Genomic DNA, 57,671 nt, shown 5'->3' with positions numbered 1-57,671 from the left:
CTGATTGGAAATGCGCTTAAGTTTTCGGGAACTGAAAATAAACCCGAAATAGAAATCACTTCAGAAATAATTGCAGACAAATCTATCGATAGTCCGACATCGCCAGAAGGGCAATTCTGCCGAATTACAGTAAAAGATAACGGAATTGGTTTTGACGAAAAATATCTAGACCGAATTTTTATTATCTTTCAGAGCTTAAATGATCGCCAAACCTACGAAGGAACAGGAATCGGACTTGCAATTGCAAAAAAAATAATAGATAAACATAACGGTTTGATTACCGCTAAAAGTGAAGTAGGAAAGGGCGCAAGCTTTATTATCGTGCTTCCGTTAAAATACAAATCAAAATAATTTAGACTTATAATTTATGAATGGTAATTTTAAAAGAAATTTACTAATTAGTTCTCTGGTTTCACTATTTGTACTGACCATTAGTTCTGTTGCTTCCTTTATTAGCATCAAAAGTTTATTAAGCAGTAATTATTGGGTAAATCACACTCAAGATGTTATTTACAATCTTAATGAAGGTTCGGCAATTATTACGGAAGCGCAAACGAGTATGCGAGGTTATCTACTTACTGGAGACGAACAATTTGTAGACCGTTTTAATGATTCTGAAGCAAAATCAAATAATTATTTTGATAAATTGGATGAACTTACATCCGATAATCCTTCTCAGCAAAAAATGCTAGACGAACTAAGATCTAAACGATCTGGTTTCTTTAAATACCTGAATAATCAAATCGTAAAAAAGCGTTTAAGCAAAGAAACGCTGATTTTTGATTTGAATGAAGGGCGAAATATGATGAATGAAATAAAAACAATCATCAAAAAAGTAGAAGGGACCGAACAAAAACTTTTGGAAGAACGTAATGCCAATTCGGAACGTTATGGAACTTACAGTTTGATTCTTATTGTTGTTGCCTTTTTCATTGCTTTTATTATATCGATTGTTTTCATGATCAGAATTCTGAAAGATTATAATGAAAGAGCATTATTGCAAAATGAACTTGAGAAAAAAGATAAAGATATTGCCGAAAGACTTGAGGTAATTAGTGGAATTGCAACTCAGATTTCTAAAGGAAACTACGACGTTCAGATAGACGATAGAAAAGCAGATACTTTAGGAGCATTAGGAGGTTCTATTCACGAAATGAAAGATTCTCTAAAAACTTCTTTCGACTTATTATCTCAAAAAGAATGGCTTCAATCTGGCGTTGCTAGTTTAAATGATAAAATGCTGGGTGAGAAAACAATCCAGAAATTATCAAAAGATGTAATCGAATTTTTATGCCAATACACAAACAGTAGCGCGGGTGTTTTATATGTTGTTGATGGAGAAGAAATGACTGTTTCTGGCGGATACAGCTATATTCCGAGTAAAAGCCGTGAAAGAATCAGAAAAGGCGAAGGCTTAATTGGACAAGCAATTGTATCCGGAAAAATGCTGGAATTAAAAAACCTTTCACAAGACGATATTCAAATCAATTATGCTTTGGGCGAAATAAAACCAACCCATATTGTGGCAGTTCCGTTAATGGATTATAAAATAGAAGGAGCTGTAGAATTAGCGAGTATTTACGGATTTTCTGTTTTGCAGTTGGAGTTTTTAAATATGGTTGCCAATAATATCGGAATCGCTTTAAAAGCAACTCAAAACCGTAAAAAAGTGATGGAGCTTTTAGAAGAAACCAAATCGCAATCTGAGGAACTTCAAGTTCAACACAGCGAGTTGGAAGCTATAAATGCAGAATTGGAAGCTCAGACAGAAAAACTTCAAGCTTCGGAGGAAGAACTTCGCGTTCAACAAGAAGAATTAGAACAAACCAATGAAGAACTTTCTGAAAGAAGCGTTTTATTGGAAGAAAAAAATACTGAAATTCAGAAAAAATCAGAGGCTTTAGAATTAAGCACGCGTTACAAATCGGAATTCTTGGCAAATATGTCACACGAATTAAGAACGCCATTAAATTCAATCTTGTTATTGAGCCGTTTATTGTCTGAAAACAATAATGAAACAATGAACAATGAAGAAATTGAATTTGCAAAAGTGATTCAGAGTTCAGGAAACAGTTTATTAGGATTAATTGATGAAATTTTGGATTTATCTAAAATTGAGGCTGGTAAAATGGAGCTGGAATTTTTAGATGTTTCCACAAAAGAAATTACAGACAGTCTATATAATTTATTCCACATTGTAGCGAAAGAGAAAGGAATAAACTTTGAAATTATTACCAAAGACGCACCAATTGTCATTAAAACAGATAAAATGCGTTTAGAGCAGATCTTGAAAAATCTGATTTCAAATGCTATTAAATTTACAGAAAAAGGAACGGTAAGTCTTGAAATTAAGACAGATCCGAACAATGATAAATTAATTTGCTTTGTTGTAAAAGATACCGGAATCGGAATTCCGTTAGAAAAACAACCTCTAATTTTCGAAGCTTTCCAACAAGCCGACGGTTCTACAAAACGCAAATACGGAGGAACAGGTTTAGGATTATCAATAAGCCGTGAATTAGCTAAATTACTTAGAGGAGAAATTACGCTTTACAGTAAAGTAAATGAAGGAAGTTCGTTTACGTTATGCATTCCGGTTTTAGGATTGGCTATAAATAAAATTCTAGTAAACAAAATACAGCCAAAAGAAGTTGTTGAAGACGAAGAAACGCAAACGGAGGCAAGACCTAAATATATCAGTGAAGTTATTCCAAAAGAAATTGAAGACGACAGAGATTCAATTGAAGAAGGCGATAAAGTAATTCTTATTGTCGAAGACGATATTAATTTTGCTAAGTCGTTGCTAGCTTTTACACAGAAGAAAGGTTATAAAGGTGTTGTCGCTGTAAGAGGAGATTACGCTTTAAACTTTGCCTTGATTTATAAACCAATCGGAATTTTATTAGATATAGAATTACCAATAAAAAGCGGTTGGGAAGTTTTGGAAGAATTGAAAAATAATTCTAATACCAAACATATTTCGGTTCACATTATGTCTTCGCATAAATTGAAACAAGAAAGTTTGTTAAAAGGTGCGGTAGATTTCTTAGACAAACCAGTTGCTTTTGATAAGATTCCAGACGTTTTTATGCGTATTGAGCATATTATAAACAAAGAATCTCAAAAAGTTTTAATTATTGAAGATAATCCGAAACATGCAAAAGCGTTGGCATATTTCTTAGAAACATATAATATCAATTCTGAGATTAAAAGCGAAGTTTCGGAAGGGTTATCTGTTTTAAGCAATAAAGATGTCGACTGTGTAATTTTGGATATGGGAATTCCAGACAAACAAGCTTACGAAATTTTAGATGGTGTAAAGAAAAGCCCAGGATTAGAAAATCTTCCGGTAATTGTTTTTACAGGAAAAAGTTTGTCTATTAAAGAAGAATTGAAGATTAGAAAATATGCCGATTCTATTATCGTAAAAACAGCTCATTCGTACCAAAGAATGTTAGATGAAGTTTCACTTTTCCTTCATTTGGTAGAAGAGAAAAAAGAGGGTAAAATAAAAGAAGTTCATAAAAAACTGAATTCATTAAATAATATTCTATTTGAGAAAAAAGTATTGATTGTTGATGATGACGTTCGTAATATTTATTCGCTTTCTAAAGCTTTAGAAGCATTTAAGATGAATGTAATTACAGCATTTGACGGAAAAGAAGCCATCAAGATTTTGGATGAAAATCCTGATACAGACGTTGTATTATTAGATATGATGATGCCAAATATGGATGGTTATGAAACGGCTGAAAAAATAAGAAGCAATCCTAAATTTCTTAACTTAGCAGTAATCGCCGTAACGGCAAAAGCAATGACAGGAGACCGCGAAAAATGCATAAAAGCGGGAGCTTCAGATTACATCACAAAACCTGTAGATGTAGATCAGCTTTTATCGTTATTACGAGTTTGGTTATATGATAAAATTTAACCTCTAAAAAGCTGTAAATGAGAAAAAAAAGAGTGCTGATTGTAGATGATGATACAAGGAATATTTTTGCTTTAGTGAATACTTTAAAAGCGAAATCTTTTGACTGTTTGTCTTGTTTAAGTGCCGAAGAAGCACTTAGAATATTAAAAGAAGACGACACAATTGATGCAGTTTTGATGGATATGATGATGCCAGAAATGGACGGATATGAAGCAATTCCGCTTATAAAAGCAATTCCATCGCAAGAATCTACCTTTGTAGTGGCTGTAACCGCACAAGCAATGACAGGAGATAAAGAAAAATGTTTAGAGGCTGGGGCAGATTCATACATCTCGAAACCAGTTGATGTTGATAAATTACTTCAGATTTTGGGGGAAATTTAAGTGAATTATGATTGAAGATATTGAGTTAGAAGCCCTAATTAATGATGTTTACGAATATTATGGTTTTGATTTTGGAAGTTATTCCAGAGCTTCACTAAAAAGACGTGTTAGCCGAGTTTATTATTTAGATGGATTTAAGCATTTTCATGAATTTCTTTCAAAGGTTCGCACAGATCCAGATTATTGCAAAAGAATGATTGACGAAATTACGGTAAATGTTACAGAAATGTTTCGCGATCCGTCATTTTATACCGTGCTTCGAAATGATATTCTTCCCTTATTAGGAACTAAACCTTTTATCAGAATTTGGCATGCAGGCTGTTCTACAGGCGAAGAGGTGTATTCGATGGCTATTATGCTTAAAGAATTAGGACTTCTGCATAAATCTATTTTGTATGCCACAGATATTAATGCGGCAGTTTTAGAATCGGCAAAAAGTGGTATTTTTCCACTTCGAATGATAAAAGATTATGCAGATAATTATCGTGATTCTGGCGGAAAACAAGATTTTTCAGATTATTATATTGCCAATTATGGTTTTGCAAAATTTAGCGAAGAACTTTCTGAAAAGATGGTTTTCTCGCAACACAATTTAGTTTCGGACAATTCTTTTAATGAGTTTGACTTGATTTTGTGTCGAAATGTTTTAATCTATTTTGATAATAATCTGCAAAAAAGAGTTGTTAATTTATTTGATGACAGTCTTTCTGTTCTAGGATTTCTAGCACTTGGAACAAAAGAAACTATAAAATATTCTATATCTCAAACTAAATACAAACAGTTTGAAAGAGAAAAAATATGGAGGAAAGTAAGAGAGTAATAAAAGATTGTAAAGTAGTCATAATTGGAGGTTCTGCGGGAAGTTTGCAAGCATTATTGCAAATTTTGCCTTTTATAGAAGATCCGATTTCGTACGCCATTGTGATTGTTGTTCATAGAAAAAATTCTGACGAACAGACTTTGGAGGCTTTATTAGCTTTAAAAGCGAATGTTAAAGTAAATGAAGTAGAAGACAAAGTTGCTGTAAAAGCAGGCTTTATTTATATCGCGCCATCTAATTATCATTTATTGTTTGAAAAAAACGAAACGCTTTCATTGGATACTTCTGAAAAGATAAATTACAGCAGACCAAGTATTGATGTTTCATTTGAATCCGCGGCAGAAATTTATGGGAGCAATCTAATCGGAATTTTACTTTCTGGTTCTAATTCTGATGGAACAGTCGGAATGAAAGCTATTCAGGATGCAGGAGGAATAACGGTCGTTCAGAATCCGCTTTCTGCAGAAATGTCTTTTATGCCTAATAATGCGATTTTGCATACAAAACCAGATTATGTTTTAAGTACAGAAGAAATTTTAGATTTTATAAAGGGAATTAATAAGGAGATAGCTTAACAATATTTAAGGTTTAGAGGTTTGCATAACCTTCAACATGATATATGTCGCCCCTCTGGGGCTTTACTTATAATTATGTAATTATGCTATAAATATTTAGCTTCTCCGAAGCTTTTTATATTTTGAGTGTAAAATAATTTAATATTAATGTTCTCCGAAACTTTTCCATTGGATGATTAATGATTAGTTTAAGTCCCAGAGGGACGAAATATTTATAGCAAATAATTATTAAAACCCATCAAAAGCTCCAGCGGAGCGAAATATTATTCTAAATGTTTTTTAATAATATCACAAAAAAAATAATTTAATTTTTCTCATCTTCAGGTAAAATAACCTTATTCATTTCGGCATCTTTTTCAGCTCTTCTTTGTGCAGCTTTTCCTTTTCCAATAGGAATTCCGGCTGTTAAGTATAAAGATCTGTTATATACATTTGGACCGTCTCCTTTCATTACAGGTACCAATCCGTAGTAATATTGAATAGTGATATTCAATCCGTTGCCCACATTCATATGATAACCAGTTCCTAATGCAATTCCAGCATCAATTACGCGAATCTCATCTCTGATTTTTTTCTTGTAAGTAACATCGTTTTTATTAATCTCATTTGTAAATTCATCAAAAGCCGATGCAAGAAGTCCGAGTTGTGGTCCTGTTTTAACGTAAATCCTGTTTTTAAACTGATATTTTATTAAAATAGGAACATTAAAATAACGAATTTCTCGATTAACAGTTCCGCCTTCAAATGTATTGTCTAAGTTGACATCATCTAAAGAATAAACAGGAATATGTCTGGCTCCCATTGGAGATTTAACTATAACGCCAGTATTAATCATCCAAGCAGGATTTTTTTTAGATCGAACATCAAAATAAAAACCAAGATTGAAACCCGGATTCATTCCAGAGCTTTCAAGGTTTGAAATATCAGAAAGATTGATACCGCCTTCAAGTCCAAATTCTAAAAAAGGCGAATTAAGTTTATCTCCAAAAATTAGCGATATCAAAACCTGCGATTTCGCCTCATTCATACAAAAGAAAACGAGGAGTATCAATAAACTCTTTTTCATAATCAGAAATTAAAGTCCAAAACGATATTGAATTCCTCCTAAAGCTTGTGTACGGCTTCCAAGAAAACCAGCTTCAACTCTAAACATAATATGTTTATTAAGCTGATATTGAGAACCTACAATAAAATTCCACATATCTTTAGGTCTTTTTTGAAGAGAATATTGCACAGACGATGATCCAGCGGTGCTTAGAGCGCCATCTAGAGTTGCTAAAATATTTCCTGCACTTTCTAGTGCTCTGTTTGCTGTATTATGTTTGGCAACATTTACTGGATTTTTTTGTTCTACAGGAGTTAGACTATCCCACCAATTATCTACTTTAGTCTGGTTTTCTGTCACTTTTGCCAAGCCATCATCAACTTTTTGCTGAGCGTTGCTTAGATCTATAAAATCAGATAAAGGTAAATTTCCGTTAGTATCTCCAGAAATATGAACTCTAAAACCACCAACCCAAACGGCAATATTTTGTTCTGGTTTACGAAATTTGAATGTTTTCCCTAATCGTGGACCAAAAACATAAGAAAACGCAGGTTTATCAAGCGAGCTGATATCGGTCCACGCCATATTCATATCCAAAGCCAACCATCCGCCGCCAATTCCAATTGTTGGCGTCATTCCAAGTCCGAATGTTGTAGCGTTAAAATTTGCTTTTGTTGAGAAATGAGCAACTTGCGACCAATTGTTATCTTGATCTGGAACATAAATTCCGGCATTGATTTTAGTTGAAGTATTGGCTTTCCCCAATATTCCATAAATATTTAAAAAGGGTAGAAGCCAAATATCAGGACGAATAGTTAATGCGCCAGCCTCTACATGAGATTTATCAAAACGCACAATTTCGTCTAGATTGTATTGCGGTCCATTATTAAAACCTACATTAAGATCATTAATAACAATTTCAGAATCTTGCCAAAAGTAATTAATAGAAAGTCCTGCTGAATAAGGAAGTTTGTAACCTTTCTGAGCAACTTTTTCTCCCCAGATAGGTAATGCATAAGGATAATCGGCGACTTTGAGGCTATCTTTAACCTCTTGATTTTTTTCTCCAACAACTTTATCTGTATAAACTTGTCCGAAAATTTGAATGCTGCATAATAGTAAAAGGGCTGATATTAGTTTTTTACATTTCATAGAATAAAGTGTTTAATTGATTAAATAAACTGCTTGAAATAATATTGTACTAATGTATTCTGAGGGAATTTCGGCTTGTCTTTTGTTTTACAGGATTATAAAAAAAGGGTATGAACTAATTTTTATGGTGGTTAATTGTGTTAAAGTTAATTAAAAATTTTTAACATTTTGCGTTTTTTTTAATAAACTAATATGGTAAGTTTTTGTGATTCAGTGTTTTTTGTAATGTTTAAGTTTGTCTTAAGATGTAATGAGTTAAAAATAAATTTATAATTCGTAAAAGAATAAATCCTATTTTTGTGATATGAAATGGATAGCAATTATACTGTCAGTTTATTTGATGGCACTTTCGAATATGCCTTGCGCAGATATGGAAGTGAACAGTGCTATGCATAAAACAGCTCAATTTTCTTCAGAAGAGAATCATTCACATGACAAAGAAAATGATTTATGCTCGCCATTTTGTGCATGTAATTGCTGTGGGGCTCAGGTTTTAAGTTATCAAACTCCGATAACTTTTGAATTTCCACAAACTGATCATCTTATTTTAAGTCCGTTACCAAGTTACAATTCTATTTTAGCTTCTAATTTCTACGGAAGTATTTGGCAGCCGCCTCAATTAGGATAATGAAATCCTTTCTGTATCGATAATTATCGGAATCAGAATTTGGATTAGAGAAGTGTGGATTTCCACAAAATCAAGATAGACAAGAGATTGTCTCATTTCTCATTTCATTATAATTTAAAATGTTAGATAAAATCATACAATTTAGTATAAAGAATAAGTTCATTATACTATTATTTACTTTGGTATTAATTGCCGTAGGAAGTTATTCCTTAAAAAAACTGCCATTAGATGCACTTCCTGATATTACCAATAATCAGGTACAGATTATTACCACAGCTCCCACGCTTGCCAGTCAAGAAGTAGAGCAATTAATTACTTATCCGTTAGAACAAGCCGTAAAAACAGTTCCAGAAGTGATAGAACTTCGAAGTATTTCTCGTTTCGGATTATCGGTTGTAACCGTTGTTTTTGAAGATGATGTTGATATTTATTGGGCGCGAGAACAAATTTTTCAACGATTAAAACAAGCAGAAGAAAATATTCCCGAATACGTAGGATCGCCAGAATTGGCTCCGATTAGTACAGGTTTGGGCGAAATTTATCAATATGATGTTTATGCCAAAAAAGGTTATGAAAATAAATACAGCGCTGTTGATCTAAGAACAATTCAAGATTGGATTATTATTCCGCAATTGCAAGGAATTAAAGGTGTTGCTGATGTAAGTTCTTGGGGAGGAAAACTAAAGCAATATGAAATTGCTGTTAATCCAAACACCTTAAATAGTTTGGGAGTTACAATTACAGAAATCTTTGATGCTTTAGAAAAAAACAACCAAAATACGGGAGGAGCTTACATTGAAAAAGATCAATATGCCTATTTCATTCGAGGAGTCGGAATGGCAAAAGGAACGAAAGATTTAGGAAATGTTGTTGTTAAAAACAGAAATGGTTCGCCTGTTTTGGTTCGAGATGTAGCTGAGGTTCGAGAAGGTGTTGCGTTACGTTACGGCGCTTCTACAAAAGATGGAAAAGGTGAAATTGTTTCTGGTTTGGTTTTAATGCTTAAAGGCGAAAATTCAAAAGCCGTTGTCGATCGAATTCACGAAAAAATGATTCAAATTAATAAAAGTCTTCCAGAAGGCGTTGTTGCAGAAGCTTTTATCGATCGTGGAAAATTGGTTGATAATGCCATCGGAACGGTTACAAAAAACTTATTAGAAGGAGCTTTAATTGTCATTTTTGTACTAATTCTATTTTTAGGAAATCTTCGTGCAGGATTAATTGTGGCTTCTGTAATTCCGCTTGCAATGCTTTTTGCCATTATTTTGATGAATCTTTTTGGAGTAAGTGGAAATTTAATGAGTTTAGGCGCAATTGATTTCGGAATTATCGTAGACGGCGCCGTAATTATTGTAGAAGCGACGATGCATCATTTGCAGAAATTCAAAAACAAAAAAGAATTATCACAAGAAGAAATGGATGCTGAAGTCTATAATTCGGCTTCAAAGATTAGAAATAGTGCCGCTTTTGGTGAAATTATAATCTTAATAGTTTATCTGCCGATTTTAGCATTAATTGGCACCGAAGGGAAAATGTTCAAACCAATGGCAATGACAGTTGGTTTTGCGATTATTGGCGCTTTTATTTTGTCTTTAACTTATGTGCCAATGATGAGTGCTTTGTTTTTGTCTAAGAAAACAGAACACAAAGAAAACTTTAGCGACCGTATGATTTTATGGCTCGAAAACCTGTATATGCCTTTGCTGAAAAAAGCTTTAGAATTTAAAAAAGTTGTGCTTGCAGTCGCCATCGGATTATTCGCCTTGAGCGTTATCATTTTTCAAAATATGGGAGGCGAGTTTATTCCAACAATCGAAGAAGGAGATTTAGCAATGAATGCCACAATTATGACGGGAAGTTCGCTCACGCAAACCGTTGAAACGACTACAAAATACGAGCAGATTTTAAAAGCAAAATTTCCCGAAATAAAAACGATTGTAAGCAAAATTGGAAGCGGTGAAATTCCGACTGATCCAATGCCAATAGAGAGCGGCGATTTGATTATTGTTCTGAAAGATAAAAAAGAATGGTCAGGAAAGTATCGTAATTGGGAAGATTTGGCCAATGCAATGAAAGAAGAAATGGAAGTAATTCCTGGCGTTAATATAGAAATCTCGCAACCCATTCAGATGCGTTTTAACGAATTAATGACGGGAAGCCGTTCTGATATTGCCATCAAAATATTTGGAGATGATTTAGAAATTCTAGACGCAAAAGCAACTGAACTAATTTCGAAAATAAAAAGTATTGAAGGCGTTGGCGATTTGAAAGCCGATAAAGTAACAGGTTTGCCTCAAATTACCATAAAATACGATTACAACAAAATCGCTTTATATGGATTGAATATTTCTGACATTAATCAGATAATCCGTTCTTCATTTGCGGGAGAAAGTGCTGGAAAAATTTATGAAGAGAGTAAACGATTTGATGTTGTAGTTAGAATGAATGAAGATAATCGTGCCGATATTACCGATGTTAGCAATTTGTTTATTCCGCTTCCAAACGGGCAGCAAGTACCGCTTTCACAAGTTGCTTCGGTTGAATATGAGCAAGGTCCGGTGCAGGTTATTCGCGAAGACGGAAAAAGAAGAATTACAGTTGGATTAAACGTTCGCGGACGAGATATTCAAAGTGTTGTAGAAGAAATTCAACAGCGTTTAGATAAAAACTACAAATTGCCGTCAGGTTATTTTATCACTTACGGAGGACAATTTGAAAATTTAATCGAAGCGTCGCAGAGACTTCTTGTGGCTTTGCCGGTAGCTTTAGGGTTAATTTTAGTACTGCTTTATTTTACTTTTAATAGCATTAAACAAGCCGTTTTAATTTTTACTGCTATTCCGCTTTCTGCGATGGGCGGAGTTTTAGCTTTGGTTTTAAGAGGAATGCCGTTTAGTATTTCGGCAGGAATTGGGTTTATTGCTTTATTCGGAATTGCCGTTTTAAACGGAATTGTTCTGATTTCCTACTTCAATCAATTAAAAACAGAAGGTATTTCAGATCCGTTGCAGCGTGTTTATATCGGAACTAAAACCAGATTAAGACCAGTTTTAATGACCGCAGCCGTAGCTTCTTTAGGATTTTTGCCAATGGCTTTGTCTACAAGCGGTGGAGCAGAAGTGCAGAAACCTTTGGCAACTGTTGTTATTGGAGGTTTATTCTCGGCAACTTTATTAACATTAATCGTTTTGCCGATTTTGTATTTAATGTTGGAGCTTGGGTTTAACCGCAAAGAACGCTAAGGTGTACGCAAAGGACACAAAGAAAAAATTAAAAGAAAATGAAAAAATTACTATATAATTTAAGAAAATTAACCTTTGCGAACTTCGCGCTTTCCTTGCGAACTTTGCGGTTAACTGCGTTTCTATTGGTATGCACAACAACATTTGCACAACAAAAAATATCTTTAGAAAAAGCAATAGAACTTGCCAAATCAAACAACATCGATTTAAAAATTGCCGATAAAGAAATAGAAAAACAAACTGTTCTTAAAAAGGCAGCTTTTCAGCCCGATCCGCTTCAGGTGCAATATCAAGGCGGACAATTTAATAGCGTCGATTTTGACCATAATGTTTCGGTACAGCAGTTTTTCCCGTTAGGAAACATAACAAAAGCGAATCGTCAATTGCAAGAAGAATTGGCAAAACTGGCTGAAAAACGAAAAGCGTTGTCTTCTTACGAACTGGAAAAAGCGGTGACTTTGGCGTATTATCAATATTTGTATGGAATTTCGATTCAGAAATTAAATTCAGAACTAAATGATATTTACACCAAATTTTTAAAGAATGCCGAACTCCGTTTTAAAACTGGAGAAAGCGGAAATATTGAAGTGATTAGCGCCAAAGCGAAAGTCAAAGAAATTGAAACGCAAAAAGCACAACTAGAATACGATTTGGCAATTTATCAGAAACAGCTTCAGTTTTTTATTCAAACAAATGAAAATATCGTTCCAGATCAGAATACAGCTTTGCAGTACACTTTTGTAGAAAGTCAGCAAAATACAAAAGCAGAAAGTTTGTTGACTGATTTTTACCAACAGCAGATTTCGGTTTACCAAAAAGAAGCTGGAACTTTTAAAGCTTTGAGAACGCCAAAAGTTGGTTTGGGCTATTTCGCACAGACGATAAACACCGAATCGTTATTTCAAGGTTTCACGGCTGGATTGCAAATTCCGTTGTTTGGAGGAGTAAATACAACGAAAGCAAAAGCAGCAGAAATTAGCATTTCGCAATCACAATTGGCTTTAGATAAAAGCAAAATGATTTTGAATCTACAGCGAGAAGAATTACGAAATAACTTTGAAAAACAGCAAAAAAACTTAGTGTATTTTCAAAATGAAGGTTCGCAATATGCCAATCAGATTATTGAAACAGCACAGAAAAGTTATGCCAACGGCGATATGAGTTATTGGTCGTATATCAGTTTTTTAAATCAGGCAATTGATATTAAAAAACAATTTGCAGAAGCAACACACAGCTACAATCAAAGTGCCATCGAACTTCAATTTCCAACCATCAAAAACAATTAATCATGAAAAATATATCTAGTTATTTAACCGCAAAGAGCGCAAAGGAAAAACGCAATCCCGATAGCTATCGGGAGCAAAGTTTTGTTTCCTTGCGTGCCTTGCGATTTGCCCTTGCGATCTTTGCGGTTACCCTAATTGCATGCAATGAAAAAAAGGAGGAAGAACCAAAAGAAGAAGAAAAATCGACTACAGAAGTTTCTTTAACAGAATCTCAATACAAAACTGTTGGCATTGAAACAGGAATTGTGGAAGACCGAAATCTCAATAAAATTATTAAAGCAAATGGTTATACGACAGTTCCTCCGCAAAATTCAGCAGAAGTTTCTACTTTAATTGGCGGAACGGTAAAAGATATTTATGTTTTAGAAGGCACATTTGTAAACAAAGGAAAAGTTTTAGCAACGATTCAGAATCTGGAAGTAATTGAAATGCAGGAAGAATATCAGTCTGCAACAGCAAATGTTGAATATTTACAGTTAGAATACAATCGCCAGAAAACGTTGAGCGATGAAAATGTAAATCCGAGAAAAACTTTTCAAGAAGTAAAAGCGAAATTAGCTGCCGAACGAGCACGTGCACAAGCGGCTAAAAATAAATTAGAAGCTTTACATGTTGCTACAAAAGGAAGCTCGTCTTTGGTTCCCATTGTTGCACCAATAAATGGTTATATTGGAAAAATCAGTATTGCTAAAGGAGCCTTTGCAAATACAGGAATTTCTCTTTTTGAAGTGGTAGATAATAGTCAGATGCATTTGGATTTAAATGTTTATGAGAAAGATTTAGGTTCAATTTCCATAGGTCAGGTAATAGATTTTGTGTTGACAAATCAGTCTAATAAATCTATTAAAGGAAAGATTTTCGGAATCAATAAATCATTTTCTAATGAAAGCAAAACAGTTGCCGTTCATGCCAAAATTGATCCAGCCGATGCCAAAGGCTTGATTCCTGGAATGTATGTTTCGGCTAATATTAATATTACAAATGCTACGGTTTCTGCATTGCCAAAGGATGCAGTTGTTAGAAATGCAGATAAGTATTTTGTGTTTGTTCAAGAAGATGAAAAAGCCGAACAAAAACATGATCATAAAGAAGGCGAAAAGGAAGAAATTCATCAGAAAGAAGTGCATTTTAGAGCTGTAGAAGTAATTCCTGGAACAACAGATTTAGGTTTTACAGAAATTAAGTTTGTAAATCAAGTTTCCGCAAATGCTAAAATTGTGACAAAAGGCGCTTTTTATCTGCTTTCTGCAATGAAAGGCGGAGGAGAGCATGAGCATTGATTTTTTTTTAAGGTTCTGAGGGGCTAAGGTTCTAAGCTTCTGAGGTTTTTTCTCATTTTATGTCATTTCGACGAAGGAGAAATCTCCACGAGGAGCTCGACAAAGATTGATTTTCTTTACGGAGTTACTTGCGGGGATTTCTCCATCGTCGAAATGACAAACAATACCTTAAATCATTATTTTTAAACAAACAATTGCCACAAATTGCTTAAATTTAGAACATTATTTTAAACAAAGTTTTCGGAGTATAACTAGGAAACTTTAAACTTGAAATTCCAAAAATGATACATCAAGATAAAGAAGTAAAAAATATAAAAAGTAAGCCCAAAGCGACCTGTTGTTGTTCGCACGATGAACCTGTACATTCAGAAAATGACGGGCATGATCACGGACATGAAGGACACGACCACGAACATAACGTTGAAGGAAGTTTGTTTAAGATGTTTCTGCCTTCCATAATTTCCTTTATTTTATTAATTATCGGAATTGGTTTTGACAACTATTTTCCGCAAGATTGGTTTGCGGGATATGTTAGAATTGCTTGGTATGTAATTGCTTATTTTCCGGTTGGAATTCCTGTTTTAAGAGAAGCATATGAAAGTATTGTAAAAGGCGATATTTTCTCGGAATTTTTTCTGATGTGTATTGCTACAATCGGCGCATTTGCAATTGGGGAATATCCAGAAGGAGTTGCAGTTATGTTGTTTTACACGATTGGAGAAACATTTCAAGGAATGGCAGTCAGTAGAGCAAAATCAAGCATTAAAAGCCTCTTAGATCAGCGTCCAGATGAAGTAAATATCTTAGAAAATAACGTTGCTGTAAAAGTAAAAGCAAAGGATGTTCAAATAGGTGCAATTATTCAGCTAAAAGCGGGAGAAAAATTAGGCTTAGATGGCGAATTATTGTCAGATTCGGCTTCATTTAATACTGCGGCTTTAACGGGAGAAAGCAAACCAGATACTAAAAAGAAAGGAGAAACTGTTCTCGCCGGAATGATAAACGGAAATACAATTGCAGAAGTAAAAGTAACAACTGCGTATAATGACAGTAAATTGTCAAAAATTCTCGAATTGGTTCAAAATGCGACAACCAAGAAAGCGCCTGCCGAATTGTTTATTAGAAAGTTTGCTAAAATCTACACGCCAATTGTGGTTTATCTTGCAATAGCAATTTGTTTGGTTCCGATGCTTTTTGTAGACAATTATGTTTTTTCAGATTGGTTGTACAGAGCGTTGGTTTTTCTAGTTATTTCTTGTCCATGTGCTTTGGTTATCAGTATTCCGTTAGGCTATTTTGGCGGAATTGGAGCGGCTAGTAAAAACGGAATTCTATTTAAAGGCAGTAATTTTTTGGATAGTATTTCGACGATTCAGAATGTTGTGGTAGACAAAACGGGAACGATGACCGAAGGCGTTTTTAAAGTTCAAGAAGTCATTATAAAACCAGAATTCAATAAAGAAGAAATCCTGAAATTGGTGAATGTTTTAGAAAGTCGAAGCACACATCCTGTTGCAACGGCGATTCATAATTTTGTTGGACAAATTGACGCTTCAATTGAACTCAAAGATATTGAAGAAATTTCTGGACACGGATTAAAAGCTTCTTATAAAGGAAAAGAACTATTGGTTGGGAATTTCAAATTGCTTGATAAGTTTAATATTAAGTATGATATTGATCCTTCAACAATTGTTTACACGACAATTGCTATTGCTTTTGACGGAAAATTTGCAGGTTATTTAACGATTGCCGATGAAATAAAAGAAGATGCAAAAGAAACAGTTTCAAAACTAAAATCTCTTGGAGTAAAATTAACTATGTTGAGTGGCGATAAAACTAATGTTGTTCAATTTGTTGCAGATAAACTCGGAATTAAAACGGCTTTTGGAGATTTGCTTCCAGAAGATAAAGTGAATAAAGTAAACGAAATTAAAGCCAAAAATGAAACCATTGCCTTTGTAGGCGATGGTGTAAATGATGCGCCCGTAATTGCTTTAAGTACAGTCGGAATTGCGATGGGAGGTTTAGGAAGCGATGCTGCAATTGAAACCGCCGATGTTGTCATTCAAGACGATAAACCGAGTAAGATTGCAATGGCGATTAATATCGGAAAACAAACGAAAAAAATTGTCTGGCAGAATATTACACTAGCTTTTGTAGTAAAAGCTTTTGTACTAATTCTTGGCGCTGGCGGACTTGCCACAATGTGGGAAGCTGTTTTTGCTGATGTTGGAGTGGCACTTTTAGCCATTTTAAATGCCGTTCGAATTCAGAAAATGAAGTTTTAAATAATCGCCGCAAATTTGCGGCGATTATTTTTTTAGAACAGATTGAATATAAAATGGTTGCATATTATAAGATGCAACCGAACATCATTTAAATTAAATCATTGTTTTTTAATGAAATAGTAGCTTTGTTTTTATAAAAGCAAAACGATGAAAAAAGTTTATTTACTATTGCTGATATTTTTATTTAGCAGCTGTTGGTTATGGTCTCAGAGAACGCAGACCGATAGCACTAAAACATCTGCTGAAAAGGCTAAAAACATTGATTTTAATGTAATGCCTTATCTCAATTACAATCGAACTCTCGATTTTATGTTTGGAGCAATTCCGATGATGATGTATAAATTTGACAAAACAGATACAATTTCTCCAAAATCATTATCGGGTTTGTTTGCGGTTTATACCACTAATAAATCTTATTTTATCGCTTCTTTTAATAAATTATACTTCAAAGAAGATCTTTGGCGAGCGCAAGTCTTTTTTGCAGTTGGCAACCAAAATGCTCAGTTTTATGTCGATGATATAGATGTTCCTGATTTTTATGATTATGGAACAAAAAAAACGATACTTGCCTTTACTCTCCAGCACAAAATTGTAAAATCTTTTTATGCGGGTTTAGGATATTCGTATGCGCACTACGATACCAATTACGAAGACAATGTTGAACCCTCTTCAATTGGCCATACAAACGGACTACAATTAATCATGTTATACGATACAAGAGATGCAGTTTATTATCCTACAAAGGGAAATAAAATAAAAGTGCGCTGGCTTGCTTATCCTGAATGGTTTGGAAATACTGCCAATGCTAGTAAGGTTTTCTCAGAATATGACACTTATTTTCCTATGCGAAATGGAAAAGATGTATTGGCAGGTCGTTTTTCGGGTAAGTTCGGACTAGGAAATATTGTTTTCGAACAGCAAGTTACAATTGGAGGAACCGATATTAGAGGTTATTCGGAAGGAAAATACAGAGGAAACGGACTTATGGATATTCAAGGCGAATACCGCTATAATTTTAATGAAAGAATGGGTTTAGTTGGTTTTGCCGGACTTGCTACAATTTACGGCTCAGATACTAAAGATTTTGATTGGAAATTATATCCTGGAGCTGGAGTAGGATATCGCTACAGAGCATTTAAAAACGAAAAATTTAATATTGGTTTGGACGGCGCCGTTGGAAAAGGAGATTGGGGAATTTATTTCAGAATTGGTGAAGCTTTTTAAGATGTTAAATATGAACACTTGTTTTAAAAAGCCCTTTCCAACGAAAAGGGCTTTTATGATTTGCAAAATACTTGGGGCAAAATACAAATCATTTTTAACTAAATTATTTAGGCATTTCTGGAATTATAATTCTTCTTGTCGGAGTGCTTAAAGTTTCAATAAATGCCAATAAATCGCTGATTTCTTCTTTGTTTAAATCCAATTTTCTCAGCATTGGATCTGATTTTGGAATCAGAGAATCTCTTGCTGTTCCCAAGTATTTCTTTTGAACAGGAGAAGGATTTCCTAAATTGTATAATTCTACAACATCCAATAAACTCGGAAAATGTCCGTGATGCATCCAAGGTTTTGTATTTACGACTTCGCGAAGTGTTGGCGTTCTGAATTTGCCAATATCTTTTACATCTTTAGTCACATTATAACGTCCGAAATCTTCGTTTTTTGTGCCGAATAAAGTCTGTCCGTCATTATGAAACTGATTATCGCTGAAATAAGGCGTATTATGGCAATTAATGCATTGCGCTTTTGTTCTAAACAAATGCATTCCTTTTACTTGCTGATCGGTATAAGCATCTGATTTTCCGCTCACAAACTGGTCAAATTTACTTTTCGGACTATTGATTGATCTTTCGAAAGTGGCAATGGCGTACTGAATGCGTTCTAAAGTCACTTTTTTATCTCCAAAAGCTGCTGAAAACAACGAATTATAGCCCTTAATTTTAGCGATTTTATCAACTGCAATCGTCAATTTTTCATTCATTTCTAAAGGATCAGAAACTGGAAATTGCGCTTGATCTTCTAAACTTGAAGCGCGTCCATCCCAAAATAAAGAAGTAGCGTAAGCCGAATTTAAAATCGTCATAGAATTTCGTTTTCCGGTTTGACGATCATGTCCAAACGAACGCGTTAAATTGTCAGTCCAGCCCAATTCTGGGTTGTGACAAGAAGCACAAGCAATTTGCCCACTTCGCGATAATCTCGGATCGAAAAACAAAATCTTGCCCAAACTTTCTTTTTCCCTAGAATACGGATTATAAGCAGGATAAGGAACAGCAGGAAGCACACCAATATCCTGAAATTTAGATTTATCAACGTTTGCATGTAATTCAGCAACGGGCCATTTCGAAGAATCTCCGCTGGAATACAGTTTTCGCAATTCCTGAATATCAATATAATCAGGATTTTCCACGCTTTTATAAGCCGTCAAGCAAAGCAGGAAAAGGATAGGTAAGATTAGTTTTTTCAATTCTTTGTGTTTTTTGTTTGTGTTTTTATTTCAAGTTTCAAGTTTCAGGTTTCAAGTTGCAACAGAACGTGAAACTTGAGACCTGAAACTTGAAACTTATTTTTTCTGACACCAAAAGCTTTGTCAAAGTTTTAAACTTTGACAAAGCTCAAGGCATTAACCATTAACCATTAACCATTAACAATTCACAATTAACAATTCACAATTAACAATTCACAATTAACAATTCACAATTATAAAGTAACTTCTTTCGGGCACGGAATACTTAAAGCTGCTGGCTTAGTGTAAACTCTATTATTGTACATTCTATATTGCGTCGAAACTGTTCCTCCAAACAGTTTGTCGTTTGTTAATTTTAATTCAAATGAAATTTCATATAAACCATTGCTGATTTCTTTATAAGTTCCTTCTCCAGAAATTGCAATAACATGCGTATTTGTCACGCTAGATCCGATAGTAATATCTTGTGGAATAACCAGAACAGTTCCTTGCGTTTTGCTATTTCCATTGGCAGGAAAAAATTCTAAAGCTGAGGTAATATTAAATCCTGGAGAAATTGCTGCAGAGTTACTTTCGTTAGAAAACCATCTTTTTAAACCAAAAGAATTTACAGTGTTCGTTCCTGTAGCTACATTAAATCCAATTTTGAATGCATCATGATATACGTCATCATTAGGATTCGCAGTTCCTTTATCGCTATACAAAATCGCATTTTCGTTATCTTTTGTAACAACAACTGGAAAAGTCAAAGCATTAAAAGTTTGCCAAGTACAATTTCCGTTATTATTAAACCAATGTTCTCCGTACGTCAAATAAAAAGTATTTGTTGGATCTGTGAATTTTGATGCGGGATTAGCTTGAATATCTCTTGGCGATTTTATTGGCTTTACAACAGTCAAACTAATACTTCCGGTAGCGTTATAATTTGGAGTATTAACCAATGTTATTTTAGATTCATAACGCGCATCGTCATTCTGGATATCTTCTAAAAGAGTCAAATGGTAAGTGATTGAATTTCTATTATCTCCAAAATCGTCGTGCGTTAAAGAATATTCAAAACCATTTTGGAATTTAAAAATAGAGGCATTTTCTATTTCCGAAGGGAAAAATCCGTTAGGAAAATTTACTTTAAAATCAACAGTTTCGCCAACTTCTCCTTTTACAACAAATTGATTTACTGGAAAAGTGTAATTGGTTGTAATTGCTGCCAAATCAATTTTGAAAGTATCATTAGGATATTCAGTATTTAGATTTCCGATATGAATTTCGGGATCAGAAACCGTTTCTAGTTTCAGAGTAATACTTTGGTTGGCAGTCCATCTTTTGTCAAAAGAAACCGCTATAGTATCTGTTAGTTTATTTCCCTGAAAAATTAATTGATTTACAGGATTTACTGTAAAACTCTCATTATCATTTGTTGATGAAACCGCACTAAAATTGGCAGTTACACTATTTTTTAAATTTCGAGCAGTTAAAGCAACAGGCACTTTCAACGTTTTTACAGAAGTATTTACGTAATTTGACTGAGGCACTAAACTTCCGTTTACAATTGGATATTCTACAGGCGTATTATCACTTTTTACCAAGAAATTAAATCTTATAAAAGGATCAATTTCAGAACCTAATTTATAGTCATCTTTTGAACATGAAGTAAATAATATGGCTATAAACAATATGCTAAATATCTTAATACGAGTCATTTTGTTGTAAGTTAGGGTTAAGATTAGTGTTATAGGTTGGTATCGGAAGAACAAATTTTAGAGAAGGATAAGTCAAACTGCAGTTTGTTGAAATACAGCCATCAGTTCTTGAAATATTTTTATGATTTCGCACTAAATCAAAAAATAAATGACCTTCAAAACAAAGTTCTTTTCTTCTTTCTAAAAGAATATTCTCTTTCAGATTCGTGGTATTTGTTAGTAAAGTAGCATTTGCACGTGCACGAATAATATTTATATCTGCCATTGCAGCGTCAGATCTGTTGGTTTCTAAAGCAGCTTCGGCACGAATTAAATACATTTCACTTAATCTAAAAGCAACATAACCAGCATTATCTTGATATTTTTTAGTGAAATTATAATTTACATTCGTAAGAACGCCATTTACTAAAGTCTGCAAAGGCTGTGTAAGAAATAATTGTTTTCTTAAGTCGTTACTTTCGTACAAATTAACCAAGTCGTTTGAAGCGACATATCGCTGATAACTTGTAGATGTTGTATAGCCAAATACTTGTGACATAGAAGACATCACAATATCTTCAGAATCTCTTCTAGTAGCAAATTCAAGTAAAATTTCAGATACAGGAAGATCCGGCTGCGTCCATTGCGCAACATAATCTGCAGAAGCTGATAAAGTTATTCCAGAAGTTGTAATTACGTCATTTGCCGTTGTGTACGCATTATTCCAGTCGCCTTTTTGCAAATATACACGCGCTAATAACGCTTTTGTATTATTTACATTAAATAAAGAATAAGTTTGACCTGGAAGCAACGATTGAGACGAATAATTGTCAATTGCTGTCGCTAAATCATTTATAATAATCGAATAAGTTTCTGCAACTGTTTTTCTTGCAGGATATTTTATTCCGGCTTTAATAGATTCAGTATTGCAAACAATTCCTAAATGAGAAGCGTCTGAAGTATATTTATAATCTTGGCTGTATACAAGAGAAAGCAAAAAATGCGCATAAGCTCTAATCGTTAAAGCCTCTGCCTTTATTTGATTTTTCTCTGCTTGAGTTGCATCGGTTAGGGCAGGAGTATATTCTAAAATTAAGTTCGCCTGATTTATAATATCATAACTTGTATCATAAAATGTTTTAAAATTACTTGTCAGCGCTTGATCATCAAATGAATATGCTTGTTCGATATTTATAGGCGGAGAAATCTGACCTCTGCTGTTTCCTGAAGAAACTGGCGAAAATTTGATGTTTCCTCCTTGAAGATCTGCGTAAACGGCATAACGTTCTCCGCGCATATTAGCTTCTAGTTCATAGTAAAGTCCGGTTAATGCTTGCAAAACTCCTTTTTTGTTTTGCAAAAGCTCGTCTATAGAAGTTTGTGTTCCTGGTTCCTGTTCTAAAAAATCACTACAGCTTTGCAGCGAGAAAATCAGGAAAAATATAAATAGGTATTTTGAATATTTCATGTTCTTAAAATTTAGCATTAACTCCCAGCGAGATGGTTCTTGCCTGAGGATAAGTAAAACTGTATTCTCTTACTCCGTTCATTCCTTTTGGACTTTTCTCTTTGTACCAATAAGCAACATTTGTCGCATCTGCAAAAACTGAAAGAGTATCTAAGAAGGTATTTTTTAACGGCACATTATAACTTAAATTAACATTGCTGATTCGGATATAAGTTGCATCGTACATATATTTACTTAAGTTAGAAAGCTGCGGAGAAGAAGTTACAGCAGATTGCGAAACAATATCTCCAGGATTTCTCCAATGATCGTATGCATTTACAGAAAGGTTTCTGTTAAAAGTATTTGAGTATTTATCTACCAGTACGTCAGATACTAAAAAATCACCTCCAATTTGATAATCACCTCGAACAGATAAAGTTAAGTTGTTGAAAAAAGTAAAACTATTGTAAAAACCACCGTAAGCATCTGCTTGTCTGTCTCCAATTGGTTCCCAATCTGCAATGGTGTATAATTCGCCATAGGTTTTGGAATCGTATATTTTACCATTTTTTTCAATAAGATCACGACCAGTTGCAGGATCAACGCCAGCCCATTTAATTCCCCAAATAGTACTCGTGCTGTAACCAATTTTTTGTGCTAAAGCTATATTTGCTAAAGAATAGTCGCTTCCTAAACCTTTTAAATCGGTTACTTTACTGTCAATTGTAGAAATGTTAAATGCTGTTGTCCATTTAAAAGCATTAGATTTTATCCATTTAATTCTTGTAGTAACTTCAAAACCTTTATTGTACATACTTGCGGCATTTAATTGTACAGAAGAATAACCTGTTTCAGTTGGGACATCTCTTGTTGCAATCAAATTAGTTTTGTTGTCATAATAATATTCTACAGATAATTCAACTCTGTTTAAAATATTAAAATCAAAACCAGCGTTAAATTTGGCGTTTTTTTCCCAAGTTAAATTACCGTTTGGCGCGTCGCCAGTAGTTGCTCCGATTCCGCCATTGTAAGCGTTTTGACCAATATTATACAAACCTTTAGAGCGGTAAGAACCAATTCTAGAGTTTCCAGTTGTACCGTAACTTGCTTTTAATTTTAAGAAATCAATCCACGAAGCAGAATTAAGAAAGTTTTCATTGCTAATAATCCATCCAGCACCGATACCGCCATTATTTGCCACATTCGTATCATCTCCAAAAACAGAGCTTTCATCACGACGATAATTGGCTAATAAAAAGTAACGTTTTTTATAATTATAGTTTAATTGTGAGAATAAAGAAACTCTCGAATTATAACTGATTTCACCTCTATAAGATTGTCCAGCTTTAGATTCATCTACATTTGGTGTAGCAGGATTATCGTCTCTTATTGCATCTGTAATCTTATTTAGTATGCCTGGGTTTACGTATCCAACTCCAGATGAATAATGAAAATCGGTTTTATCTTCACTAAGTTCAAAACCAAGAACACCATCAATACTGTGATTTTCTGTAATATCTTTATTAAATAAAGCTTGTCCTTGCCAATTCCATTTTCTAGAATTTCTTTCGTTTAATAATCTACGTCCCCAAGCTGGATATAAAATGCCTCCAAGTGTAAAAGAACCGTTAAACTGACCGCTTTCATTTGCTCCAGAAAAATAGCGATCTTGATCTTTATCACTATAATCCATACCAAAAAGAGTCGCAAATCTGATGTTATTATTCAATTTATAAGACAAATTAATGCTTCCTAAAATACCAAATGTCTGCGTTTCATTTTTGTTTTGTTGAATTGCCGCCAACGGATTTCCAGCTGTAGCGCCGCTTACGCCTAAATTTGAAAAAGTTCCGTCTGCATTATATGGAGAAAGTGTAGGAAGGTAAGCAAATCCGTAAAAAATATTTGGAGCGTCTTTCTGTACAAAGCTAGGATTCAACATTAAGTTGATATCCCATTTTCCAGAATTGTAACCCAAATTGATTCCAGCGTTTAATTGTTTTGTGTCATTACCCATTTGAGGTTCATCAATTTTCGTATAGCTAACATTTGTTCGATATGAAAATTTTGAAGTAGCACCAGAAACATTAAAATTATATTTATTGTAAATACCAGCGTTGTTTAATAAGTCAAACCAATCGGTATTAATTCCATTGTAAGCAAATGGAACATAGTTTGTTGTTGTATTTTTTAAGTATTGGTTTCTTATTTCGGTATATTGTTCACCGTTTAAGTATTTAATCTGATTAATTGCAGAAGAAACCCCAAGCTGATTAGAAAAACCGAATTGAGTTTTTCCTTTTTTTCCTTTTTTAGTGGTAATCAAAATAACGCCATTTGCACCATCTGCACCATAAATACCTACAGCTGCAGCATCTTTTAAGACAGAAATAGTTTCTATATTTTCTGGAGCAATTTTCATTAATGGATTAGTCAGATTTTCAGCAAAAGTTCCAGATCCGTCAAAATCTCCGCCATCGATAGCATATTCTTCACTCATCACAACGCCATCAACAATAATTAGTGGTTGCGAAGAAGTTCCGGTAATTGCATTGGTTAAAGACGATAATGTTCCTTTACCACGTATATTAATTTTAACAGGGCCACCAACACCAGAAGTATTTTCTACCATAACTCCAGCAATTTGACCTGTAATCATTTTGTCGAAACTTTCAGAAGCTTGTTCTACAGCAATATCTTTTGCGTTTAATGTAGAAATACTTCCCACAATTTCTTCTTTTAATTTTGTTGTACCATAAGAAGACGTAATAATAACCGGATTTAACTCGTCTGTTGCTTCTTGCAAGTAAAAAACAAAATTCTTTTTATCGTCTGCTTTTTGAGATTGTGATTCCATTCCTAAATAACCTACTTCAAGAACAAGATTCGGAATATCATTTCCTTTTAACTGATAAATAAATTTTCCGTTAAAATCTGTTATAGCGCCCATTCCAGTTCCTTTTACACGAATTGTAGCGCCAGGAAGTGGCTGTTTGTCTTTTGCATTATAAACCGTTCCCGTAATAAAACGCTCTGTTTCTTGATTCGCGCCAGAATCATTAGAAGTATTTGAATTGGTCAATAAAACCTGTTTTTTCTGAATATAAAAGGAGATATTTTTTCCGTTAAATAATTTTGTCAAAGTCGTTTCTAGCGAAGCATTATCAACATTAATATCTGCTAATTGTTCGGTATCAATTTTTCGAGCGTTATAAATAATTCTAAAATCGGTTTGCTCTTCAATAGATTTGATAATTAGACTTATAGGTTTATTTTTTACGTGTAATGTAATAGTTTTATTTTGAGAAAAAGCCGAAAAACAGGATAAAAGAAAGCCTAAGAAAAATAGAATTTTTCTTGAATTGGGATGTATCGTAAATGTCATGTTTTATTTAGTTATGGAAAATTGGTGTAATAGTAATTGTGTTTTGTTTAATAGAATAATTAAATGGCGTGTCGCGTTTTAGAAGTTCTAAAATGTTTTCTACACTAGATTCGCTAATTTTTATTGAACCTGTAAAACTCTGTTTGGCCAAAACAGCATTTTCGTTGATAATTTCGACGTCGTAGGTACGTTCAATAATCTTAGTAATTGTTGAAAATGGGGTATTTTGAAATGCAAGTTCGCCTTGAGTCCAAGCTTCATAAAATGATGTATCCACTGTTTTGGTGATCATTTTTTTGGACTCGCTTTGCCAAACAGCCATTTGGGTTGGCTTAAGCAAAACGGCATTTAAAGGATTGTCTTTTTCAGACATTTGAATACTTCCTTCAACCAAAACACTGCTCACGGTTTTGTCTTCAGGATAAGCACTTACATTAAATCTTGTTCCGAGAACTTCTATATCAACTTCTTCAGAATGAACAATAAACGGATGTTGTTTGTCTTTTGCAACTTCAAAAAATGCTTCACCGGATAAATAAACATTTCTTTTTCCGTTAATTCCAAATTGTTCCGGATAACGCAAAGTAGTTCCAGAATTTAAACTCACAAGGGTACCATCTGAAAGTTTAAGTTTGAACGTTTTTCCGTAAGGAACTGTAAGCGTATGATATAAAACTTCTGTATCGAGAACTTTTCCGAAGTATATAATTTGATTAGGAAATTTTCTGGCAACCAATTCGCCTTTGTCATTAACCAAAGCGTTTAGATTTTTTTCAGAAAAGTATTCTAATCTTCCATCGCCTAATTCGAGAACAATTTCTTTAGAGTTAGTTGTTCTTTCATTAAAATAAAAAGCAAGCCTAGCCAAACCAATACAAACAATAAGAACGGCCGCGTATTTAAAATACTTTCTAATGTTGTTTTTTGGTTTTAAAGTAACAACAGGAACTTCACGTGAAATAGTTCCAGTAAGCGCTGTTAAAGCCCAAGTCTTTTTTAAAGTTATAAATTGCTTTTTATTTTCTTCTGAAGCATTAATCCATTCAAAAAGCTGTTCGACTTCTTGCTCAGATGCTTCATTAGATAAGTATTTATAAATTATTTCCGATGTCATAAATGCGTTTTTAAACTTCTCGCTATTATTAGTACACTTCAGAATTAAAATACCCTACCTTTTATTCTTAATTATTATAAATAAGGATAAAAATTAAGAACAAATAATCAGATAGTTTGGTTTTTAAAATCTTCAAAGCCTTTGTCATGTGGGCTTCTACAGCTTTTAAAGTCACTTCCATTTCTTCTGCTATTTCTGCATTTTTTTTATTCTCAAAGCGTTTTTTTATAAAAACTTCGCGAGTTTTAGGTGGTAATTCACTAATTGATTCTTGAATAATGCGTTCTAATTCTGTTAATTCTAAAGTGTCAAATTGTACAGAGTTTAAAACTTCGATATTCAATTCTCTTTCTTGGTGGTTAAGAAGGTCATTCTTGAATTTATCTTTAACTTTATTGTGACGAATTAAATTCAAGCATTTTGATTTGGCGTAAGTGTATAAGAAAGCCTGAATTCCGTTTATTGATTCTACGTTTTCTTTATTTTGCCAAAGATGTAGTAAAGCTTCTTGAGCTAGGTTTTCAGCCTCATCATGATCATAAATAAACTGAACACTAAAAGATTGAATTCTCTTAAAATATTTGTCGTAGAAAAATGTATACGCAGTTTCATCTCCGTTCTTAAAGGATTGGAAAAGTTCTAATTCGAAACTGGTATTGTTGTTCATTAAGCGGAATTTACTTTGGATAAGCAATATTAAGTAAATTTTAAATTATACTTGATTTTGCTTAGAAAGCGGCAAATATAAAAGTTTATTTATATTAATTCTAAATAAAATAAAATTATTGAATGTTTGAAGAAATTTTATTCAGAATAGGTTGATTTTCACGCAAAGAGCGCTAAGATTTACGCAAAGTTCGCAAGGATTTTTGATATGCTGTATTTGATAAAAATGCAAAGTTCGCAAAGCTTTATCTAAAAAAACTTTGCGAACTTTTTTGCCACAGATTAAAAAGATTAAATTTTGAAATCTGTTTAATCCATGAAATCTGTGGCTATATTTACTGTTTTTGAGAAACTTTGCGAACTTTCAAAAGCATTGTTATTCACAAAGCTTAAAAAAACTTAGCGAACTTTGCGTAAATCTTAGCGCTCTTTGCGTTAAAATAAAACAGTAGTGCGATTAAAAAACAGCTTTCGTTTTAAAATTCCTCCATCCAAAACCAATCAAAAATAAGATGAAAAGCAATAAAGGCAAAAAGGCTTTTCCAAAACTAATTTCTGAAGAATCTCGAAATGTTTCTACCTTAAAATCTTTCCAATTTTGCTGATTTACTGCTGCATTGTCGAATATTTTAGGATAAAAATGCAAACGTAGTTTTTCGTGAAATTTTGATGTTTCTTTCAAAAATAAAAGCTGGTTTCCTAAATCAGAATGCACGATTTCATTCAATTGCAATTGCGTATGAAGAGTCGGAATAAATTTTGCAATTCTTTGGCTGGCAAGATTTCGCTGTTGTAATTTTGATTCCAATTCGCGCGATTGCACAGCCGATTCGTCGTCGCCCATTTGCTGCATAGCATAATACCAAAGCCAGCTGAATTCTTTATCTTCTGGAATTTTATATGATCTAAACTGCGGATAATGTTTATAGAATTTCTCCATCGTTTCATTTTTATCCGTATCCCATTTTTCGTGATAAGCATTTCGTTGTTTTAAAGTCAGTTCTAAAGCTTCGGGAACTTGATATTGATTTACGATATAAGCGTTGATTCCTGCTGGAACAATAATGATTAAAAACAGCCAGATCGTCAAGAGAATTACCGCATTAAAATTGGAATGTTTTTGCAAGGAAACAATAAAGAAACAGACAGCAAACCAAAATAAAATGTACAAAACTCCAAGTCCGTAGAAAATAAAGAAAGCCGAATCTAGTGGGATATGGAAGAATAAAACAGCGGCAAAAAGCAAAAATGTAAGCAATGCGATTAGACTTAAGATCCTGACATAGAATGATTTTAGAATAAAAAGAAAGGTGTTTTGACTTTGAGTTGCCACAATTTTCCACGTGCCGCTTTCTTTTTCTTCGGAAATAAGGTTGTATGAAAAGGCAATGATTAAAAGCGGAAAAAGATAAATAAGCACAAAACTAAAATCAATATTTCCTGCCAGAAGATTGTTCGGATTATTCAGTTCTGAATCGTATTTCTGACCTTCTAAACCACGAATTGTAACACTTTGAATCGACGGATTCACATCGCGTTGTCCGATGGCTAAACTATTTATTGGCAACGTATTATTAACCAAAGAAAATTTGATGTAATACAATAAAAGTCCTATTTCGTCTTTATGAAAAGCGGCATTTCTGGCAATATGTTCTTTTTGATAAATAGAAGCTTCTTTGATATTGTTTTGTTGTTTATCTTGAAACTGTTTTCCAATCAATAAGCTTATAAAACCAATGCATAACAAAAAAATCAAACCAATTTTTGTTCCTTTTGACCGAATGAAATTTTTAAATAATAATGATAACATATTTATATGGCTTTAAGTTTTTTGGACGCTATTTGAATTAAAATAAAAAGCAATGCAATCCAGAGAATAATCGAAATAATCGAAATGATTTCGTTTTTTAAAATCGTTCCGATTGTTTTAGGTTGATAATGAAAATCTTCTACATCAGCCCAATGTTCTTTATCTATTGTGAGCGGTTTGTCATTAGGACCAGGTTTTTTATTACTGATGTATTTAATCTGCAAAGCGTTCATTTTCTGAGCCATTACATAACGATAATCTTCCGCTTGTTTCTGAAAATCGATGTATGATTCGTAATCTGTATTAGATAATCCCATCGAGAGATTTTTCATCGCGATATGCGGATTTAGAAAAGAAACTATTTTAGAAAAGCTGTTTTGCTTTTTATAAATCTGAAGTAATTCTGCCAAATGTTCATTATAAATTCTGGAACTTATTTTTTCGCCTTCGGTCATAATGAATCCAGAATAATTGAAAGGAAGTTTCTGTACCGAATCGACTTTGTAAGCACGAAGCAACGAATCTTTTATCGCTTTATAATGCGGATCATTCGGATTATGGCTGTCACCTTGTTTTAAAATGTCTTTCTCAATATCGCTATTAAACTGAATTTTAGAAGGTGCTTCGTAAATATAAGCTCCAATTGCCTGTGTCGTTCTCGGCAAAATAATCGTAAAAATCAGCCAAATTCCGATAAGCGTAATCAAAGCTTTTTTAGAAGTTTTACTAGTTGCCGAAATCAAAACAGCGATAACGCAGAAGAATAGGAGATAAGCAAAATGAAAAAGTATAAATAGAACCATTTTTATCGTTTCGTCTGTCGTAATGCTAAAATCTTGAAGAAACAGCCAAACTAAAATCAAAGCAATTATAGTTGGAACAAAAAGTAGCATAATGACGCTCGCAACGCCCAATATTTTTCCAACTAAAAGCTGTTTCCAGTTAATTCCCTGCGTTAAAAGAATTTTTAATGTTCCGTTTTCCCGTTCGTAGGCAATGGCATTAAAACCTAAAAAGAAGATTAATAAAGGCAATAAAACTTGTAAAACCATCGCAATGCTGATTTCTCCAAAACGAAGCATACTGTTAGAAAATCCAGCTTCAGAGAAATTGGCGGTATTTTGTTTGTGGGCTTCAAGGAAAATAGCATTTCCAAAAAAAGGCTCCATTCCAAATTCAAAAACACTTAAAGGCGTACTTTTTCTAAACGCAAAATTGCCATAATGCGCCATTCTATGCGGGTTCTTGTCTGGATTTTTCAACCAGTCTTCTCTCGATTCGTGTTGGTATTTTTCGCTGGTTTCGTTCTGGTTTTTATAATTTTCCCAACCCGAAAATGTAGCGTATAAAAGTAAAACACCAATAAAAAAAGTAATGATATATAAAGCTGTATTTTTAAAGACAGATTGTCTAAAATGGCTGGCTATTAAAATTTCTGAGTGTAATATTTTCATATAAATTAAAATTTATAAGTTACGGTTAAGCTCACATTTCTAGGACTTCCAGGAAATAATCTCAAATAATTCTGAGCGCCTAACCAATACGTTTTATTAAGCAGATTTCCTGCATTCAAGGCAATCTGCATATTGCCATTATTGGGTTTATAATAAAGCGCTGCATCAAAAATTGTAAAGTCCGGAATTGTAAAATCTCTTGTAAACCAAGGCACTTTACTGCTTTGATACTGCATTCCTAATCCAATTCCGAAATCATCTAAAGCTGAATGAGAAGCAAAGTTGTAGCGTGTCCATAAATTGGCGCTGTTTTTTGGCGTATTCTGCTTTCTTTGCCCAATTAAAGAAGTATTTGCATCGTTTGTAATTTCAGCATCGATATAACTGTAAGAAGCATTTATCTGCCAATCTTTAGTAATGTAACCCGCTAAATCACACTCAAAACCACGACTTCTTTCAGAACCTCTGGTTACTAACAAATCGGGATTTACAGGATCATTGGCGTTCATCAAAATAATACGCTGATTGATTTCGTAGATCGCCGCGTTAAAACTTACGGAATTATTAAAGAAAACGGCTTTCATTCCAAACTCTTTCAAATCACTTTCCAATGGTTTAAAAAGACTTCCAGCAGGTAAACTTCCTGTTTGTGGCATCAAAGTCGTTGTATTCGATTGTGGCTGATATCCTTCTAAATAAGTCGTATAAACATTTATTGCACTATTTATGGCGTACGTTATTCCAATTCTAGGTAATAAAGCAGATTTTTTGACTGTTAATTCATTGTTTGATTTGTAGTTTGTAATATCTTCAAACCATTCGTTTCTTAGTCCCAATAAAAAAGTAAATTTTTCCCACTGAATTTGATCCTGAATATATATCGCATTGGTTGTTGTAAGTGCTGAAGGAAGCGCTGTACGAACATTCATTACATAATCTTGCGTATTTCTCAACGCATAAGAAGGATTGTTCAAATCGAAGAAATTGACATTTGGTTTTGGTAATAAAACACCATTTAAAGTAACTGTTTGATAATTGGACGCATTGGCTGAAACAAAAGAACTGGCAACCGTTCCGTCTTTTAAAAGATAACCTCTCGCGGCGTTTTGTCCTCCTCCAATATTTTTATTCCAACTGCTTAAATCATATCCAGTTAATAACTTATGATTGAGTTTTCCTGTTTTAAAATCAAAATTAAAATAAGCACTCAAATTGTCAATGTCCCAATATTGCTGACGCTGTACAAATTGCATCATCGCCAAACTCGTAACAGGCTGATTGTTCATATCAACCGCAAAAGCGTTTGTTGTGCGATGTTCCTGAAGATTTTCTGTCCAGGTTTGTTTCATGTACGATGCATTGAAACCAATTTTTGAAGTGAATTTATGAGCTAAATTCGTCATCAAAATCATTTCTTTAGATTTAAAATAATCTCCAGAAGCACCTAAATTTAAACTGATTGGAGTTTTATTTAAATCAGTTTTTCCAGCAACAGCACCAAAAATGGGTTGTCCGCGATCTAGAACTCCAGTCATATCACTTAAAACCAATTCGGTATTGATGGCCGTTTTTTCATTAGGAATGTAAGTAAACGAAGGAGAAATCAAAAAAGACTTATTATTTACCAAATCACGAAATGATTTTGCTTCCTGATAAGCGCCGTTTACACGATATAAAAGTGTTTTGGATTCATTTAAAGGTCCTGTAAAATCTAAAGTCCCGCGAAGTGTGCTAAAACTTCCAACAGTAAGGCTAACTTCTTTTCGGTCAATTGCAAGAGGTTTTTTCGTTACCATATTAATACTTCCGCCTGGATCTACAGAAGAAAATGTCGCGCTCGACGGACCTTTAATTACTTCAACCCGCTCAATATTACTCGTTAATGGCTGTAGAAAATAATATTGTCTGGTTCGCATTCCGTTGATAATTTGCCCTTCTTCATTCTGACTTATCCCACGAATGGTATATTGATTGTAATAGCTCGCTGGAATTACACCGCTGGCCATTTTTACAACATCGGACAAATAAATAGCGCCTTTATCGGCAATTAATTCTTTGGTAATGCTCGAAATAGATTGCGGAATATCTTTGTTTAAAGAAGCTGTTTTTGTAGCAGAAAAAGAATAATCGCTATTATACTTTCGCGTTGAGCGACCGATAATTTCAACGGTTTGCAATTCGTTTCGTTTGCTTTCTAATTCCAAAGAATCTTTAGTAATGCTATCTCTAACTTTTTTGTTAGTTTGCGCATTTAAAATAGAAAAAGTGCTTACCGAAAACAGTAAGCAAAATAGATGTTTCATTTTTATAGTAATGGAAATCGAGTTTCCTTTAAACCGTTTGTAAATACAAATCTTCTAATTCGTTGGCAGAAATTTTCTCCGCTTCAATTACGGTAACCAAATTTCCTTGTTTCATAATACCGATGTGAGTAGCCACTTCGCGCGCCCTGAAAATATCGTGAGTTGCCATTAAAATGGCTGTTCCGTCAGCTGAAAGTTCTTTTAGGATTTGAGAAAATTCATTAGATGCCTTCGGATCCAAACCACTTGTTGGTTCGTCTAATAAAAGCACTTTTGCTTTTTTAGCAATAGCGATTGCAATTCCCACTTTTTGACGCATTCCTTTAGAATAACCGCCCAGATTTTGGTCGTGCGCTTTGGTTTGTAATCCTGCTTTATTTAAAAAATAAACCAATTCTCCTTTTGAGTATTTAAAACCTGCTAATGAAGAGAAAAATTTTAGGTTTTCTAATCCAGTTAAATTCGGATAAAGCATTACTGTTTCTGGAATGTAAGCAACAAATTCTTTTGTTGTTTTAGCATTTAAAATAACAGGTATATCATTAATTTTTAAAGTTCCTTCTGTTGGTTCGATAAAACCTAAAAACAAGTTGATTGTTGTGGTTTTTCCGGCACCGTTTTGACCTAAAAGAGCAAATATTTCTCCTTCTTTAATAGTTAAATTCAGATCGTGTAAAGCAATATTATCGCCATATTTCTTGGTCAGATTTTCAGCTGTAAGCATAATTATTTATGATTTGGATTTTAATTTTTGAGAATTGTAAATAATGTTTCAGGCGAGCTTTAATAAGCCTGCTTGAATAATTTCGATAAAATGAATGATTAAAGTTTACTCCGATTTATTCGCGAAAGCATCACTAAAGCAGACAAAAAATGTCTGATTAATGCTATAATAAATCAAAATAGATTTCTTTGCTCAGAAAGCAAATTAAAAAAAGAGTAAACTAAAATAAAGTAGGAGGTGCTCTTAAGGCAAACAGACTTCCTTTGAAGAATGTGGAAACTGATTTTGTATAAAAAAATGCAGAGATATTTTCAATCTGTACTTTCTGAAAAATTACAAATTGATGCGAATTTGGAATGAAAGTGCTGAATGAAAAATGACAAACATGACATTTTGAATCGACTTCATGGCTATGGGTTATCTGCTTTTGATTGGCACTTGAGTGATGTACACAAGGTTTCTCTGAAAGCTGTTTGAAAAAATGCTCGTAAGAATGCACCGTCTGAAACAGCATGGCACACAATACTGCAAAAGAGGCTAAGAAATTTACTAATACGATTCTTTTTTTCATTCAATGGTTTTGGGTGCAATTTTTAAATATCTAATATTGAAATATATAATCGCAACAGAGTTGCAAATATAGTTATCTTATTTATAATTACTATATCTGCAATGTTTTTTTATCTTTAATTTTGAGTTCAAGCCCTTTAATTACAACCGTTTCACAGGTTACTGTATTGTAATTTTAAAGTGCTAATATCAGAAGAATTGTCTAAGTGTTTACAGAATACTTCCGAAAAAATTGGTTAGGTGTTTTGGATGTTGCCTAATAGAGTCATACAAAATTTTATTATTTTCATGTCCGGCTTTCCAAAAATTGAGCTTGTTTTTACTTACTTTATCAAATTTTTTTTAAGTGCTATTTTTAACATTCTAGAAGAATAAATTAAAAAAGGATTCTAAAAATATATAGTAGAAAACAAACTACTTCTCTGAAGATTATAAGTTAGATATAAACTTATGATCTATAATTAACAGAAAAAATAGTATTAATATGTCAGTTTTTTGTTATAAAATGCAATTTTAACTCGGATTTCTGTTATAATTTTCCTAGTTTTACTCCAATAGCAGTTTCAAAACTGTTCAATTAAATTAAATTTTAGATTGATATTTATGACTTTACAATATCAATTTTTCTAACGAGCATTCCGCTCATTAAAAATACAAATGCTTATGAAAATAGGATTAATCGGATTCGGAAAAACTGGAAAATCAGTAGCTTCAATATTATTAGAAAATAAAAAATTCTGCTTAGAATGGGTTTTAAGACAAAGTACCGTTTTAGAACACAGATCTGTTCCTGAATTTTTTGGAGTGCAGTCAGACGAACCCGGCTTAATCTATTCAAGTTCAAAAACTTCTATTGATGAATTGTTAGAAAAACATCCAGTAGATGTAATTATTGACTTTTCTTCTAATCAAGGGATTTATACTTATGGTGAAGTTGCAGCAAAAAATAAAGTAAAAATAATCTCGGCTATTTCTCATTATAAAGAGAAAGAATTGCAGTTTTTAAAGAAATTAGGACAGAAAACAACCGTTTTTTGGTCGCCAAATATTACTTTGGGAGTTAATTATTTATTGTTTGCAGCCAAGTTTTTAAAGAAAATAGCACCTTGGGTTGATATTGAAGTTAATGAAGAACATTTTAAAGCCAAAGAAGGAACTTCTGGAACAGCAATAAAAATTGCTGAAGCACTAGATGTGGATAAAGAAAATATCAATTCAGTACGTGCGGGCGGAATTGTCGGAAAACATGAAGTTATCTTCGGATTCCCTTTTCAAACGGTACGAATTATTCACGAATCGATTTCAAGAGAAGCCTTTGGAAACGGAGTTATTTTTGTTGCTGAAAATATAAAAGAGAAAGAAAACGGTTTGTATAATTTTGAAGATATTCTAACACCGTATTTTACGGTCTAAATGATTTAATCTCGCAAAGACGCAGAGCCGCAAAGCTTTTCTTTTTTAATAAGCTGTTTAAACTTAGCGGCTCTGCGTCTTTGCGAGAAATTCTCTTTAGTATTTTAAATTACTTTATTTCCTAAAAGCCAAAGCTTTCATATATTCTAAATTCATCTTTGCAATAGAAAGAACCGAAATTCCCTGCGGACATTCGATTTCACACGCACGAGTGTCAGAACATGCGCCAAAGCCTTCTTCATCCATTTTTTTGACCATTGTAAGAGCACGTTTAGAAGCTTCTACTTTTCCTTGTGGCAACAACGCTAAATGCGTTATTTTGGCTCCAACAAATAAAGCTGCGCTTGCATTTTTGCAAGAAGCAACGCAGGCACCGCATCCAATACATGCAGCGGCATCGAAAGCTTCTTCGGCAATTTCATAAGAGATTGGAATACTGTTGGCTTCTGGCGCCTGACCTGTCGATGCTCCAATAAAACCTCCAGAAGCAATAATGGAATCAAAAGCTTTACGATCAATTTTTAAATCTCTTAAAACAGGAAAAGCTTTTGCGCGAAAGGGTTCAATGTAAATTGTATCACCATCTTTAAAACTTCGCATATGAAGCTGGCAGGTGGTTGTATTTTTTATAGGACCATGAGCGCGACCGTTAATCATTACGCCACATTGACCGCAGATTCCTTCACGACAGTCATGATCAAATTCAATAACGCGTTCGCCCTGTTGAATGAGAGACTCGTTTAAGAGATCTAACATTTCTAAAAAAGACATATGTTCTGTCACTTCATCAATTTCGTAATCTGTCATTTCTCCTTTCGATGAAGTATTAAATTGCCTCCAAATTTTAAGATAAAGTTTCATAGATAATTGTTGATTGTTAATTATGAATGGTTAATTGTGTTTGTAATTAACCATTTGCCATTATTTGTAGCTTCTTACGGCGAGTTCTACGGATTCAAAAACTAGAGGTTCTTTGTGCAGTTCGGGTTCGTCTTGATTGCCTTTCCATTCCCAAGCCGAAACGTAACAGAAATCTTCATCATTTCGAACGGCTTCACCATCAGGAGTTTGATATTCTTCTCTAAAATGTGCTCCGCAGGATTCTTCGCGCTGTAAGGCATCATAACACATTAATTCGGCTAATTCTATATAATCAGAAATTCTACCAGCTTTTTCTAGTTCACTGTTTAAAGTATTATCTCCTGTAATTCTGAGATCTTTTTCAAATGAAGCTTTTAATTCTCGGATTTCAATTAAAGCTTCTTCGAGTTTTTTTCTGTTTCTAGAAAGTCCGCATTTTTCGTAAAGAAGACGTCCGATTTTTTTATGAAAATAATCTGCAGAAAATGTTCCGTTGGTATGTAAAAAACGATCCAATTGTCTTCTTACCTCTTTTTCAGCTTCCTCAAAAGCAGGATGTGAAATATCAAATTTGCTGGCGTTCAATTCGCCAGCCAAATAATTCGGAATCGTATAAGGAGCAATAAAATAGCCGTCTACACAAGCTTGAAGCAGCGAATTTGCTCCAAGACGATTAGCGCCGTGATCGGCAAAGTTAGCTTCGCCTAAAGCAAATAAACCAGGAATTGTGGTCATTAATTCATAATCTACCCAAAGTCCGCCCATCGTAAAGTGCGCAGACGGAGAAATAAGCATAGGTTCTTTATAAGCATTTATTCCTGTAATTTTTTCATACATGGTAAAAAGATTGCTGTATTTTACTTCAATTGCATCTTTTCCCTGCGTTTTTATAGCATCAGAAAAATCTAAATAAATAGCGTTTTTCATTGGTCCAACGCCATGTCCGGCATCGATTCTTTCTTTAGCAGCTCTTGAAGAAATATCTCTCGGCGCTAAATTTCCAAAAGAGGGATAACGGCGTTCTAAATAATAATCTCTTTCTTCTTCGGGAATTGAATTGGCATTTCTGCTATCATTTGCCGTTTTAGGAACCCAAATTCTTCCATCATTTCGAAGCGATTCAGACATCAAAGTCAATTTAGATTGATTTTCTCCATGTTGCGGAAGTGAAGTAGGATGAAACTGAATCCAGCTCACGCCAGCCATAAAAGCGCCCTTTTTGTGTGCCCTCCAAACGGCAGAACTGTTACAGCCCATTGCCAAAGTAGATAAATAATATACTTTTCCGTAACCTCCAGTAGCCAAAACCACTACATCGGCGGCATGACGTTCTAAAGTTCCAGTTTCAAGATTTCGTGCAATTATTCCTTTGGCTTTGCCTTCAATAACAACCAATTCGAGCATTTCATGACGCGTGTACAAAGTAATTTTTCCTAAAGCAGCTTGTCGTTCTAAAGCTTGGTAAGCACCCAATAAAAGCTGTTGTCCTGTTTGACCTCTCGCATAGAAAGTTCGTGAAACCTGAACGCCTCCAAAAGAGCGATTATTCAAATAACCTGCATATTCTCTAGCAAAGGGTACACCTTGTGCCACTGCATGATCGATTAGGGCGGCAGAACATTCGGCTAAACGGTAAACATTGGCTTCGCGAGATCTAAAATCTCCGCCTTTGATGGTGTCATAAAACATTCTGAAAGTACTGTCGCCATCATTTTTATAGTTTTTAGCCGCATTTACTCCGCCTTGTGCGGCAACAGAATGGGCGCGTCTGGGAGAATCTTGAAAACAAAATGATTTTACATTATAACCTTGTTCTGCTAAAGATGCCGCACAAGAAGCTCCTGCGAGTCCTGTGCCGACAACTATAACATTTAATTTTTTTCGATTGGCCGGATTTACAAGTTTAGCTTTTGACTTGTAAAGATTCCATTTATCTGCTAGAGGTCCTTCTGGTATTTTTGATTCCATCATTTTTAGGTTTTTAAAATGAATTCATACAAAATTTAAAAAAGCAATCTTTTTGGGGAACTCTAATTTAATATAAAATATTGACTTTTAGATTTATAAAATAAAAATTATTGTTTCGTAATTGGAATCGCTTTACTGCTTGCATTGGTTTTGATGAAATAAATTCCAGTAGCAAATTCAGAAATTGAAATCACATTTCCTGAGCCATGTTTGATTTTACTTCCAGTGGTAGAATATACAGTCCATTCTAGTTCTTTTGACAAGTGAAATATTCCTTTTGACGGATTTGGATAGACCAGAATTTTGTTGGATTCTTCATTTGGATTTTCGACACCTAAATTGCAATTTTCAACCATATAAGAAACCGTTTTGGTATTATTTCCGTTTGAATTGCTCACAGTTAATGACACTTGTCTAGTTCCTTCCGTAGAAAAAATTACCGAATGTGGACCAATTCCAGTTGCTGTTGCAGGTTGTGCATTGTTGCCAAAATTCCAAGAATAAGTATCTACAGTGCCTACAGAAACAGAAGTAAAAGTAACAGCCGTATTTAAACAGCCCATTTGTGGCGTAAATTCAAAATCGGCAATAGGAGCAGTGGTGCTTGCAGACAATACAAATTCCATTTTATTTACATTGATGTCATTTTCTTCAAAGTACAAAGTGATAACATGTGTGCCCTGTGTTAATGCTATGTTTGGAACAGCAACAGTCTGCCAGTTCTGAAAACCTCCTGTGTTTGGAATATTTACTACTCCAGTTGCATTGACACCATCTACTTCAAGATGGAGTTTTCGGGTATTATATGGAGTAGCAATTCTAAGATTGATGGTATAATTTCCAGTTGTATTTACTTTTGCTGTGTATTTTAACCATTCATCTTTAGCAACATAAGCAAGATTAAATCCGCCTTCATTACAAGCTTCAGTTCCAACACCATCGCCGGGTCTGTAAGCAGTATCGCCGCCGCCGTTTTTATCTAAAACCGCTCCAGGACCAATATCGTAATTTTCAGCTTCAATAGTTCCGGGTATTTGAGCAATTATTCCTTGGTAAGGTGCATTTTGAAGAGTTGTTGAAGTATAAAATGCAGTGTAAGTAATTGCTCCCGAGGCAGGAGCTTTAAAAGACTGATTAGCCAATCCGCCTTGACTCCAATGATCAAAATCATAACGAATATTTCCAACATATTGAGGGGTTGGTGCATTTAAAGTTTGTAAAGCAGCATTTGCCACAACTTGTTTTGTTGAAGGCGCTGTAACCGGTTTTTGGTTGAATTCTAAATTTAGCGGAACAGGTGAACTTGTCGCCGTAACATCTACTAGATTGGGTTTAATATCTACAAAAGCAGTTCCCGTTAAACCATTGCTGTCTGTGACTTTTACGGTAAAACGATACCAAACATTTGGTGTTTTTTCTCCTTGATTGGACGCCGTAAAATTTCCTGATTTCACACCTTGCGGACTTGCTCCGGGATGTGAATGACCAGCGCCGGGAATATCTTCGTGGAAAAGATCGATGCTCCAAGAAAAAGCACTTGCGGGCAATGTTCCGTCTTCAACATCAGTAGCTATAGCTTCAAAAGGTACGATGTCATCTGCATTCCATTTTAATGTTGGTAATGGAGAAACAATTGTTACCGTTGGTTTATTGCTAAATGGCGTTACGGTCAAGGTTGCAGGATTGCTGGTTACGTTTCCAGCAGTATTTGTGACAATCACTTTGTAAGCTCCTGCATTTGCATTGGTTACATTTGGGATTGTATATGTTGCCCCAGTTGCACCATTGATATTTACATTATTAAACTGCCATTGATATGTTAAACCTGTCCCGCTCGCCGAAACTGTAAAAGTAACAGGATTAGTTTCCATTATAGATTGAGAAACAGGATGATTAACAATTGTTGGAGCAGCAGTTTCAATATAATCGAGTTTGATTAAAGAACCGTTATTTCCGTAAGCACAATAATAGATGTAGCCGTCATTACCTAACATCATTCCCAATGCTTGTTGTTGTGGAGCTGTAAAAAAGACCGTTGAAACAGGATCTGCAACATTTGGATCAAATGACCTAATTTCTGTTCGAACAAAATCTTTTATAATAAATTTCCCTTGCATATTCGGATATCTCGAAATGGCAGGATTATATAAAACACCATTTGTCAATGCGTTTCCAATACTTCCAGTTGCGTAAGTAAATATCGGATTGGTAAATAAATTAGTTTCAGTTTGCTTTCCATCTCCTCCCTGCGGATGTCCCCAAGCGTAATTGCGAATAGCAGGATTACTGATTTCATTTACTTCTTCCCATGAAGTGCCAACATCTAGAACAAATAATTTGTTGGCAACAGGATTTGCAACCAATCTCCATGGATTTCTGAAACCGTAAACCCAGATGCTTTGTCTTTGTACAGAACCGCTTCCGTAATACGGATTTCCAGGTGCTGGCTGTCCATCTTCGGTTAAACGAAGAATTTTTCCTTTATAGGTATCTAAGTCCTGAGAGTTTGTATTTTGTTGACTGTCACCAACAGTGACATAAAGATAACCATTGAAAAACTTTAAATCTCCTCCATTATGAAATCCACCGCCAATTGGTTCCAAGAGCAAAATTTCTTGTCTATTGACCACTTGATTGGCATTATCTATTTTGATTCTCTCAATGCGATGACGTATTACAGTTCCATCATTAATAGAATAAAAAACGTAAATGTAGCCGTTGGTAGCAAAATCTGGATGTAAAGTTATCCCCAATAATCCCTGTTCGTTATCTGTAACAGTTGTAACAGTAAAAACAGTCGAAACAATGTTGTTTTGAAATACCTTTACTATACCGCCTCGTTCTGCGATAAAAATTCTTCCGTCTGAAGATTGTTCTAAAGCTAAACCTTCTTTAATTACAGAAGTCGGCGTTAGATTTTGAGTAATATATTGGCTGTAGGTTTTTGAGGAAACAAGTAAACCAAAAATTAATAACAGATATAATAATTGCGGTTTCCTGATACTATAAAGTAATTGTTTTTTCATAATTATTCAGAATTTTAAATGATTTGGGTAATCAAATTTAAAGCTTTTCTGTATAATTTATGGAGATTGAAATATTGATCTTTCTATAACAAAGATTAAGAAATTGTAAAGCTCAGTAAGGCTCTACAATTAGAAATGTGCTGTAAAGTTTTTGTAGTGTTTGAATTTGTTCAATCTACTAAATCTACGAGCAAAAAATACTCCCGCAGATTTAGCAGATTTAAAATGAGGTATTTTTGAATAAAAAGTGATTTTATTTCTCAATTATCATTGTAACGCCTTGTCCGCCTGCGGCACAAATGGAAATTAATCCTTTTCCAGAACCTTTTTCGTTTAGTAATTTTGCCATTACACCAATAATTCTGCCTCCAGTTGCGGCAAATGGATGAGCGGCTGCTAGACTGCTGCCTTTTACATTTAATTTAGTACGGTCAATTGCGCCAAGTGTTTTCTTTAAACCTATTTCAGCACTCAATTCAGGACTTTCCCATATTTTTAAAGTTGCTAAAGTTTGAGCTGCAAAAGCTTCATGAATTTCATAATAATCAAAATCTTGCAGGTTTAATTCTGCCTTTTCAAGCATTCTTGATGCAGCAAATAATGGCGCTAACAATAAATTCTGTTGATTTTTCACATATTCGATTGCTGCAATTTCAGCAAAAGTAATATAAGCTAAAATAGGAAGTCCTTGTTCTTTTGCCCATTCTTCGCTAGCCAAAAGTATGCAAGATGCTCCATCTGTTAAAGGAGTTGAATTTCCTGCTGTCAAGGTTCCATTTACTTTATCAAAAGCGGGTTTTAATTTGGCCAATTTTTCAATTGTAGAATCTCTTCTTAGATTATTGTCTTTTTCTAATCCGTTAAAAGGCGTAATCATATCATCAAAAAAGCCTTCATCGTAAGCTTTTGCCATATTTAAATGACTTTTTAGCGCAAATTGATCCTGTTCTTCGCGAGATATTTTATAATATTTAGCTGTAATTTCAGTATGTCCGCCCATTGAAAGTCCCGTTTGAGATTCTTCATTTCTAGGCACAAGCGGACTCAAATCTTTTGGGCGAAGTTTTAAAAATGATTTAATTTTTCCGCCTAATGATTTTGCATATCTAGCTTCTAACAATATTTTTCTAAGTTTTTCACTTACTGCAATTGGCATATCGCTGATTGAATCTACGCCACCAGCAATCCCAGAATCAATCTGTCCTAATGCAATTTTATTGGCAATATAAATGGCACTTTCAATTCCAGTGTCACAAGCTTGTTGTAAATCGCAGGCAGGCGTTGCAGGATCTAAGCTAGTTTGCATGACACATTCGCGAATCAAATTATTGTCGTAAGTATGCTTAATAACAGCACCACCGGCAACTTCACCTAATAATTTTCCTTTCAAATTATATTTATCAATTAAACCATCGAGTGCGGCAATCATCATTTCTTTATTGCCGACATTAGAATACGCTGTATTTGCTCTTGCAAAAGGAATTCTGTTATAACCCACAATAGCTACTTTTCTTATGGTATTTGATTTCATATCAAGATATTATTAAGTGAAAATTTTTGTGCTTTTTAGCATTATAAAGATAAAAATACATTCGGAATTTAAACTTAATGTACATTAATTTCTAAGGAAATACTTCATAAGTAAATTTTTCACGCTTCGATTCCTTACTAATTGATTGTAAATTGTTAGATTTATTTAGAATGAATAAAAATAATTTGGAAAAGTTAAGATTTGAAATTACTTTTGTGCCATAAAATTTAAAACCAAACCAAAATGAAAATAATTTTTGATGCAAAAGTTTACTTTTTCGTGTTGTTTTTGAGTTCAATAACTATGATTGGACAGCAACTTGGAACAATTAATGGAAAAGTTTCTTTAAGTGGAAATAAACCTGCAGGAGATGTTTCTGTAACTTTAAAAGGAACGAAATATTCAGATGTTACAAGTGTTTCAGGACATTATGAAATTAAAAATATTAAACCAGGAACGTATACGATTCTTTTAAGAGGAGTTGGTATTCAGCCAGTTGAAGAAAGTATTGTGGTAAGTTCAAAACAGGCTACAATTAAAAACTTTGTGCTTTCAGAAAGTCAAGAAGATCTTGAAGAAGTTGTTATTAAAAAGAACAAATACAAGCAAGACAAACCTTCACTGTCATTACGTCTTCAGACTCCAGTTTTAGAAATTCCTCAAAACGTTCAAATTGTAAGTGCTCAAACCTTAAAAGATCAGCAGATTACAAGTATGAGTGATGGAGTTATTCGTAATGTGAGTGGTGCTGTTCGTTTAGAGCACTGGGGAGATTTATATACTAATATTACGATGAGAGGTTCTCAAATTCAGGCTTTTAGAAATGGGTTTAACGTAGTTTCTTCTTTCTGGGGACCGTTGACAGAAGATATGAGTTTTGTAGATCATATTGAATTCGTAAAGGGGCCAGCTGGATTTATGCTTTCTAGCGGTGATCCAAGCGGTTTATATAATGTTGTAACTAAAAAACCAACAGGAGTTACAAAAGGAGAAGTTACCGCAACCGCAGGAAGTTACGACTTTTATAGAGTAAGTCTTGATCTTGATGGAAAATTAGATAAAAAAGGAAAATTATTATATAGATTCAACGGATCTGCACAAAACAAAGGTTCTCACCGTCAATTTGAGAGAAACAACCGTTATGTAATTGCTCCTGTACTTTCTTATCAGATAGATGATAAAACAAAAATTACGGCAGAATACAATTTTCAGTATGCTAATATGACTGAAGTTGGTTCTTACTATGTTTTCGGACCTGAAGCGGGTGGATATGCAACTTTGCCAGTTGGATTTACAATGACACAGCCAGGACTTCCAGATACTAACATTCAGGATCACAGTGGGTATTTAATGTTTGAACATAAATTTGACGAAAACTGGAAACTTAGCGCTCAAACTTCTTATTTTAAATACATTCAGCAAGGATACAGCTCTTGGCCAGGAGTAGTTGGTCCAGGTCCAGCTGATAGAGATTTTGACGGTGTTCCTGAAGGAAATCTTGCTTACGGAGACATTATTAGAAACGTTGGTATTTGGGATGCAGAAAGTAATATGTATTTGGGGCAAGTATTCGTAAATGGAAAATTCAATACTGGAAATGTTTCTCATAAAATATTAGCAGGCGTAGATTTAGGAAGTAAAGATTATATGGCAGATTGGGGACAATCTCATGATTTAGATACTCCAGCAAATCCGTTTAATGTATACAATCCTAATTATGGTACGCCATCTAATGGTTTTCCACAGTTTGATCATACAACACCACTTTCAGTAAGAGCAAAAGCAATTGGTGGTTTAATGAGTACAGAATATGCTGCAGGATATATTCAGGACGAATTAGGTTTCTTTGAAAATAAAGTAAGATTAACACTTGCTGGAAGATACACTTGGATTAGTCAAGCAAGTTGGGGAGGAGCTCCAATTTCTGACAGCCACATTACGCCACGTGCAGGTTTAAGTGTTTCAATTGACGAAAATACTTCTGTTTACGGATTATACGATCAAGCCTTCATTCCGCAATCTGGTGTGATTAGAAATGGTGACAAAGTGAAGCCACTTACTGGTAACAATACAGAAGTTGGTATTAAAAGAGATTGGTTTGATGGTTCATGGAGCACAACTTTATCGGCTTACAGTATCTTGAAAAAGAACGAACTTACTGGTGATCCTGCAAATACTCCAGGACAGCAATTTAGTGTTGTATTAGGAGAAAAAAGAGCACAAGGTGTTGAATTTGACGTAAGAGGAAAAATCTTTGACGGATTAAATTTAATTGCTAATTATGCATTCACAGAATCTATTGTAAACGAAGTTGATCCTGCGGTTTCTGCAGCAACAGGAATTAAAAAAGGTGATATCGTACCAGGTTATGCAAAACATACAGCAAATGCATGGTTAAATTACACGCTTCAAAACGGTAAATTGAAAGGATTTGGTGCTTCTATTGGAGGAACTTTCCTTGACGGACGCCAAACAGATACTTGGAGTGTAGGATTAGAAAGATTACCTTCTTACTTTAAATTAGATGGAGGTTTATCTTATGAAACTGGTAAGTTTAAAGTTACTGCAAACGTATTCAATATCTTAGATAAATATATTTATAGTGGTTCATACTATAGTTGGTTAAATGCTTATTACTGGCAGACTGAAGCACCAAGAAACTTTAGAGTTGGTGTTACTTATAAATTGTAGTTTTTTTTTGAGGTTCAAAGGCTCAGAGGTACTGAGGTACTGAGGTTTTTTGATGAACTGTTTTTTTGAATTGCCTCCAGTTTTAACTGGAGGTGATAAATTAAGATTGGAAAAAAAGGCTTTAGCCAAACATCACTAGTTTGGCTAAAGCCTTTTATATTTGTTCTATATTCTCATGCGGCTAAAGCTGAAAGTTATTCGATTTCTAATGGAAATCCTTTTTAATCCTCTTAATCTGTGGCATAAAAAAAATTATCCCTTCCTAATCAACGGAATCAATTTTGTTCCAATTAATTCTATGGCATTCATTAATTGTTTGTGTGTTAACCCTGCATTATCCATTTGAAAAGTAAATCGGTCAACACCACCGAGAGCTTCACTATGACGAAGAATTTTTTCTGCTGCTCTTTCTGGACTTCCAACAATTAAAACTCCCAAATCATCGATTAAGCCATCAAATTTGCCTTTTGTTACAGGAGGCCAGCCTCTTTCATATCCTAATTTTGTCCATAATTCGGCATAACCAGGATAATAATCTGCAATAGCATTTTCTGTTGTTGTGCCAATATAACCTGGCGAATGCAGTCCGACTTTTAATTCTTCGGGTTTATAACCTGCAGCTTTTCCAGCTTGACGGTATAAATCGACTAAAGGTTTAAAACGATGTGTTTGTCCGCCAATAACAGCAACCATTAACGGAAGTCCGAGAGAACCCGCTCTTATAAAAGATTCTGGTGTTCCGCCAACTCCAAGCCAAATTGGCATTTTTTCCTGTAAAGCTCTCGGATAAACTGGCAAATCGTTAATCGCTGGACGAAATTTCCCTTGCCAAGTCACAAATTCATTATCTCGGATCTGTAAAAGCAATTCTAATTTTTCGCTGAAAAGCGCATCATAATCATTCAAATTATAACCGAAAAGAGGATAAGCTTCAATAGAAGAACCGCGACCGACAACAATTTCAGCTCTTCCTTTCGAAATTAAATCTAAAGTCGCAAAACTTTGATAAACTCTAACAGGATCTGCTGCACTTAAAACAGAAACCGCACTTGCCAATCTTATATTTTTTGTTCTTGCCGCCGCTGCACTCAAAATAACAGCGGTAGCAGAATCTAAAAACTCCTTTTTATGATGTTCTCCAATTCCGAAAACATCAAGACCAACCTGATCTGCAAATTCAATTCGCTGCAAAAGCTGCTCCATGGCATCAACACTGCTCAGCGTGTTGTTGTCTCCATACATTGCCGAAGCAAAACTGTCTATACCTATTTCCATTTTTTTTTTTGCTTTAAGCTATAGGCTGTAAGCTGTAAGCAATTTTAGGAAGCCTAAAGCCTACAGCTTATAGCCTAAAGCAATATTAATGTGAAAATCCAAATGATATACTTATAATAATAATCAAAATTACGATTAAAGTAATGCCAACATACAGATAATCTTTCTCTAATAAAAAAGAGAATAACGAAAGCAAAACACGTAAAACGGGTGTTAAAAACAATAAAATAATTCCTGTAAAAATTAACGACGCTCCATCTCCCTGAATTGCTCCTTGATAAATAGCAGCAATTACTTCGAATATATTACGGTCATTTTCTTTAAAAACAGAATAATCTTCAATTTGGCTTCCGTGATTCATTAAATACACAATTCCACCAATAAAAGCGACTGATAATGAAATCCAAACGCCATAACGAAGTAAGTTTCCGATAATGGTTTGAAAATCTTTTTCTCCAAATTTTTCTTCTTGTACCATATTAGATTTTTCCATTTAGTCCGTTATAAATCATATTTACTGCCAAGACAAAAATCAGACAGGCAAAAAAGATTCTCAATTTCTTCGGATTGGTTCGTACTAAAATTTTAGCACCAGCCATTGCTCCAAATAAAACTCCAATGACAACAGGCATACAAATTCCAGGTTCAATATATCCTTTTTGAATGTAAATTACAGAACTCGCCATTGCCGTAACTCCCATCATGAAATTACTCGTTGTAGTCGAAACTTTAAAAGGAACTCTCATAATGTTGTCCATTGCAATTACTTTAAAAGCGCCAGAACCAATTCCTAATAAACCAGACATCATTCCTGCAATTCCCATCATGCTAAAACCACCAAGAACATTTTTAGTTCCGTATTTTACAACTTGACCATCGTGTGTTGGATAAGTTCCTTCTAATTTTAGTTTTTTAGCCAACGGACTAGATTCTAATACAATGTGTTCTTCTTTCTTTCGAAGCGAATTAATGGCAGAAAAAATCAACGTTAAACCGAATAAAACGGCGATAAAAGAAGTAGGAGCAACGGTAGAAAGTAATGCACCGCAAACGGCTCCGATAGTGGTGGCGATTTCAAGAAAAATTCCCATTCTCATATTGGTAATTCCTTCTTTTACATAAGCTGCAGCAGAGCCTGAAGAGGTTGCGATAACGGAGACTAAAGCGGCTCCAATAGCATAATGAATGTCGACACCAAGAATAATGGTAAGAAGCGGAATGATGATAATTCCACCTCCTAAGCCTGATAATGAACCGATAAAGCCAGCTAAAAAAGCGCCCAGAATCATAATCAGCGTAAAGGTAAGTATTGTCATTTAAGATATGTTTTTGTATCTGCTAATTTACGAATACAAATTTGTTCAGGAACTTAAATATACCTTAAAAAATAGTTTTTAGTTTTTAGTTGATGGTTGATGGTTTCTTATTGGTAGATTTATTTAACTAATGTGTTTGATGCGAAAAACTTTGTCAAAGTTTCAAATTTTGACAAAGCTACCCTTTCTTGCCACAAAGACTGCAATTGAGACTAAATACTACGACTGAAAACTGAACACTAAAAAAACTATGTATATTTGAAACCATAATGATTACTAAAAGAGCAGTATTGAAGAATAAAATACTCACATATTCCTTAACGCATCACAAGAGTTTATTTTCTTACGCAGATCACAAAGAGTACTTCTATATCGAGACTAGCGAGCATCCTTATATTAGCGAGCCTTATCGTGCCGAAAGCTATGCAATTGAGTTTCTAAGAAAAGGAAGTATAATAATGCATACTGGGCTCGAAACAAAAGTGGTTCATGCTCCAGCTATTATCGCTTTAGGACCTTCGGTAATAAGAAGTTTTTCTAAAAATGAGGACGAAATTCTAATTGATATACTATTTTTTAAACCGCAGTTTTTCCTAGAAAATCAAGCAAATGTGTTTTTTCTAACACAATATGTTTTTTTTGAAAATAATGATAGCAACACATTTTCACTCATCAAAACAGATGAAAGCAAGTTTCAACGTATTTTTAGCTTGATCAAAGAAGTGTCAGAAAGTCAATCGAAGCATCAAGCCTCTATTTTGAGAAGTTATTTGTACATTTTAATTTATGAAATTGATGGTATTCATAAAGAAAAAATTGCCACTGAAATACAAAATCCTTTATATGAAAAGTTTAAAGAACTTCTTTTTAAAGACTTCATGAATTTCAGAACAGTACAGCATTATGCAGATGAATTAAATGTAAGCCGAAAATATTTGTCTGAAGTCATAAAAAAACATAGCGGAAAAACGGCTAGTGATTGGATTAGTGAAATGGTAATTTTGGAAGCTAAAGTTTTGTTGCAGGATAAAAAAATGTCAATCAATCAGATAAGCGATTTACTTCATTTTTCTGATCAATCTATTTTTGGAAGGTTCTTTAAAAACTATGAAGGTATTTCGCCTTTAGAATATCGAAAAAAACAGATCGATTAAAATCATTTTCCGACATTTTGCACAATTCAGAAGTCGTTTCGCTCTTTTTTTAGACCAACATTAGATGCAATTTTGCGTTTTATTTTTAAAGAAAAGAAATGAGTAAAATTGCAAAATTTGTTGTTATAATCAATGATAATGTCTCTTGGATGGAAGACAAAGCCGTTCAATTCTATACCAATTTATTTAAGGAAAAAGATTTAGCAGAAAAATATGTCGAACAGCATCTTTCGAAAAAGGAGTTGTTTCGAATACAGAACGATTTTTCGATCGAGATTTTAATGGCTTATCTTGACGAAGCTCCACAATCGTATTTAAAATTAGATTCGTCGAGAATATTAAACGAAAACCTCGGAGTATCAAAAGCAATCAATCTGAGTGAGATTGTTTATTTTGATGAAGAAGATTTAAAAGTGCTTATTAAACGTGCTGAACAAATTGCTTCTCAGCGAAAACACGATTTAATTTGGGTGAGCGCTTTTGCCGTAGATATTGCTTTGATCGATATATTGCGATCATTAAATTACGAAGAATTTGATTGGCAAGAAAGCTTTGAAAGTCAATTTCCGAAACGAATTTATCTCCGAAAAAATGTAAACTGATTTATTTTTTAGGTTGATAGTCGATGGTTGATGGTTGATGGTTGATGGTTTTTGGTTGATGGTTTTTGGTTGTTAGCGAAAAATTTTTAACTTATCAAACAAAAACATCAACCTAAAAAAACTATATCCTATTGTCAACGGCATAGGATGATTTACCAATATTGGCAAGAAGTAATGCCGCCGCTGCGCTTGTCCAAACCGAATAATCTAAAGGTGCTTTTACAGAAACAGAAACTGCCATTGCAAACCCGAAAAAGAAAAGTAAAAAAGCAGTTCCTAAAGCAGCGAGTCTTGTTTTAAATCCGAAAAGCAATAATAAACTCAGTAAAACTTCTAAAAAAGTAGCGATTGCGCCCAAAATTTCTGCTGTGGATTTGTTTGCATAAGGATTTAAAGTATTGGTATAAATAACGAAGTTTTCCCAATTTCCCCAAGCAACGCCATTTGAGCCGGGTGCTCCCCAAATTCCAAATCGATCAGCTACCGCCGAAAGCATTGTGATTGCTAAAACTATTCTTAAAATTAAACCTGCTTCTAGTATGGTTATGTTTTTCATTCTAAATATTAATTTTTATTTCGATGTATTAAACGAATTCTTTTTGGAAAATAAAGAAAAATCGTCCGGTCATTTTGTAATAACGACAGAATCAAGATCAAATTGTTTTAAATTATCGATAAAATGCTTAAAAAGTCGACAAAAACTATTTAATCTGTTTTTTGAATGCCTTCAAATTATATTTCATGATTCGTTATTTGGGACTTATTTGAAGATGATCCAATTTTTTTCCGACCAGAGTTTTTTCTCCAACTACATTGAATCCGAGTTTTAAATAAAGGTTTTTTGCCAGTGGATTATCTTCTTCAACCAATAATCCCAACGTCTGTTTATTTTTATGGACAAATTCATCAATTAGAAATAAAAGTAATTTTGAACCAATACCTTTTCCTTGATGGTTTGGATTTACGCCTAGAGAATCGATATAATATTCTCCGTCCTTTGTTTCAAATTCAGGATCAAATGCTGGATTATAATTTTCCCTCACAAATTCAATTATCGGATTTCGTAATGCTTCTATATCTGCACCTTTATAAATGTTTACAGCACCAATAATTTCATTATTTTCTTCGGCGACAAAGCAATTTTGATACGAATATTGATTGTTTTCTCTTTCGATAAAATGTTCCAGAAAGTCTTTCGCGGAAGCGTAATCTTCTTTCGCTATAAATTTATAAATGATATCTTCCATTGCTAATAATAATATAGGAGCAATTTGTTTTGAATCGGATATTGTGGCTTTTCTGATATTCATTATAATTTTATTTTAAACAAATTTACTTATAAATATATTTTCACGCAGATTGAAAAAGATTTTAGCAGATTTTCTAAGATTTAAAATTAATAAATCTATTGAAATCCGCTTAAATCTGCCAAATCTGCGTGAAATAAAAAGCTCCACAACTTAGAATCTTAGAAGCTTTAAAAAAATGCTGAATTTTTACCGATATAGTATAAAAATATACCAATTCCAAAATTGAAACAGCTTGTATCTTTGTTAGTATATTTTAAACCAAAATTTTTAAACATGAAAGCAATAGGATTTAAAACCTCATTACCTATAGAAAACCCAGAAAGTTTTATCGAATTTGAAGCCGCAAAACCAATACCTGGACCTCACGATTTATTAGTGAAAATTGATGCGATTTCAGTAAATCCAGTCGATTTTAAGATTCGCCAGAACAGTGCAAAAGATACCGTTTTAGAAACACCAAAAATTATTGGTTGGGATGCTGTTGGAATTGTACAAGCCGTAGGACAAGACGTAACTCTATTCGAAGTAGGTGATCCTGTATATTATGCAGGAGATATTACCAAACAAGGAAGTAATGCTGAATATCAGATTATTGACGAAAGAATTGTTGGCAGAAAACCAAAATCTTTAAGCGTTGAAGAAGCTGCTGTGATTCCGTTAACAGCTTTAACAGCTTGGGAAATTTTATTTGACAGAATCAGAATTAGTGCTGAAAAAGACAAAGGAAAATCAATTTTAATTATTGGAGGAGCAGGAGGAGTAGGTTCTATTGCGATTCAATTGGCTAAGAAAATAGCGGGTTTAACTGTTATTGCAACAGCGTCGCGTTCTGAAACAATTGATTGGTGCAAAAAACAAGGAGCCGATTTTGTAGTAGACCACAAAGATTTGGTTTCTTCAGTTCGTGAAGCTGGTTTTGAGTATGTTGACTTTATTTTAGATTTTGTAGATACCAATGCCTATTGGGATACAATGGTAGAATTGATTAAACCACAAGGACATATTGCTTCAATTACAGGAAGTAGCGATCCTGTTGCATTAACAAAACTTAAAAGTAAAAGTGTTTCTTTCTCTTGGGAATTGATGTATACTCGATCTATGTATCAGACAGAAGATATGGTCGAACAACATAACATTTTAAATATTGTAGCTGATTTGCTTGATGATGGAATTCTGAAAACGACTTTAAACACAACATTTGATGGATTTACGGCCGAAAATCTTAAAAAAGCACACGAACTCTTAGAATCTGGAAGAACAATTGGAAAGATTGCAATAAAATTTTAAGCTAATAAATGCTAATGTGATAGCTTAGGAAAGGTTATTTAGAATAATTTTAAATAATATTATTTTAGGAAAACAAATTTTTGTATTTTAGTCGCCTTACAAGCCAAATTTGTATTTAAATTTTAACCTAAACAAACATTTATTTATGATTTTAAAAAACACAGACCTCGGATTATTGCTTTTGCGCATAAGCACTGGTGGATTAATGCTTTTTCATGGTGTTTCTAAATTGATTCACGGAATTTCGTTCCTTGTAGAAAACATGGGCGCATTTGGATATGCAGTTTACATCGGTGAAGTTTTAGCGCCAATTGCTATTCTAATCGGATTTAGAACTAGAATTGCCGCAGTTCTTCTTGCTGTAACTTGTATTGTGGCAGTTGCTACCGCGCACGCTCAAGAAATTTTCACAATCAGCGAGCACGGAGGTTATGCTTTAGAATTATTGGCACTTTACCTTTTTGGTGCTCTTGCTTTGTTTTTTACAGGAGCTGGGAAATATGCGGTTTCTAAAGCAAATAAGTGGGATTAAATTAAAAGTCACTTTATAAAAAATAAAAGCTCTAAGTTTCGATTTAGAGCTTTTGTTGTTTAAAAATATTATATCTGTTTCAAGTTTCAGGTTTCAAGTTTATTCAAAGTATAATTCTTTGAGAACTTAAAAATAAAATGTAAAGCTTAGAAAAAACTTTAATTCTTTGCGAAAAACCTTCGCGATCTTTGCGTTACAAAAAAAGCTTAATCGGATAAAATCACATTTTCACCGAACAGATTGTTTGTTCTACCGACAACAATTTTAATTTATTTACACTCGATATACTTTTGATTCAAATTAAAACTTTAAAAATCAAAATTATGTCACTATTTACGCCACTTCTTTGGATCTTATTAATTGCTCCTTTCATCATTATTGCTCATTTTAAAACAGAAAAAACAAACTTTAAATATTTAGCCTTTTTTATTCTTTATTTTCTTGTCGATGTGTTTTTTCAAGCTTTAGGAAAACAAATTATTAATCTAGATTTTTTAGGTTTAAAGTTCAATTGGGCTGGAAAATTTTTAAGTTTAATTCTAGGATTAAGCATTATTTTTTCAGTTTCAAAAGAAGAAAGAATCAAAATCGGATTTACTGCTAAAACCAATTCAAGAAAACAATTAAAATTCGGTTTGCTGGTTTTCTGCGGATTTACTTTGTTTGATATTATTTTCAAATTAATCTTATTTCCAAAAGGCGGAGCATTCGATTTAGAAACTTTTCTTTTTCAGGCGACAATGCCAGGTTTAACAGAAGAAATTCTTTTTAGAGGAATCTGTTTATGGCTTTTAGATAAAGCTTTTGCGCCAAAATGGAACTATCGCGGTGTTCAATTTGGTTGGTCTTTTGTAATCGTTACCATTTTATTTGGAGTTTCTCACGGAGCGATTTTAGATCAGGATTTTCATTTAAAATTTGACATTCTAACAATGATTTATTTGACCTTAATATCGTCATTGAGTGTTGGTGTTTTGAGACAGTTTTCGGGAAATCTTATTTATTCTATTCTAGGCCATAACACGATTAATTTAATCAACGCGATTATTAGAATTTTATAAAACTTGTCAAATTAAAGTTATATTTGAAACTGCTTTACCCTCTATAATACATGCCAAATACCACATCAACTTCTGGATATTTTTTAGATAAAATTGCCTCACTCAATTTTGATCATTTTTTTAATAAAACAAATCGAATCTTACTGCATGTCTTAATGTGGTTTGGGTTTTCAATATTACTTTTTTTAAGTTACGTTATTGGTTATAAGTTAGTTTGCTTAGATGCAGTTTTGCTAACTTTAAGAATGACGATTGTAAATATTACGGTGTTCTACATGATTTTTTATTTGTTGCTTCCCAAGATTTTTTCGGGAAATAAAACCAAAAACATAGTTTTTTTAGTGCTTCTTTTTCCTTTTTCAATTTTTGTATGGATGGCGGTTACTTATTTTATCTCACTGTTTTACTATGCTTTAGGTTTTGAAGTAAATTTTGGAGAATTAAAAGGCGTCATTAAAATGAGTGCAGATCAAACTTTCTTAGAAGCAGTAGAACCCAAAAGAATGCTTTCTCAGACTATTATAATTATTTCGCTTCTTTCTCCTTTTTGTTTTGCTAAGATTCTGGTTGAAATTGCAAAACTTTACCATAAAAAATTTCAGATTGAAAGAGAAAAAACGGCTTTAGAAATTCAAAATATTCAGATCGAAAAAGACTTTCTAAAAGCACAATTAAATCCGCATTTTTTGTTTAATACTTTGAATAATCTTTATGGATTGACAGTTCGAAAAGACAATTTGGCTCCAGAAATAATCCTGAATCTTTCTGATATTATGAGTTATACGCTTTACGAATCGAATACAGAAATTGTTCGTTTAGAAAAAGAATTGGATTTCATTAAAAATTATATCGCTTTAGAAAAAATGCGTTATGATGAAAAAACAGATATTCAAGTTCATATTGAAGGGCAAACAGCCGGACATTTTGTTGCGCCATTACTGACTTTTACTTTCATTGAAAATGCTTTTAAATATGGTTTAAAAAGCAAAAATTCCTTTATAAAACTAAACATTAAAATTGAAAATAATACTTTTTGGTTTAGTTTAGAAAATGATTTGGAAGAAAGGGCAAATGAGTCTAGTTTTGGTGGAATAGGAATCGAGAACGCGCGTAAACGTTTAGAATTGCTATATCCAAATCAATATGAATTTGAAATTAAAAGATTGGAAAACTCATTTATAGTCGATTTAAAACTTGTTTTAAGAAAATAATGGAAAAGTTAAAATGCTTAATCGTCGATGACGAACCGATTGCAAGAGATATTATCGAATCTTTTATTGCCGAAGTTCCGTTTTTAGAATTAAAAGCTTCTTTTGGAGAAGCTGCAAAAGCTTTAGTTTATTTGGAAGAAAATGAAATTGACATTGTTTTCAGTGATATCGAAATGCCAAAGTTTACTGGTTTAGAATTGGCTCAATCGCTTACAAAACAGCCTGTTATTATATTTATTACAGCGCATAGAAATTTTGCTTTAGAAGGATTTGAAACAGGCGCGTCAGATTATCTATTAAAACCTGTTCGTTTTGATCGTTTTCTAAAAGCCGTAAATCGCGCCAAAGAATATCTTTCGTTAAAGAAAATAACTTCGGTTCATCAAATCAATTCGGATCGTATTTTTATTAAATCAGAAGGAAAATTGATTAAGATTTTATTGAATGAAATTCTTTATGTAGAAGCGCAAGGAGATTATTTGAAATTTGTAATTAATGGCGCTTCATATACTACTTTAGGTACTTTAAAATCTATGGAAGAAGTGTTGAAATTGCCAATGTTCTTTCGCGTTCAGCGTTCTTTTATCCTAAATCTTGAAGCCGTGCGAAGTTTGAACGGAAATATGATTGAATTAATTGACGGGAAAACTATTTCTGCAGCTTTAAATAAAAAGGATGAATTGTATCAGTTGCTGGGAATTAAATAATTAGAAAATGAGAAAATGTGCCAATTAGATAATGAGAGAAATTGACTAATTATCTAATTGACACATTACCAAATTAACGATTTGCCTGAATATACTCAGACGGCGACATATTAAAATGTTTTTGAAAATTTCGCCCAAAGCTCGTTTGCGATTTATAACCAACCATTTCTGCGATTTCGTACATTTTATAGTTTTCGTTTAATAACAGTTCAGCAGCTCTTTTAAGTCTAACTATGTTAATCAATTCGTTCGGACTCAAATTCGTAATATCTTTAATTTTTCTGTATAAAGTCGAACGGCTCATATTCATGATTTCTGCCAAAGATTCTACGCTTAAGTCTTGATCTGTAATGTTTTTAAGGATTTCATCGTCTAGTTTTTTCAAGAATTTTTCGTCAGTTTTATTATGTGCAATGCTTTTTATGTGCGAAAGCGGAGAACTTGCATAATAATTCATGATTTGTCTTCGATTTTCAATCAAATTATTGGCTTGCACTTTTAAATAATCCATAGAAAAAGGTTTGGCTACATAAGCATCTGCACCAACTTCAAGTCCGTCAATTTGTGATTTTAGGGAGTTTTTAGCTGTCAATAAAATTACTGGAATATGACTGGTTTCTAGATTTGTTTTAATCTTTTTACACATCGTAATTCCGTCCATAACAGGCATTGTAACGTCAGAAATTACCAATTGAACATTTTCGTTATGAATGATTTTCAGCGCTTCTTCGCCGTTTTCTGCTTTTAAAATGGCGTAAGTCGAAGCCAATTCGGTTGTAATAAAACTTAAAAGATCTTCATTGTCTTCAACAACCAAAATCTGAGGTTTTTCATTTTTAATTTCAACAGGCTCTTTTGGTGTTTCATTTTCCGTTTGTTCTTTTTCAGAATCGGCATAAAACATAAATTCTTCTTCCTGATGAAGTGGTACAACCAATTCAAAGATATTATAAGTAGTATCGGCAACTAATTCTAAACTTCCGTTGTGCAATTGCGCCAAAGAATGTGCGAGCGAAAGCCCAATTCCAGTTCCAGAAGCGGTGCTGTTTTCATCAACTCTAAAAAAGGGTTCAAAAATTTTATTTTTTAAATGATTAGGAATTATTTTCCCATCGTTTTTTACAACCAAAGTCAATTTCTTTTCATCTCTAAATAAAGAAATCGAAACTTTTTTGTTCGAATATTTAATGGCGTTATTAATCAAATTACTCAAAATCTTTTTAAAAGCTTCTTTGTCTACAAAAGCGTGAATGTCTTTTTCTCCTAATTCTAAATTAAATTCAAGTTCGCGTTCTTCAATTAATTGGCTGAATCTCAAATGGAAATTTCGAACCATTGAAGAAATATTCGCTTCGACGAAAGTCAGTTTCAAACCGCCAATTTCCGATTTTCTAAAATCCAGTAATTCGTTAACCAGTTTTAAAAGGCGAGAAGTGTTTTTCTTCATAATAGAAAGATGCTGTGGCACTTCTTC

At 33.7% G+C, this 57,671-nt stretch carries 43 protein-coding genes (2 of these 43 running past the window's edge); 20 read left to right on the top strand and 23 right to left on the bottom strand.

Annotation, left to right across the window (positions count from 1 at the left end; translation table 11 throughout):
• The 5 genes in view from P0R33_RS02320 to P0R33_RS02300 are tightly spaced (at most 17 nt apart) and all read left to right on the top strand, a layout consistent with a single transcriptional unit that may run on beyond the window.
• Window positions 1-351, top strand: partial view of a response regulator gene (locus P0R33_RS02320; protein WP_276174032.1) — the final stretch only. It extends 870 nt beyond the left edge of the window; the window shows 351 of its 1,221 coding nt (coding positions 871-1,221); its start codon lies off the left edge, out of view; it ends in the stop codon at window positions 349-351.
• 16 nt (window positions 352-367) lie between these two features.
• Window positions 368-3,931, top strand: a complete 3,564-nt coding sequence (locus tag P0R33_RS02315; RefSeq protein WP_276174031.1) for a response regulator — start codon at window positions 368-370, stop codon at window positions 3,929-3,931.
• Window positions 3,932-3,948: 17 nt separating this feature from the next.
• Complete coding sequence (locus P0R33_RS02310; RefSeq protein WP_276174030.1) at window positions 3,949-4,314, top strand: response regulator; 366 nt, start codon at window positions 3,949-3,951, stop codon at window positions 4,312-4,314.
• A gap of 7 nt (window positions 4,315-4,321) precedes the next feature.
• Window positions 4,322-5,134, top strand: a complete 813-nt coding sequence (locus P0R33_RS02305) for a protein-glutamate O-methyltransferase CheR (protein ID WP_276174029.1) — start codon at window positions 4,322-4,324, stop codon at window positions 5,132-5,134.
• Window positions 5,113-5,709 (top strand): chemotaxis protein CheB, encoded by a 597-nt coding sequence (locus P0R33_RS02300; RefSeq protein ID WP_276174028.1) that lies wholly within the window; start codon window positions 5,113-5,115, stop codon window positions 5,707-5,709. Before P0R33_RS02305 ends, P0R33_RS02300 begins: the two co-directional genes overlap by 22 nt.
• A 304-nt stretch (window positions 5,710-6,013) precedes the next feature.
• Here P0R33_RS02300 and P0R33_RS02295 read toward each other — a convergent pair whose 3' ends face one another.
• Both P0R33_RS02295 and P0R33_RS02290 read right to left on the bottom strand, forming a co-directional pair.
• On the bottom strand, window positions 6,014-6,775 hold the full coding sequence (locus tag P0R33_RS02295; protein ID WP_276174027.1) for a porin family protein: 762 nt from the start codon (window positions 6,773-6,775) through the stop codon (window positions 6,014-6,016).
• A gap of 9 nt (window positions 6,776-6,784) precedes the next feature.
• Window positions 6,785-7,906: a hypothetical protein gene (locus P0R33_RS02290; RefSeq protein ID WP_276174026.1), complete on the bottom strand. Its 1,122-nt coding sequence runs from the start codon at window positions 7,904-7,906 to the stop codon at window positions 6,785-6,787.
• 304 nt (window positions 7,907-8,210) lie between these two features.
• Here P0R33_RS02290 and P0R33_RS02285 point away from each other — a divergent pair, with 304 nt between their 5' ends.
• The 6 genes from P0R33_RS02285 (at window position 8,211) to P0R33_RS02260 (ending at window position 17,854) form a co-directional block, all read left to right on the top strand.
• Window positions 8,211-8,534 carry a DUF6660 family protein gene (locus P0R33_RS02285; protein ID WP_276174025.1) on the top strand — a complete coding sequence of 108 codons (324 nt, stop codon included), beginning with the start codon at window positions 8,211-8,213 and terminating at the stop codon, window positions 8,532-8,534.
• Between the two features lie 119 nt (window positions 8,535-8,653).
• Window positions 8,654-11,776, top strand: a complete 3,123-nt coding sequence (locus tag P0R33_RS02280) for a CusA/CzcA family heavy metal efflux RND transporter (protein ID WP_276174024.1) — start codon at window positions 8,654-8,656, stop codon at window positions 11,774-11,776.
• 38 nt (window positions 11,777-11,814) lie between these two features.
• Complete coding sequence (locus P0R33_RS02275) at window positions 11,815-13,062, top strand: TolC family protein (protein WP_276174023.1); 1,248 nt, start codon at window positions 11,815-11,817, stop codon at window positions 13,060-13,062.
• Between the two features lie 2 nt (window positions 13,063-13,064).
• Window positions 13,065-14,342: an efflux RND transporter periplasmic adaptor subunit gene (locus tag P0R33_RS02270; RefSeq protein ID WP_276174022.1), complete on the top strand. Its 1,278-nt coding sequence runs from the start codon at window positions 13,065-13,067 to the stop codon at window positions 14,340-14,342.
• Between the two features lie 281 nt (window positions 14,343-14,623).
• Window positions 14,624-16,630 (top strand): heavy metal translocating P-type ATPase, encoded by a 2,007-nt coding sequence (locus P0R33_RS02265; RefSeq protein ID WP_276174021.1) that lies wholly within the window; start codon window positions 14,624-14,626, stop codon window positions 16,628-16,630.
• 147 nt (window positions 16,631-16,777) lie between these two features.
• Window positions 16,778-17,854, top strand: a complete 1,077-nt coding sequence (locus P0R33_RS02260) for a BamA/TamA family outer membrane protein (RefSeq protein WP_276174020.1) — start codon at window positions 16,778-16,780, stop codon at window positions 17,852-17,854.
• Window positions 17,855-17,957: 103 nt separating this feature from the next.
• On the opposite strand, the gene P0R33_RS02255 is transcribed toward P0R33_RS02260, so the two are convergent.
• From P0R33_RS02255 to P0R33_RS02205, 11 genes are all read right to left on the bottom strand, one after another.
• Window positions 17,958-19,100, bottom strand: a complete 1,143-nt coding sequence (locus tag P0R33_RS02255; protein WP_276174019.1) for a cytochrome c peroxidase — start codon at window positions 19,098-19,100, stop codon at window positions 17,958-17,960.
• A 233-nt stretch (window positions 19,101-19,333) separates the two neighbouring features.
• Window positions 19,334-20,800 carry a hypothetical protein gene (locus tag P0R33_RS02250; protein ID WP_276174018.1) on the bottom strand — a complete coding sequence of 489 codons (1,467 nt, stop codon included), beginning with the start codon at window positions 20,798-20,800 and terminating at the stop codon, window positions 19,334-19,336.
• Window positions 20,787-22,247: a RagB/SusD family nutrient uptake outer membrane protein gene (locus P0R33_RS02245; RefSeq protein ID WP_276174017.1), complete on the bottom strand. Its 1,461-nt coding sequence runs from the start codon at window positions 22,245-22,247 to the stop codon at window positions 20,787-20,789. The genes P0R33_RS02250 and P0R33_RS02245 overlap by 14 nt, the downstream gene beginning before the upstream one ends.
• A gap of 4 nt (window positions 22,248-22,251) precedes the next feature.
• Window positions 22,252-25,611 carry a SusC/RagA family TonB-linked outer membrane protein gene (locus P0R33_RS02240; RefSeq protein WP_276174016.1) on the bottom strand — a complete coding sequence of 1,120 codons (3,360 nt, stop codon included), beginning with the start codon at window positions 25,609-25,611 and terminating at the stop codon, window positions 22,252-22,254.
• Window positions 25,612-25,618: 7 nt separating this feature from the next.
• The gene (locus tag P0R33_RS02235; protein ID WP_276174015.1) at window positions 25,619-26,725 is read right to left on the bottom strand and encodes a FecR domain-containing protein; all 1,107 of its coding nucleotides are present in this window, start codon (window positions 26,723-26,725) and stop codon (window positions 25,619-25,621) included.
• Window positions 26,726-26,792: 67 nt separating this feature from the next.
• The gene (locus P0R33_RS02230; RefSeq protein ID WP_276174014.1) at window positions 26,793-27,392 is read right to left on the bottom strand and encodes an RNA polymerase sigma-70 factor; all 600 of its coding nucleotides are present in this window, start codon (window positions 27,390-27,392) and stop codon (window positions 26,793-26,795) included.
• A 456-nt stretch (window positions 27,393-27,848) separates the two neighbouring features.
• A complete protein-coding gene (locus tag P0R33_RS02225) occupies window positions 27,849-29,201 on the bottom strand; it encodes a DUF3526 domain-containing protein (protein ID WP_276174013.1) in 1,353 nt (450 codons plus the stop codon).
• 2 nt (window positions 29,202-29,203) lie between these two features.
• Complete coding sequence (locus P0R33_RS02220) at window positions 29,204-30,655, bottom strand: DUF3526 domain-containing protein (RefSeq protein ID WP_276174012.1); 1,452 nt, start codon at window positions 30,653-30,655, stop codon at window positions 29,204-29,206.
• A 5-nt stretch (window positions 30,656-30,660) separates the two neighbouring features.
• On the bottom strand, window positions 30,661-32,958 hold the full coding sequence (locus P0R33_RS02215; protein WP_276174011.1) for a TonB-dependent siderophore receptor: 2,298 nt from the start codon (window positions 32,956-32,958) through the stop codon (window positions 30,661-30,663).
• A gap of 28 nt (window positions 32,959-32,986) precedes the next feature.
• Complete coding sequence (locus tag P0R33_RS02210) at window positions 32,987-33,682, bottom strand: ATP-binding cassette domain-containing protein (protein WP_276174010.1); 696 nt, start codon at window positions 33,680-33,682, stop codon at window positions 32,987-32,989.
• A gap of 220 nt (window positions 33,683-33,902) precedes the next feature.
• Window positions 33,903-34,253, bottom strand: coding sequence for a hypothetical protein (locus P0R33_RS02205; protein WP_276174009.1), 351 nt, complete (start codon window positions 34,251-34,253; stop codon window positions 33,903-33,905).
• 662 nt (window positions 34,254-34,915) lie between these two features.
• Here P0R33_RS02205 and P0R33_RS02200 point away from each other — a divergent pair.
• Window positions 34,916-35,665, top strand: coding sequence for a dihydrodipicolinate reductase C-terminal domain-containing protein (locus P0R33_RS02200; protein ID WP_276174008.1), 750 nt, complete (start codon window positions 34,916-34,918; stop codon window positions 35,663-35,665).
• Window positions 35,666-35,779: 114 nt separating this feature from the next.
• Here P0R33_RS02200 and P0R33_RS02195 read toward each other — a convergent pair whose 3' ends face one another.
• The 4 genes from P0R33_RS02195 to P0R33_RS02180 form a co-directional block, all read right to left on the bottom strand.
• On the bottom strand, window positions 35,780-36,526 hold the full coding sequence (locus tag P0R33_RS02195; RefSeq protein WP_276174007.1) for a succinate dehydrogenase/fumarate reductase iron-sulfur subunit: 747 nt from the start codon (window positions 36,524-36,526) through the stop codon (window positions 35,780-35,782).
• Between the two features lie 60 nt (window positions 36,527-36,586).
• Window positions 36,587-38,497 (bottom strand): fumarate reductase/succinate dehydrogenase flavoprotein subunit, encoded by a 1,911-nt coding sequence (locus tag P0R33_RS02190; RefSeq protein ID WP_276174006.1) that lies wholly within the window; start codon window positions 38,495-38,497, stop codon window positions 36,587-36,589.
• A 104-nt stretch (window positions 38,498-38,601) separates the two neighbouring features.
• Complete coding sequence (locus P0R33_RS02185; protein ID WP_276174005.1) at window positions 38,602-41,520, bottom strand: PQQ-dependent sugar dehydrogenase; 2,919 nt, start codon at window positions 41,518-41,520, stop codon at window positions 38,602-38,604.
• 253 nt (window positions 41,521-41,773) lie between these two features.
• Window positions 41,774-43,051: an acetyl-CoA C-acetyltransferase gene (locus P0R33_RS02180; RefSeq protein WP_276174004.1), complete on the bottom strand. Its 1,278-nt coding sequence runs from the start codon at window positions 43,049-43,051 to the stop codon at window positions 41,774-41,776.
• Between the two features lie 243 nt (window positions 43,052-43,294).
• Between P0R33_RS02180 and P0R33_RS02175 the strand changes: the two genes are divergently transcribed.
• Window positions 43,295-45,742, top strand: a complete 2,448-nt coding sequence (locus P0R33_RS02175) for a TonB-dependent receptor (protein WP_276174003.1) — start codon at window positions 43,295-43,297, stop codon at window positions 45,740-45,742.
• 252 nt (window positions 45,743-45,994) lie between these two features.
• Here P0R33_RS02175 and P0R33_RS02170 read toward each other — a convergent pair whose 3' ends face one another.
• From P0R33_RS02170 to P0R33_RS02160, 3 genes are all read right to left on the bottom strand, one after another.
• Entirely contained in the window at window positions 45,995-47,017 is a 1,023-nt protein-coding gene (locus P0R33_RS02170) for an LLM class flavin-dependent oxidoreductase (RefSeq protein ID WP_276174002.1), read from the bottom strand.
• Between the two features lie 85 nt (window positions 47,018-47,102).
• A complete protein-coding gene (locus P0R33_RS02165) occupies window positions 47,103-47,510 on the bottom strand; it encodes a DUF1634 domain-containing protein (RefSeq protein WP_276174001.1) in 408 nt (135 codons plus the stop codon).
• Complete coding sequence (locus P0R33_RS02160) at window positions 47,497-48,333, bottom strand: sulfite exporter TauE/SafE family protein (protein ID WP_229351414.1); 837 nt, start codon at window positions 48,331-48,333, stop codon at window positions 47,497-47,499. Before P0R33_RS02160 ends, P0R33_RS02165 begins: the two co-directional genes overlap by 14 nt.
• A gap of 290 nt (window positions 48,334-48,623) precedes the next feature.
• On the opposite strand from P0R33_RS02160, the gene P0R33_RS02155 reads away from it, so the two are divergent.
• Together P0R33_RS02155 and P0R33_RS02150 are read left to right on the top strand one after the other, a co-directional pair.
• Window positions 48,624-49,487, top strand: a complete 864-nt coding sequence (locus tag P0R33_RS02155; RefSeq protein WP_276174000.1) for a helix-turn-helix domain-containing protein — start codon at window positions 48,624-48,626, stop codon at window positions 49,485-49,487.
• A gap of 98 nt (window positions 49,488-49,585) precedes the next feature.
• Complete coding sequence (locus tag P0R33_RS02150; RefSeq protein WP_276173999.1) at window positions 49,586-50,089, top strand: hypothetical protein; 504 nt, start codon at window positions 49,586-49,588, stop codon at window positions 50,087-50,089.
• Window positions 50,090-50,210: 121 nt separating this feature from the next.
• Here the strand turns inward: P0R33_RS02150 and P0R33_RS02145 are convergent, their stop codons facing one another.
• Window positions 50,211-50,645, bottom strand: a complete 435-nt coding sequence (locus P0R33_RS02145; RefSeq protein WP_276173998.1) for a DoxX family membrane protein — start codon at window positions 50,643-50,645, stop codon at window positions 50,211-50,213.
• Between the two features lie 193 nt (window positions 50,646-50,838).
• Entirely contained in the window at window positions 50,839-51,399 is a 561-nt protein-coding gene (locus tag P0R33_RS02140; protein ID WP_276173997.1) for a GNAT family N-acetyltransferase, read from the bottom strand.
• A gap of 273 nt (window positions 51,400-51,672) precedes the next feature.
• Here P0R33_RS02140 and P0R33_RS02135 point away from each other — a divergent pair, with 273 nt between their 5' ends.
• The 5 genes from P0R33_RS02135 (at window position 51,673) to P0R33_RS02115 (ending at window position 56,197) form a co-directional block, all read left to right on the top strand.
• A complete protein-coding gene (locus P0R33_RS02135; RefSeq protein ID WP_276173996.1) occupies window positions 51,673-52,686 on the top strand; it encodes a zinc-binding alcohol dehydrogenase family protein in 1,014 nt (337 codons plus the stop codon).
• 145 nt (window positions 52,687-52,831) lie between these two features.
• Window positions 52,832-53,218: a DoxX family protein gene (locus P0R33_RS02130; protein ID WP_276173995.1), complete on the top strand. Its 387-nt coding sequence runs from the start codon at window positions 52,832-52,834 to the stop codon at window positions 53,216-53,218.
• Between the two features lie 323 nt (window positions 53,219-53,541).
• Window positions 53,542-54,279, top strand: coding sequence for a CPBP family intramembrane glutamic endopeptidase (locus tag P0R33_RS02125; protein ID WP_276173994.1), 738 nt, complete (start codon window positions 53,542-53,544; stop codon window positions 54,277-54,279).
• Between the two features lie 50 nt (window positions 54,280-54,329).
• Window positions 54,330-55,490 (top strand): sensor histidine kinase, encoded by a 1,161-nt coding sequence (locus P0R33_RS02120; protein WP_276173993.1) that lies wholly within the window; start codon window positions 54,330-54,332, stop codon window positions 55,488-55,490.
• Complete coding sequence (locus P0R33_RS02115; protein ID WP_276173992.1) at window positions 55,490-56,197, top strand: LytTR family DNA-binding domain-containing protein; 708 nt, start codon at window positions 55,490-55,492, stop codon at window positions 56,195-56,197. The genes P0R33_RS02120 and P0R33_RS02115 overlap by 1 nt, the downstream gene beginning before the upstream one ends.
• A 73-nt stretch (window positions 56,198-56,270) precedes the next feature.
• Here P0R33_RS02115 and P0R33_RS02110 read toward each other — a convergent pair whose 3' ends face one another.
• On the bottom strand, window positions 56,271-57,671 hold the final stretch of the coding sequence (locus P0R33_RS02110; RefSeq protein ID WP_276173991.1) for a two-component regulator propeller domain-containing protein. The gene runs 2,550 nt beyond the window's last position; the window shows 1,401 of its 3,951 coding nt (coding positions 2,551-3,951); its start codon lies beyond the right edge, outside the window — the gene reads right to left on this strand; the stop codon is at window positions 56,271-56,273.

The sequence above is a fragment of the Flavobacterium sp. YJ01 genome (assembly GCF_029320955.1).
In the GTDB taxonomy this organism is placed as follows: Bacteria; Bacteroidota; Bacteroidia; order Flavobacteriales; family Flavobacteriaceae; genus Flavobacterium.
The sequence above is the reverse complement of the archived record's forward strand: the minus strand, read 5'-3'. Positions and strand labels throughout refer to the sequence as shown.

Excerpts from the sequence above, each read along its gene's own strand:
- P0R33_RS02315 (WP_276174031.1), top strand. The coding sequence starts at position 368 with ATGAATGGTAATTTTAAAAGAAATTTACTAATTAGTTCTCTGGTTTCA.
- P0R33_RS02310 (WP_276174030.1), top strand. The coding sequence starts at position 3,949 with ATGAGAAAAAAAAGAGTGCTGATTGTAGATGATGATACAAGGAATATT.
- P0R33_RS02305 (WP_276174029.1), top strand. The coding sequence starts at position 4,322 with ATGATTGAAGATATTGAGTTAGAAGCCCTAATTAATGATGTTTACGAA.
- P0R33_RS02300 (WP_276174028.1), top strand. The coding sequence starts at position 5,113 with ATGGAGGAAAGTAAGAGAGTAATAAAAGATTGTAAAGTAGTCATAATT.
- P0R33_RS02295 (WP_276174027.1), bottom strand. The coding sequence starts at position 6,775 with ATGAAAAAGAGTTTATTGATACTCCTCGTTTTCTTTTGTATGAATGAG.
- P0R33_RS02290 (WP_276174026.1), bottom strand. The coding sequence starts at position 7,906 with ATGAAATGTAAAAAACTAATATCAGCCCTTTTACTATTATGCAGCATT.
- P0R33_RS02285 (WP_276174025.1), top strand. The coding sequence starts at position 8,211 with ATGAAATGGATAGCAATTATACTGTCAGTTTATTTGATGGCACTTTCG.
- P0R33_RS02280 (WP_276174024.1), top strand. The coding sequence starts at position 8,654 with ATGTTAGATAAAATCATACAATTTAGTATAAAGAATAAGTTCATTATA.
- P0R33_RS02275 (WP_276174023.1), top strand. The coding sequence starts at position 11,815 with ATGAAAAAATTACTATATAATTTAAGAAAATTAACCTTTGCGAACTTC.
- P0R33_RS02270 (WP_276174022.1), top strand. The coding sequence starts at position 13,065 with ATGAAAAATATATCTAGTTATTTAACCGCAAAGAGCGCAAAGGAAAAA.
- P0R33_RS02265 (WP_276174021.1), top strand. The coding sequence starts at position 14,624 with ATGATACATCAAGATAAAGAAGTAAAAAATATAAAAAGTAAGCCCAAA.
- P0R33_RS02260 (WP_276174020.1), top strand. The coding sequence starts at position 16,778 with ATGAAAAAAGTTTATTTACTATTGCTGATATTTTTATTTAGCAGCTGT.
- P0R33_RS02250 (WP_276174018.1), bottom strand. The coding sequence starts at position 20,800 with ATGACTCGTATTAAGATATTTAGCATATTGTTTATAGCCATATTATTT.
- P0R33_RS02245 (WP_276174017.1), bottom strand. The coding sequence starts at position 22,247 with ATGAAATATTCAAAATACCTATTTATATTTTTCCTGATTTTCTCGCTG.
- P0R33_RS02240 (WP_276174016.1), bottom strand. The coding sequence starts at position 25,611 with ATGACATTTACGATACATCCCAATTCAAGAAAAATTCTATTTTTCTTA.
- P0R33_RS02235 (WP_276174015.1), bottom strand. The coding sequence starts at position 26,725 with ATGACATCGGAAATAATTTATAAATACTTATCTAATGAAGCATCTGAG.
- P0R33_RS02230 (WP_276174014.1), bottom strand. The coding sequence starts at position 27,392 with ATGAACAACAATACCAGTTTCGAATTAGAACTTTTCCAATCCTTTAAG.
- P0R33_RS02225 (WP_276174013.1), bottom strand. The coding sequence starts at position 29,201 with ATGTTATCATTATTATTTAAAAATTTCATTCGGTCAAAAGGAACAAAA.
- P0R33_RS02220 (WP_276174012.1), bottom strand. The coding sequence starts at position 30,655 with ATGAAAATATTACACTCAGAAATTTTAATAGCCAGCCATTTTAGACAA.
- P0R33_RS02215 (WP_276174011.1), bottom strand. The coding sequence starts at position 32,958 with ATGAAACATCTATTTTGCTTACTGTTTTCGGTAAGCACTTTTTCTATT.
- P0R33_RS02210 (WP_276174010.1), bottom strand. The coding sequence starts at position 33,682 with ATGCTTACAGCTGAAAATCTGACCAAGAAATATGGCGATAATATTGCT.
- P0R33_RS02205 (WP_276174009.1), bottom strand. The coding sequence starts at position 34,253 with ATGAAAAAAAGAATCGTATTAGTAAATTTCTTAGCCTCTTTTGCAGTA.
- P0R33_RS02200 (WP_276174008.1), top strand. The coding sequence starts at position 34,916 with ATGAAAATAGGATTAATCGGATTCGGAAAAACTGGAAAATCAGTAGCT.
- P0R33_RS02195 (WP_276174007.1), bottom strand. The coding sequence starts at position 36,526 with ATGAAACTTTATCTTAAAATTTGGAGGCAATTTAATACTTCATCGAAA.
- P0R33_RS02190 (WP_276174006.1), bottom strand. The coding sequence starts at position 38,497 with ATGATGGAATCAAAAATACCAGAAGGACCTCTAGCAGATAAATGGAAT.
- P0R33_RS02185 (WP_276174005.1), bottom strand. The coding sequence starts at position 41,520 with ATGAAAAAACAATTACTTTATAGTATCAGGAAACCGCAATTATTATAT.
- P0R33_RS02180 (WP_276174004.1), bottom strand. The coding sequence starts at position 43,051 with ATGAAATCAAATACCATAAGAAAAGTAGCTATTGTGGGTTATAACAGA.
- P0R33_RS02175 (WP_276174003.1), top strand. The coding sequence starts at position 43,295 with ATGAAAATAATTTTTGATGCAAAAGTTTACTTTTTCGTGTTGTTTTTG.
- P0R33_RS02170 (WP_276174002.1), bottom strand. The coding sequence starts at position 47,017 with ATGGAAATAGGTATAGACAGTTTTGCTTCGGCAATGTATGGAGACAAC.
- P0R33_RS02165 (WP_276174001.1), bottom strand. The coding sequence starts at position 47,510 with ATGGAAAAATCTAATATGGTACAAGAAGAAAAATTTGGAGAAAAAGAT.
- P0R33_RS02160 (WP_229351414.1), bottom strand. The coding sequence starts at position 48,333 with ATGACAATACTTACCTTTACGCTGATTATGATTCTGGGCGCTTTTTTA.
- P0R33_RS02150 (WP_276173999.1), top strand. The coding sequence starts at position 49,586 with ATGAGTAAAATTGCAAAATTTGTTGTTATAATCAATGATAATGTCTCT.
- P0R33_RS02145 (WP_276173998.1), bottom strand. The coding sequence starts at position 50,645 with ATGAAAAACATAACCATACTAGAAGCAGGTTTAATTTTAAGAATAGTT.
- P0R33_RS02140 (WP_276173997.1), bottom strand. The coding sequence starts at position 51,399 with ATGAATATCAGAAAAGCCACAATATCCGATTCAAAACAAATTGCTCCT.
- P0R33_RS02135 (WP_276173996.1), top strand. The coding sequence starts at position 51,673 with ATGAAAGCAATAGGATTTAAAACCTCATTACCTATAGAAAACCCAGAA.
- P0R33_RS02130 (WP_276173995.1), top strand. The coding sequence starts at position 52,832 with ATGATTTTAAAAAACACAGACCTCGGATTATTGCTTTTGCGCATAAGC.
- P0R33_RS02125 (WP_276173994.1), top strand. The coding sequence starts at position 53,542 with ATGTCACTATTTACGCCACTTCTTTGGATCTTATTAATTGCTCCTTTC.
- P0R33_RS02120 (WP_276173993.1), top strand. The coding sequence starts at position 54,330 with ATGCCAAATACCACATCAACTTCTGGATATTTTTTAGATAAAATTGCC.
- P0R33_RS02115 (WP_276173992.1), top strand. The coding sequence starts at position 55,490 with ATGGAAAAGTTAAAATGCTTAATCGTCGATGACGAACCGATTGCAAGA.